This is a genomic window from Streptomyces sp. NPDC050546 (genome assembly GCF_044457425.1).
In the GTDB taxonomy this organism is placed as follows: domain Bacteria; phylum Actinomycetota; class Actinomycetes; order Streptomycetales; family Streptomycetaceae; genus Streptomyces.
Genome location: NZ_JBITGX010000007.1, coordinates 331,488 through 386,587 on the forward strand (window position 1 = coordinate 331,488; position 55,100 = coordinate 386,587).

Annotated in this window: 52 protein-coding genes and 1 tRNA gene (1 of these 53 only partly in view); 26 read left to right on the forward strand and 27 right to left on the reverse strand. The window is 71.7% G+C overall.

What is annotated here, in order from left to right; all coding sequences use genetic code 11:
- Window positions 1–140 precede the first annotated feature (140 nt).
- The 4 genes from mshC to ACIBK5_RS19790 all read right to left on the reverse strand — a co-directional run bounded on the left by mshC (window position 141) and on the right by ACIBK5_RS19790 (window position 3,617).
- On the reverse strand, window positions 141–1,370 hold the full coding sequence (gene mshC / locus ACIBK5_RS19775) for a cysteine--1-D-myo-inosityl 2-amino-2-deoxy-alpha-D-glucopyranoside ligase (RefSeq protein ID WP_399021140.1): 1,230 nt from the start codon (window positions 1,368–1,370) through the stop codon (window positions 141–143).
- 94 nt (window positions 1,371–1,464) lie between these two features.
- On the reverse strand, window positions 1,465–2,295 hold the full coding sequence (locus ACIBK5_RS19780) for an SCO1664 family protein (protein WP_399021141.1): 831 nt from the start codon (window positions 2,293–2,295) through the stop codon (window positions 1,465–1,467).
- Window positions 2,259–2,849, reverse strand: coding sequence for a DUF3090 domain-containing protein (locus ACIBK5_RS19785; protein WP_382497871.1), 591 nt, complete (start codon window positions 2,847–2,849; stop codon window positions 2,259–2,261). Before ACIBK5_RS19785 ends, ACIBK5_RS19780 begins: the two co-directional genes overlap by 37 nt.
- A gap of 78 nt (window positions 2,850–2,927) precedes the next feature.
- Window positions 2,928–3,617 carry a histidine phosphatase family protein gene (locus ACIBK5_RS19790; protein WP_399021142.1) on the reverse strand — a complete coding sequence of 230 codons (690 nt, stop codon included), beginning with the start codon at window positions 3,615–3,617 and terminating at the stop codon, window positions 2,928–2,930.
- Window positions 3,618–3,678: 61 nt separating this feature from the next.
- Here ACIBK5_RS19790 and corA point away from each other — a divergent pair, with 61 nt between their 5' ends.
- Window positions 3,679–4,674, forward strand: a complete 996-nt coding sequence (gene corA, locus ACIBK5_RS19795) for a magnesium/cobalt transporter CorA (RefSeq protein ID WP_399021143.1) — start codon at window positions 3,679–3,681, stop codon at window positions 4,672–4,674.
- A gap of 11 nt (window positions 4,675–4,685) precedes the next feature.
- Here the strand turns inward: corA and ACIBK5_RS19800 are convergent, their stop codons facing one another.
- Window positions 4,686–5,474 (reverse strand): ferritin-like domain-containing protein, encoded by a 789-nt coding sequence (locus tag ACIBK5_RS19800; protein WP_399021144.1) that lies wholly within the window; start codon window positions 5,472–5,474, stop codon window positions 4,686–4,688.
- A gap of 230 nt (window positions 5,475–5,704) precedes the next feature.
- Window positions 5,705–6,760 carry an LLM class F420-dependent oxidoreductase gene (locus ACIBK5_RS19805; protein WP_399021145.1) on the reverse strand — a complete coding sequence of 352 codons (1,056 nt, stop codon included), beginning with the start codon at window positions 6,758–6,760 and terminating at the stop codon, window positions 5,705–5,707.
- Window positions 6,761–6,872: 112 nt separating this feature from the next.
- On the opposite strand from ACIBK5_RS19805, the gene ACIBK5_RS19810 reads away from it, so the two are divergent.
- Both ACIBK5_RS19810 and ACIBK5_RS19815 read left to right on the forward strand, forming a co-directional pair.
- Window positions 6,873–7,859, forward strand: coding sequence for an aldo/keto reductase (locus ACIBK5_RS19810; RefSeq protein ID WP_399021146.1), 987 nt, complete (start codon window positions 6,873–6,875; stop codon window positions 7,857–7,859).
- Window positions 7,856–10,042, forward strand: coding sequence for a helix-hairpin-helix domain-containing protein (locus tag ACIBK5_RS19815; protein ID WP_399021147.1), 2,187 nt, complete (start codon window positions 7,856–7,858; stop codon window positions 10,040–10,042). The genes ACIBK5_RS19810 and ACIBK5_RS19815 overlap by 4 nt, the downstream gene beginning before the upstream one ends.
- 61 nt (window positions 10,043–10,103) lie before the next feature.
- Here ACIBK5_RS19815 and ACIBK5_RS19820 read toward each other — a convergent pair whose 3' ends face one another.
- A complete protein-coding gene (locus ACIBK5_RS19820; RefSeq protein ID WP_399021148.1) occupies window positions 10,104–10,820 on the reverse strand; it encodes a hypothetical protein in 717 nt (238 codons plus the stop codon).
- A gap of 47 nt (window positions 10,821–10,867) precedes the next feature.
- Between ACIBK5_RS19820 and ACIBK5_RS19825 the strand changes: the two genes are divergently transcribed.
- Window positions 10,868–11,056, forward strand: a complete 189-nt coding sequence (locus ACIBK5_RS19825; RefSeq protein ID WP_010045410.1) for a DUF5703 family protein — start codon at window positions 10,868–10,870, stop codon at window positions 11,054–11,056.
- Window positions 11,057–11,135: 79 nt separating this feature from the next.
- On the opposite strand, the gene ACIBK5_RS19830 is transcribed toward ACIBK5_RS19825, so the two are convergent.
- The 3 genes from ACIBK5_RS19830 to ACIBK5_RS19840 form a co-directional block, all read right to left on the reverse strand.
- On the reverse strand, window positions 11,136–11,993 hold the full coding sequence (locus ACIBK5_RS19830; RefSeq protein ID WP_399021149.1) for a chaplin: 858 nt from the start codon (window positions 11,991–11,993) through the stop codon (window positions 11,136–11,138).
- Between the two features lie 131 nt (window positions 11,994–12,124).
- Complete coding sequence (chpH, locus tag ACIBK5_RS19835; RefSeq protein ID WP_030608446.1) at window positions 12,125–12,358, reverse strand: chaplin ChpH; 234 nt, start codon at window positions 12,356–12,358, stop codon at window positions 12,125–12,127.
- A gap of 147 nt (window positions 12,359–12,505) precedes the next feature.
- A complete protein-coding gene (locus ACIBK5_RS19840) occupies window positions 12,506–13,831 on the reverse strand; it encodes a M20/M25/M40 family metallo-hydrolase (RefSeq protein WP_399021150.1) in 1,326 nt (441 codons plus the stop codon).
- A gap of 195 nt (window positions 13,832–14,026) precedes the next feature.
- Here ACIBK5_RS19840 and ACIBK5_RS19845 point away from each other — a divergent pair.
- From ACIBK5_RS19845 to ACIBK5_RS19860, 4 genes are all read left to right on the forward strand, one after another.
- Window positions 14,027–14,111 (forward strand) — tRNA-Leu (locus tag ACIBK5_RS19845).
- Window positions 14,112–14,392: 281 nt separating this feature from the next.
- On the forward strand, window positions 14,393–18,259 hold the full coding sequence (locus ACIBK5_RS19850; RefSeq protein ID WP_399021151.1) for a Pls/PosA family non-ribosomal peptide synthetase: 3,867 nt from the start codon (window positions 14,393–14,395) through the stop codon (window positions 18,257–18,259).
- Window positions 18,260–18,324: 65 nt separating this feature from the next.
- Window positions 18,325–19,656 (forward strand): M1 family metallopeptidase, encoded by a 1,332-nt coding sequence (locus ACIBK5_RS19855; protein ID WP_399021152.1) that lies wholly within the window; start codon window positions 18,325–18,327, stop codon window positions 19,654–19,656.
- Between the two features lie 5 nt (window positions 19,657–19,661).
- Window positions 19,662–20,036, forward strand: a complete 375-nt coding sequence (locus ACIBK5_RS19860) for a YchJ family protein (RefSeq protein ID WP_399021153.1) — start codon at window positions 19,662–19,664, stop codon at window positions 20,034–20,036.
- Window positions 20,037–20,039: 3 nt separating this feature from the next.
- On the opposite strand, the gene ACIBK5_RS19865 is transcribed toward ACIBK5_RS19860, so the two are convergent.
- The gene (locus tag ACIBK5_RS19865) at window positions 20,040–20,741 is read right to left on the reverse strand and encodes a FadR/GntR family transcriptional regulator (RefSeq protein WP_399021154.1); all 702 of its coding nucleotides are present in this window, start codon (window positions 20,739–20,741) and stop codon (window positions 20,040–20,042) included.
- 137 nt (window positions 20,742–20,878) lie between these two features.
- On the opposite strand from ACIBK5_RS19865, the gene ACIBK5_RS19870 reads away from it, so the two are divergent.
- Genes ACIBK5_RS19870 through ACIBK5_RS19885 form a run of 4 tightly spaced genes read left to right on the forward strand, consistent with a single transcriptional unit; the run spans window position 20,879 to window position 24,694 of the window.
- Window positions 20,879–21,397: a gluconokinase gene (locus tag ACIBK5_RS19870; RefSeq protein ID WP_382497895.1), complete on the forward strand. Its 519-nt coding sequence runs from the start codon at window positions 20,879–20,881 to the stop codon at window positions 21,395–21,397.
- Between the two features lie 49 nt (window positions 21,398–21,446).
- The gene (locus ACIBK5_RS19875; RefSeq protein WP_399021155.1) at window positions 21,447–22,844 is read left to right on the forward strand and encodes a gluconate:H+ symporter; all 1,398 of its coding nucleotides are present in this window, start codon (window positions 21,447–21,449) and stop codon (window positions 22,842–22,844) included.
- A 13-nt stretch (window positions 22,845–22,857) separates the two neighbouring features.
- Window positions 22,858–23,622, forward strand: coding sequence for an SDR family oxidoreductase (locus ACIBK5_RS19880; RefSeq protein WP_193480350.1), 765 nt, complete (start codon window positions 22,858–22,860; stop codon window positions 23,620–23,622).
- A gap of 40 nt (window positions 23,623–23,662) precedes the next feature.
- Window positions 23,663–24,694 carry an L-idonate 5-dehydrogenase gene (locus tag ACIBK5_RS19885; protein ID WP_399021156.1) on the forward strand — a complete coding sequence of 344 codons (1,032 nt, stop codon included), beginning with the start codon at window positions 23,663–23,665 and terminating at the stop codon, window positions 24,692–24,694.
- 220 nt (window positions 24,695–24,914) lie between these two features.
- On the opposite strand, the gene ACIBK5_RS19890 is transcribed toward ACIBK5_RS19885, so the two are convergent.
- The 4 genes from ACIBK5_RS19890 to ACIBK5_RS19905 all read right to left on the reverse strand — a co-directional run bounded on the left by ACIBK5_RS19890 (window position 24,915) and on the right by ACIBK5_RS19905 (window position 28,912).
- On the reverse strand, window positions 24,915–25,529 hold the full coding sequence (locus ACIBK5_RS19890; RefSeq protein WP_399021157.1) for a cytochrome b/b6 domain-containing protein: 615 nt from the start codon (window positions 25,527–25,529) through the stop codon (window positions 24,915–24,917).
- Window positions 25,513–26,238, reverse strand: a complete 726-nt coding sequence (locus tag ACIBK5_RS19895; protein ID WP_399021293.1) for a molybdopterin-dependent oxidoreductase — start codon at window positions 26,236–26,238, stop codon at window positions 25,513–25,515. Before ACIBK5_RS19895 ends, ACIBK5_RS19890 begins: the two co-directional genes overlap by 17 nt.
- Window positions 26,239–26,388: 150 nt before the next feature.
- A complete protein-coding gene (locus tag ACIBK5_RS19900) occupies window positions 26,389–27,927 on the reverse strand; it encodes an APC family permease (RefSeq protein WP_399021158.1) in 1,539 nt (512 codons plus the stop codon).
- A gap of 34 nt (window positions 27,928–27,961) precedes the next feature.
- A complete protein-coding gene (locus ACIBK5_RS19905; RefSeq protein WP_399021159.1) occupies window positions 27,962–28,912 on the reverse strand; it encodes a hypothetical protein in 951 nt (316 codons plus the stop codon).
- Window positions 28,913–29,259: 347 nt separating this feature from the next.
- Between ACIBK5_RS19905 and ACIBK5_RS19910 the strand changes: the two genes are divergently transcribed.
- From ACIBK5_RS19910 to ACIBK5_RS19925, 4 genes are read left to right on the forward strand one after another with little or no spacing between them, the layout of a single operon-like run.
- A complete protein-coding gene (locus tag ACIBK5_RS19910) occupies window positions 29,260–30,183 on the forward strand; it encodes a DMT family transporter (protein WP_399021160.1) in 924 nt (307 codons plus the stop codon).
- A 31-nt stretch (window positions 30,184–30,214) separates the two neighbouring features.
- Window positions 30,215–30,730: an NUDIX hydrolase gene (locus tag ACIBK5_RS19915; RefSeq protein ID WP_399021161.1), complete on the forward strand. Its 516-nt coding sequence runs from the start codon at window positions 30,215–30,217 to the stop codon at window positions 30,728–30,730.
- A gap of 45 nt (window positions 30,731–30,775) precedes the next feature.
- Window positions 30,776–31,168, forward strand: coding sequence for a YidH family protein (locus tag ACIBK5_RS19920; RefSeq protein ID WP_215122459.1), 393 nt, complete (start codon window positions 30,776–30,778; stop codon window positions 31,166–31,168).
- Window positions 31,165–31,500, forward strand: a complete 336-nt coding sequence (locus ACIBK5_RS19925) for a DUF202 domain-containing protein (protein WP_399021162.1) — start codon at window positions 31,165–31,167, stop codon at window positions 31,498–31,500. The genes ACIBK5_RS19920 and ACIBK5_RS19925 overlap by 4 nt, the downstream gene beginning before the upstream one ends.
- A gap of 27 nt (window positions 31,501–31,527) precedes the next feature.
- On the opposite strand, the gene ACIBK5_RS19930 is transcribed toward ACIBK5_RS19925, so the two are convergent.
- On the reverse strand, window positions 31,528–32,472 hold the full coding sequence (locus ACIBK5_RS19930; RefSeq protein WP_399021163.1) for an NADP-dependent oxidoreductase: 945 nt from the start codon (window positions 32,470–32,472) through the stop codon (window positions 31,528–31,530).
- Window positions 32,473–32,679: 207 nt separating this feature from the next.
- On the opposite strand from ACIBK5_RS19930, the gene ACIBK5_RS19935 reads away from it, so the two are divergent.
- Window positions 32,680–33,714, forward strand: a complete 1,035-nt coding sequence (locus ACIBK5_RS19935) for a phosphotransferase family protein (RefSeq protein WP_399021165.1) — start codon at window positions 32,680–32,682, stop codon at window positions 33,712–33,714.
- Between the two features lie 5 nt (window positions 33,715–33,719).
- Window positions 33,720–34,934: an acyl-CoA dehydrogenase gene (locus tag ACIBK5_RS19940; RefSeq protein WP_399021166.1), complete on the forward strand. Its 1,215-nt coding sequence runs from the start codon at window positions 33,720–33,722 to the stop codon at window positions 34,932–34,934.
- Window positions 34,935–35,162: 228 nt separating this feature from the next.
- On the opposite strand, the gene ACIBK5_RS19945 is transcribed toward ACIBK5_RS19940, so the two are convergent.
- Genes ACIBK5_RS19945 through ACIBK5_RS19955 form a run of 3 tightly spaced genes read right to left on the reverse strand, consistent with a single transcriptional unit; the run spans window position 35,163 to window position 38,220 of the window.
- Window positions 35,163–35,756 carry a TetR/AcrR family transcriptional regulator gene (locus ACIBK5_RS19945; protein WP_399021167.1) on the reverse strand — a complete coding sequence of 198 codons (594 nt, stop codon included), beginning with the start codon at window positions 35,754–35,756 and terminating at the stop codon, window positions 35,163–35,165.
- A gap of 29 nt (window positions 35,757–35,785) precedes the next feature.
- A complete protein-coding gene (locus ACIBK5_RS19950) occupies window positions 35,786–37,450 on the reverse strand; it encodes a class I adenylate-forming enzyme family protein (protein ID WP_399021168.1) in 1,665 nt (554 codons plus the stop codon).
- Window positions 37,447–38,220, reverse strand: coding sequence for an SDR family oxidoreductase (locus ACIBK5_RS19955; RefSeq protein WP_399021169.1), 774 nt, complete (start codon window positions 38,218–38,220; stop codon window positions 37,447–37,449). Before ACIBK5_RS19955 ends, ACIBK5_RS19950 begins: the two co-directional genes overlap by 4 nt.
- Before the next feature lie 221 nt (window positions 38,221–38,441).
- Here ACIBK5_RS19955 and ACIBK5_RS19960 point away from each other — a divergent pair, with 221 nt between their 5' ends.
- Window positions 38,442–39,677 (forward strand): exo-beta-N-acetylmuramidase NamZ domain-containing protein, encoded by a 1,236-nt coding sequence (locus tag ACIBK5_RS19960; RefSeq protein WP_399021170.1) that lies wholly within the window; start codon window positions 38,442–38,444, stop codon window positions 39,675–39,677.
- Window positions 39,678–39,835: 158 nt separating this feature from the next.
- Window positions 39,836–41,152 (forward strand): serine-threonine protein kinase, encoded by a 1,317-nt coding sequence (locus tag ACIBK5_RS19965; protein ID WP_399021171.1) that lies wholly within the window; start codon window positions 39,836–39,838, stop codon window positions 41,150–41,152.
- A gap of 28 nt (window positions 41,153–41,180) precedes the next feature.
- On the opposite strand, the gene ACIBK5_RS19970 is transcribed toward ACIBK5_RS19965, so the two are convergent.
- Window positions 41,181–43,985 carry a penicillin acylase family protein gene (locus ACIBK5_RS19970; protein ID WP_399021172.1) on the reverse strand — a complete coding sequence of 935 codons (2,805 nt, stop codon included), beginning with the start codon at window positions 43,983–43,985 and terminating at the stop codon, window positions 41,181–41,183.
- A gap of 262 nt (window positions 43,986–44,247) precedes the next feature.
- On the opposite strand from ACIBK5_RS19970, the gene ACIBK5_RS19975 reads away from it, so the two are divergent.
- Window positions 44,248–44,853 (forward strand): hypothetical protein, encoded by a 606-nt coding sequence (locus tag ACIBK5_RS19975; protein ID WP_399021173.1) that lies wholly within the window; start codon window positions 44,248–44,250, stop codon window positions 44,851–44,853.
- A gap of 93 nt (window positions 44,854–44,946) precedes the next feature.
- Complete coding sequence (locus tag ACIBK5_RS19980; protein WP_399021174.1) at window positions 44,947–45,663, forward strand: 3-keto-5-aminohexanoate cleavage protein; 717 nt, start codon at window positions 44,947–44,949, stop codon at window positions 45,661–45,663.
- 138 nt (window positions 45,664–45,801) lie between these two features.
- Here ACIBK5_RS19980 and soxR read toward each other — a convergent pair whose 3' ends face one another.
- On the reverse strand, window positions 45,802–46,266 hold the full coding sequence (soxR, locus tag ACIBK5_RS19985) for a redox-sensitive transcriptional activator SoxR (RefSeq protein ID WP_399021175.1): 465 nt from the start codon (window positions 46,264–46,266) through the stop codon (window positions 45,802–45,804).
- A gap of 101 nt (window positions 46,267–46,367) precedes the next feature.
- Here soxR and ACIBK5_RS19990 point away from each other — a divergent pair, with 101 nt between their 5' ends.
- Window positions 46,368–46,829, forward strand: a complete 462-nt coding sequence (locus tag ACIBK5_RS19990; RefSeq protein ID WP_399021177.1) for a MaoC family dehydratase — start codon at window positions 46,368–46,370, stop codon at window positions 46,827–46,829.
- Here the strand turns inward: ACIBK5_RS19990 and ACIBK5_RS19995 are convergent.
- The 3 genes from ACIBK5_RS19995 to ACIBK5_RS20005 all read right to left on the reverse strand — a co-directional run bounded on the left by ACIBK5_RS19995 (window position 46,820) and on the right by ACIBK5_RS20005 (window position 48,991).
- Window positions 46,820–47,464 (reverse strand): TetR/AcrR family transcriptional regulator, encoded by a 645-nt coding sequence (locus tag ACIBK5_RS19995; RefSeq protein ID WP_399021178.1) that lies wholly within the window; start codon window positions 47,462–47,464, stop codon window positions 46,820–46,822. The two genes, ACIBK5_RS19990 and ACIBK5_RS19995, sit on opposite strands and share 10 nt — an antisense overlap.
- Window positions 47,465–47,534: 70 nt before the next feature.
- Window positions 47,535–47,780: a YiaA/YiaB family inner membrane protein gene (locus ACIBK5_RS20000; RefSeq protein WP_399021179.1), complete on the reverse strand. Its 246-nt coding sequence runs from the start codon at window positions 47,778–47,780 to the stop codon at window positions 47,535–47,537.
- Between the two features lie 59 nt (window positions 47,781–47,839).
- Window positions 47,840–48,991, reverse strand: coding sequence for an acyl-CoA dehydrogenase family protein (locus ACIBK5_RS20005; protein ID WP_399021180.1), 1,152 nt, complete (start codon window positions 48,989–48,991; stop codon window positions 47,840–47,842).
- Window positions 48,992–49,084: 93 nt separating this feature from the next.
- Between ACIBK5_RS20005 and ACIBK5_RS20010 the strand changes: the two genes are divergently transcribed.
- The 3 genes from ACIBK5_RS20010 (at window position 49,085) to ACIBK5_RS20020 (ending at window position 51,576) form a co-directional block, all read left to right on the forward strand.
- Window positions 49,085–49,726, forward strand: coding sequence for a TetR/AcrR family transcriptional regulator (locus ACIBK5_RS20010; RefSeq protein ID WP_399021181.1), 642 nt, complete (start codon window positions 49,085–49,087; stop codon window positions 49,724–49,726).
- Window positions 49,727–49,788: 62 nt separating this feature from the next.
- A complete protein-coding gene (locus ACIBK5_RS20015; protein ID WP_399021182.1) occupies window positions 49,789–50,499 on the forward strand; it encodes an ArsR/SmtB family transcription factor in 711 nt (236 codons plus the stop codon).
- Between the two features lie 111 nt (window positions 50,500–50,610).
- A complete protein-coding gene (locus ACIBK5_RS20020; RefSeq protein ID WP_399021294.1) occupies window positions 50,611–51,576 on the forward strand; it encodes a DMT family transporter in 966 nt (321 codons plus the stop codon).
- Here the strand turns inward: ACIBK5_RS20020 and ACIBK5_RS20025 are convergent.
- The 3 genes from ACIBK5_RS20025 to ACIBK5_RS20035 form a co-directional block, all read right to left on the reverse strand.
- Window positions 51,565–52,935, reverse strand: coding sequence for an MFS transporter (locus tag ACIBK5_RS20025; protein WP_399021183.1), 1,371 nt, complete (start codon window positions 52,933–52,935; stop codon window positions 51,565–51,567). The two genes, ACIBK5_RS20020 and ACIBK5_RS20025, sit on opposite strands and share 12 nt — an antisense overlap.
- A gap of 191 nt (window positions 52,936–53,126) precedes the next feature.
- Entirely contained in the window at window positions 53,127–54,209 is a 1,083-nt protein-coding gene (locus tag ACIBK5_RS20030) for a Zn-dependent alcohol dehydrogenase (protein WP_399021184.1), read from the reverse strand.
- Between the two features lie 22 nt (window positions 54,210–54,231).
- A protein-coding gene (locus ACIBK5_RS20035; RefSeq protein WP_399021185.1) for an aldehyde dehydrogenase family protein crosses the window boundary here: on the reverse strand, window positions 54,232–55,100 show its 3' portion. 520 nt of this gene lie beyond the right edge of the window; the window shows 869 of its 1,389 coding nt (coding positions 521–1,389); its start codon lies off the right edge, out of view; its stop codon occupies window positions 54,232–54,234.

A 55,100-nucleotide genomic window follows, 5' to 3' on the forward strand; every position in this document is an offset into this window, starting at 1 on the left:
CCGGCCCCCCCCCCCCCCGCCGCGCCCCCACCGACCCCTTCCCCTCCCCCCCCCCCCCCCCGCCCCCGGCCCCCCCCCCCCCCCCCGGGGGGGGGGCCGGGGGGGGGCCCCCCCCCTTCTGTCGACCTGTCGGTTCTCGGCTAGAGCGCGACGCCGAGCAGCGCGTCCACCGCGCGGGAGACGACACCGGGTGCGCCGATGTCCGTACCGCCGCTCTCCTCCTGGAGGGCGGCCCAGCGGTCGACGGCGGCGAGCGCGGCCGGGGCGTCCAGGTCGTCCGCGAGGGCCTCGCGGATCTCCTGCACGAGCGCCTCAGCGGGCGGGCCGTCGGGCCGGGACACGGCGGCGCGCCAGCGGCCGAGCCGGGCGACGGCGTCCTGGAGGACCTGGTCGGTCCACTCCCAGTCGGCGCGGTAGTGGTGGGCGAGCAGCGCGAGCCGGATGGCGGCCGGGTCGACGCCGTCGTGCCGCAGCCGGGAGACGAAGACCAGGTTGCCCTTGGACTTGGACATCTTCTCGCCGTCGAGGGCGACCATGCCGGCGTGCACATACGCCTTGGCCATGGGGAACTCGCCGGTGAGGGCCTGGGCGTGCGAGGCGCCCATCTCGTGGTGCGGGAAGGCGAGGTCGGAGCCGCCGCCCTGGATGTCGAAGCCCATGCCGAGGTGGTCGAGGGCGATGGCCACACACTCGATGTGCCAGCCGGGCCGTCCGCGCCCGAGCGATCCGCCGTCCCAGCTGGGTTCGCCCTCGCGGGCCGCCATCCAGAGCATCGGGTCGAGGGGGTTCTTCTTGCCCGGCCGCTCCGGGTCGCCGCCGCGCTCGGCGGACAGCAGCCGCATCGCCTCGGCGTCGAGGTTCGAGACCTTGCCGAAGTGCGGGTCGGACTCGACGGAGAAGTAGACGTCCCCTTCGAGCTCGTACGCCGCGCCGGCGTCCCGCAGCCGCTCGACGAGCGGGATGATGCCGGGTATCGCCTCGACGGCGCCTATGTACTGCCGCGGCGGCAGCATCCGCAGGGCCGTCATGTCCTCGCGGAAGAGGACCGTCTCCTTCTCGGCGAGGGCGGCCCAGTCGATACCGTCGCGCTGCGCCCGCTCCAGGAGCGGGTCGTCGACGTCGGTGACGTTCTGGACGTAGTGAACCTGCCGCTTGGTGTCGAGCCACACGCGCTGCACGAGGTCGAACGCGTTGTACGTCGCCGCGTGCCCTATGTGGGTGGCGTCGTACGGGGTGATGCCGCAGACGTAGATACGGGCGACGGGACCGGGGTCGAGGGTGACGAGGCCGCCGGTCGCGGTGTCGTGGATCCTCAGGTCGCGGCCCTGACCAGGCAGGGCGGGGACCTCGGAAGCGGGCCAGGCATGCATGTCATGAGCGTAACCGGACTGAAGTTCCATATACGAATGGGAGCGGTCCGGACGGCCGAGAAGGCGTTCTTGCGCGATCTCGGCCGCTGTGCTCCTACACGGGTGGCCAGGGAATCGCCGGCCACTCCCCGCTCGGCTCCGGATGCGTCCCCGAGGCGAGGAGCGCACCGACACGCGCGCGTGCGGCGTCGATCTCGGCGGCGGTGATCAGCGGTTCGAGCCGTGCGGTGAGTGCGCCGTCTTCGGCCAGATCCTTTCTGAGTCCCTCGAGGACGTCGGCGGCCTCCCGGGTGAAGGGCTCCCCCGCCCAGCCCCACAGCAGGGTCCGCAGCTTGTTCTCGGCGTTGAAGGTCACACCGTGGTCGATCCCGTACAGCCGCCCGTCGCCCGTGGGCAGCAGGTGCCCGCCCTTGCGGTCGGCGTTGTTGATCACGGCGTCCAGCACCGCGAGCCGCCGCAGCCGCTCGTCGTCGGCGTGCACGAGCAGCGCGGTCCGGCCCTCCCCGACCTCGGCGAACCCGATCGCCTTCCAGCCCGGTTCGGGTTCCTCCCCGTCGACCAGCGCGAGCAGGTCCGCGTCCGGTGCCGCCTCGATCCACAGCTGGCACATGCCCTCGCCGTAGGGGCCGTCGCGCAGCACGGTGGGCGGTACGAGGCCCCAGCCGGTCGCCTCGGAGACCTCGTACGCGGCGACCTCGCGCTGGGCGAGGGTCCCGTCGGGGAAGTCCCACAGGGGCCGCTCCCCGGCGACCGGCTTGTAGATACAGGCCGCCTCCCGGCCGTCGTACGTCACCGTGCAGTACAGGGCGGCGTTGGAGGCGTCACGGATGCGTCCGCGTACGGTGAGTTCGCCCCGGGCGAGCAGCTCGGCGGGGTCCTCGGGAGGTGTCACGCTCCGCGGCGGTATCCGTTCTGGCGCGGACATACGTGTCCTTCCGGGTCGAGCGGGAGGCTGCACAGCGGGCACGGCGGCCGCCCGGCGTTGACGACGTCGAGGGCGCGCTTGGCGAAGGCCCTCGCCTGCGCGCCGGTGAGCCGGACCCGCAGCATCGGCGGCCCGTTCTCCTCGTCCTGGAGCAGCCGCTCCTCGGCCTCGGCGAGGTCCTCCTCCGAGTCGGCGTCGAGCTCGACGAGCGCCTGCGCCTCGACGATCATGAGCTGCTCGTCGCCGTCCCAGGCGAGCGCCATCGTGCCGACCCGGAACTCCTCCTCGACGGGGGTGTCCAGCGGGGCGCTGTCGTTGATCTCCGTCGGTGCGACGGCGGGCACGGAGGCGCTGCCGCCGCTACGGCGTACGACCTCGTCGAGCAGTTCGTCCATGCGCTCGGCGAGCGCGGCGACCTGGGTCTTCTCCAGGGCCACGCTGGTCACCCGGGAACCGGCGGTGGCCTGGAGGAAAAACGAACGGCGCCCGGGCAGCCCGACCGTACCGGCCACGAAACGCTCCGGATGGTCGTAGAGGAACACCTGACGGGACACGTCCTGTCTCCATTGGAATCGTGGGGGCCGTGTGAGCACGGCACTGCTGCGACCGCTTCACCCTACTGCGGCCGACGATCACGGTGCGCCCGCACCACCCCCGACTTGGGCGTCGTCGCCCGGCGGTTCCTCGCGCGGCACCAGGGACGTGAAGTCGCCGGTGTCGCCGAGGCGGACGAGAAACGGTCGCAGTCGTGTGTAACGGATCGCGGTGATGGAACACGGTTCAACGGAAATCCGCTGGAAGAGGTCCAGATGAAGTCCGAGTGCCTCGGCGACGAGCGACTTGATGATGTCGCCGTGCGAGCACATGAGGTAGACGGCGTCGGCGCCGTGGTCGCGCTCCACGCGCGCGTTCCACTCGCGTACGGCCTCGGCGGCACGCGTCTGCATGGCCCGCATCGACTCGCCGCCGGGAAAGGCCGCCGCGGACGGGTGCGCCTGCACCACCTCCATCAGGGGCTCGTCCTTGAGCTCGGCGAGCTTGCGCCCGGACCAGTCGCCGTAGTGGCACTCGCCGATGCGCTCGTCGGTGTGCGGGCGCAGGTCCGGCCGGGCATCGAGAAGGGGCCTGATCGTCTCCTGGCACCGCTGGAGCGGGCTGGCGACGATCTCGGCGAGGGGCGACACTTCGGCGAGCCGCCCGGGCAGCGCGGCGGCCTGCGCGGCGCCGCGTTCGTCGAGGGCGACACCGGGCGTCCAGCCGGCGAGCAGCCCCTCGGTGTTGGCGGTGGAGCGTCCGTGCCTGACGAGGATCAACGTGGGCATGCGATCCAGCGTAGGCGCACGCGCGCGTACGGTGTCGTTCGAGTGACGGGAGACCCGCTTCGTGATCGTCGACTGTGCCATCTACCGCGACGGGCACCGGACCGAGGGGCCGGAGGACTTCTCCGACGCCCTGGGTGAGGCCCGTGCGGCGGGAGGTTTCGTGTGGATCGGGCTGCACGAGCCGACGGAGCGCGAATTCGACCATGTCACCCGGGAGTTCGGCCTGCACCCGCTGGCCGTCGAGGACGCTCTCAAGGCCCATCAGCGGCCCAAGCTGGAGGTGTACGACGACTCGCTCTTCGTGGTCCTCAAGCCGGTGGTGTACGAGCCGCGGGACGACACCGTCTCCACCGGCGAGATCATGATCTTCCTGGGCGACTCGTTCGCGGTCACCGTGCGGCACGGCGAGGGCGCCCCGCTCAAGGCCGTACGGCACCGGCTGGAGCACGAGCCGGAGCTGCTGGGCAACGGCCCCACGTCCGTGCTGTACGCGATCGCCGACGCCACCGTCGACCACTATCTGGACGTCGCGATCGAGCTGCAGGCCGACCTGGAGGGACTGGAGACGGAGGTGTTCTCACCGCTGGACGGCGGCTCACGGAACACCGCGTCCCGGATCTACGACTTCAAGCGTCAGGTCCTGGAGTTCCGCCGGGCGACCGGGCCGCTGGCCCTGCCGGTGAGCCGGCTGGCGGGCACGGCGCAGTCCGGTGTGACGGTGCCGTTCGTGGACGACCGGGCCCGGCCCTTCTTCCGGGACGTCGGCGACCACCTCACGCGGGTGAACGAGTCCGTGGAGAACCTGGACCGGCTGGTGTCGGACATCCTCTCGGCGCATCTGGCGCAGATGAGCGTCCGGCAGAACGACGACATGCGGAAGATCTCCGCCTGGGCGGCCATGGCCGCGATCCCCACGATGGTCGCGGGGATCTACGGCATGAACTTCGAGCACATGCCCGAGCTGCGCTGGGAGTGGTCCTATCCGGCTCTCATCGTGCTGATGGTCGTTCTGGAGGTGCTGGTGTTCCGTCTGTTCAAGCGCCGGGGGTGGCTGTAGACCGGGCGGGCTCAGGCGAACTCGGGTGCCGTGGAGGCCGGGCCGCCGAGCGCGTCGCGGCGCTCGGGCATCTCCAGGGAGACCATGCGGCGCCAGCCGCCCAGCCGTTCGTAGGCGTACATCGCGTGGATGCCCGCCGCGAGCATCGCCGACTTGGCCTTCGACCAGCCCAGGATGCGCCCCATGTTCGCCATGACCGCGAGGCTGACGTCCCGGTAGATCCGGATCTCGGCGAGCGCGCACTCGCGCAGGGTCCGCTGGATGTCCCGGCCGTGGCCCGCGTAGGCGAAGCGCAGCAGTTCCTCGTGGCAGTAGGCGAGGTGGTTGTCCTCGTCGTTGGAGATCTGCTTGACCGCGCGGCCGATGTCGGGGTCGTCGGCGAAGTGCTTGCGGAGCAGGTCCATCTGCTCGGAGGCGCGCTGTTCGGTGACCCTGCTGTGGGAGAGGTACGTGACGATGTCCCGGACGGCGAGCCGCTCGTCGCGCCCCAGCTGCTCGTGCGCGAGGCCGATGCCGTTCTTCTCCAGGAGCATGGTGTAGTCGGTCTCCGGCGGGACCGGGACGGGGTCGAGGCCGCGCTTCTTCAGCAGGGCGTTGAAGATCCGCCCGTGCTTGTCCTCGTCGGCACCGTGGCGGGTGATCTTGGGGGCGAGTCCCCGCTCGCTCTCCGGGACGAGCGCGGCGATCCGGGCGTTCTCCCAACCGCCCTGGGACTCGCCGCTCGCGGCGATGGAGCAGAACAGGGCGAAGGACTCGTCGTTGGCGAGGATCTCCTGGAACAGACTCTTGGCCGAAAGCATCGTGGGCACCTCTCCCGCGCGCGTGCGCGTGCTGCAGGATTCCGCAGTTTCCGCAAAGAACGAGTCAAGTGCGGACGGCACGGTGCTGCAACAGGTGCGACGGACAACTCCGCCAAATGGAGGACGTAACCGTCGGCGGCTCCTCGCGTTGTTCTGCGTGACGGCCGTGGCGGGGAAGACCCCCCGAGCCCCCACCACGGCCGCAGAAACCTCCGTCGGGCTCAGCCGTGTCAGGCGAGCCCGGCGCGCTCCAGGGCCTCCGTACCGGCGCGCAGGGACGCGATCCGCTCGTCGAGCGTGAAGCCCGCCGGGGCCAGGGTGAGCGTGGTGACACCGGCCTCCGCGTAGGCCTTCATCCGGTCCGCGATGCGCTCCACGGAACCGAGCAGGGTCGTCTTGTCGATCAGGTCGTGCGGTACGGCGGCCGCGGCGCCCTGCTTGTCGCCGGACAGGTACTTGTCCTGGATCTCGGCGGCTTCCTTCTCGTAGCCCATGCGCTGGGCGAGCTGGTTGTAGAAGTTCTGCTTGCGGCTGCCCATGCCGCCGACGTACAGCGCGGTGTAGGGGCGGAAGGTGTCGGCGAGCGTGGCCACGTCCTTGTCGTCGCCGAGTGCCAGGGGCAGGGTCGGGCAGATGTCGAAGCCGTCGAGGGTCTTGCCCGCCTTCTCCCGGCCGGCCCGCAGGTACTGGATCGCCGTGTCCTCGAGGTGGTCGGCGGAGGGGAAGATCAGCAGGGCGCCGTCGGCGATCTCACCGGTCTGCTCGAGGTTCTTGGGGCCGATCGCGGCGATGTACAGCGGGATGTGCTCGCGCTGCGGATGCACGGTCAGCTTGAGGGGCTTGCCCGGGCCGCCGGGCAGCGGCAGCGTCCAGTGCTGCCCCTCGAACGACAGGCGCTCGCGCGTCATGGCCTTGCGGATGATCTCGACGTACTCACGCGTGCGTGCCAGTGGCTTGTCGAACTTGACGCCGTACCAGCCCTCGGAGACCTGCGGGCCGGAGACGCCGAGGCCGAGCCGGAAGCGGCCGCCCGAGAGCGAGTCGAGGGTGGCGGCCGTCATCGCGGTCATCGCGGGCTGGCGGGCCGGGATCTGGAAGATCGCAGAGCCGACGTCGATCCGTTCGGTCTGGGCGGCGACCCAGGTCAGCACCGTGGCGGCGTCGGATCCATAGGCCTCGGCGGCCCAGCAGACGTCGTATCCGAGCCGGTCGGCCTCCTGGGCGACGGCCAGATTGTCCGCGTCCATGCCGGCACCCCAGTAGCCGAGGTTGATACCGAGCTGCATCCCGATTCCCCTTACCCATCAGTAACGTGCCTTGTCCGCAGACCATAGCGCGCGGAAATCGGTCGTCCACAGCCCCCCACACCGTAGGTTATGGCCAGTAATCTCGGCGTTCATGGAGCAGAGGCATCTCGGCCGCACCGGCCTTCGTGTGTCCCGGATCGGGCTCGGCACCCTGACCTGGGGGCGGGACACCGACGAGCACGACGCCGCGGACCTGATGAAGACGTTCTGGGAAGCGGGCGGGACCCTCGTCGACACCGCGGACGTGTACGGCGACGGAGAGGCCGAGTATCTGCTCGGCAGGCTCATAGACGGCCTGGTGCCCCGCCGTGACCTGGTCGTCTCGACCAAGGCCGGCAGCGTACCGGACCCCGACCGCCGCTTCGACGGCTCCCGTGGCCATCTGCTCTCCGCGCTCGACGCCTCGCTCTCCCGCCTCGGAACCGACTACGTCGACCTGTGGCACGTGCACGCCTTCGACCCGGACACCCCGCTGGAGGAGACCCTCCAGGCCCTGGACGTCGCGGTCGCCAGCGGCCGTGCCCGCTACGCCGCGGTCTCCAACTTCTGCGGCTGGCAGCTCGCCAAGGCCGCCACCTGGCAGCTCGCCTCCCCCGGCACCCGGACCCGGCTGGCGGGCACGCAGCTGGAGTACTCGCTGCTCCAGCGCGGCGTCGAGCGCGAGGTGCTGCCGGCCGCGCTGGACCTGGGCATCGGGCTGCTGCCGTCCTCGCCGCTGGGGCGTGGGGTGCTGACGGGCAAGTACCGGGGCGACACCACCCCGCCGGACTCGCGCGGCGCCTCGGAACACCTCGCCCCGTTCGTCGCGCCGTACCTCGACGACACGGCGAGCCGCATCGTGGACGCCGTGACGACCGCCGCCGACGGCCTCGCGGTGACGCCGCTCCAGGTGGCCCTGGCATGGGTCCGCGACCGGCCGGGCGTGGCCGCTCCCGTCGTCGGCGCGCGCAACGCGCAGCAGCTCACGGCCGCGTTGTCAGTGGAGGCCCTTAGTCTTCCTGACGAGATCTGCCGGGCGCTCGACGATGTGTCGGCGCCCGTGCACCGCTATCCCGATCACGACTGGAGCACGCTGTGAGCACGGAGCCGGAGACCACGGAGGACGCCGAGCCGGGGAAGCCGACCGGTGGTGCGGAGACCGAGGAGGCCCAGGGGGACGCGGCCGATGCCGGCCAGGTGTCCGAGGCCGAGGCCGAGCTGCGGGCCCAGCAGGCCGAGCGGGAGCGCATCGAGCAGCGGAAGGCCGAGAAGAAGGCACCGATCGAGAGCGGCACCAAGCTGAGCGGCAAGGCCGCCGATCTGCTCGCCGCCGTACGGGCCGTGGAGGGCGGTGAGAAGCCGGCGACCACGGTGTTCGAGGAACCCGCGCCCGCACCCCGCCGCTCCGCTCCGGAGCCGGTACGGCGACCGCAGCCGGGGCCGTCGGCCGAGACCGTCGCCGCGTCGTCGGCTCCCGCGCCGGAGGCGGTGCAGGCCGTACTGCGGGTGCTCGGCGAGGGCGGCGCCCCGGAGACGCTCGCGCCGCAGGTGGCCGAGGCACTCGGCGAGGGTGCGGACGAGCGGCTGCGTGCGGACCCCTGGCAGTTGCTGCGGGTCGCCGGTGTGCGGCCCGAGCAGGCCGACGGGTTCGCGCGGGCGCTGCTCGGCGCCGAGTGCGGCCCGGACGACGAGCGACGGGGCCGGGCCGTCACCGTCTGGCTCCTGGAGCAGGCCGCCCTGGCCGGGCACACCGCCCTCGAGATGCCGGCGCTTCTCGCGGCCCTGGCACAGCGGGGCGTGCCGGAGCCCGACAGCGCCGTGCAGGACGCGATCGCGGAGGGCGACGCGCTGGTCTTCCAGGACGCCCTGGAGGAGACCGGTGCGCCTGCCCGGGCGAAGCAGAACGACGCGAAGCAGAACGACGCGGAGGAGGACGGCTCGGCGGAGGGCGGCTCGGGGGAGGACGAGGAGCGCCCTGTCCGGGTGCTGGTCGGGCTCGAGCGGTACGCCCTCGCGGAGGAGAGCCTGGCCGACGGTCTGGCCCGGCTGGTCAACTCGGCGCCCAAGCAGGACGGTTCGGCCGAGGAGTGGGAGCGGGTCGCCGCCGCGGCCCAGGGGTCGGCGGGTGAGCTGCTCCGCGCGGTCGCCGGTCATGGCCTGGTCCTGCACACCGGCGGGGAGGCCTCTCTGGCCGAACCGGCCGCGCTGCTGACCGCCGCGCACTCCCTCGGGCTGCGCGCCTGGGCGGCCGCGCACGGCCCGATCGGCCGGAACCGTTTCGCGGCTCTGCTGCGATCCGGTCCGCAGGGCGCGGCGGATGAGGGCCGCTCCCCCGTCGCCACCGTCTCCGGGCTGCTCGCCGGTCTCGAAGGGCCCGGCCGGGATGCCGAGGGGGCACTGGATCTCGATCTGCTCGTCGTGCTCGACGCGCCGCAGCTCGACGTCGAGACGGCGGCGCTGCTGACGGAGTCGCTGCCCGACGGGGCGCGGCTGGTGCTGGCCGGGGACCCCGGGGTGCTGTGGTCCGTGGGGCCGGGCCGGGTGTTCGCGGATCTGCTCGCGGCGCGGATCTGCCCGCAGGTCGCCTCGCGGCGGCCGGACCCGGGGCCGCTGGGCGAGCTGGTCTCGGGGATCGGCATCGGCGAGCTGAACCCGGTCGAGGCTCCCGGCAAGGAGGTCGTGATCGTGCCGGTGCGGGACGCGGGCGAGGCGGTGCACCGGGCGGTGCAGCTCGTCGTCGACTCGGTGCCGCGAGCCATCGGCGTACCGGCCGAGGAGACGCAGGTGATCACACCGGGACACGGCGGCGCCGTCGGCACCCGCGCGCTCAACACGGCGTTGAAGGAGCGGCTCAACCCGGGCCCGGGCCGCTTCGGCGGCTTCGACCCCGGTGACCGGATCGTCCACTCCCCCGCTCCGGGCCGTGCGCTGCCGGGCCGGGTGGTGAAGGCCGACGCCGAGGGGCTCCATCTGTCGTGCGAGGGCGAGGACGTCGTCGTGCCGAAGGAGCGGGTGGAGCAGTCCGTACGGCACGGTTGGGCGCTGACCGCGCACCAGGCGGTGGGGAGCCGGTGGCCCGCGGTGGTCGTGGTGCTGCCCGGCGATGCCGCGCAGGCGCTCAGCCGGCCCTGGGTGTACACGGCGTTCGGGCGGGCCGACCGCCATCTGTCCGTGGTGCACGGCGTGGAACAGGCGTTGCCCAGGGCCGTGGCCGAGGTTCCGGCGAAGCCCCGGACGACCCGGCTTCCGGTGCTGCTCGCTCCGCAGGTCGACGGAAGCTGACGAGGGCGGTGGTCACGGGGACGCCCCGTGACCACCGCCGCCGGGTGGCTGACGGGTGCGCTCAGCGGCGGTCCGCCTCCAGGCGCTCCAGGTCCTCGTCCTCGTCCAGGTCGGTGTCGAGGCCCTCCTCCAGGTCCTCCCCGTCGTCGTCCTCTTCGTCCTCGTCATCGTCGTCCTCGACGTCGTCGAACACGGCGCTGACGTCGAAGCGGCAGACCACCTGCTGCGGGTCGACCTGCTCGAACGGGGCCTCCAGCCACTCTCCGGGTTCGGCCGGTTCGTCCGCCGCCATCACCCAGAGAGTGGAGTCGCCCTCCTCGAGTCCGAACTCCTTGTGCCGGGAGGCGATCTCGTCGGGCTCGAACTCGCCGAACAGCAGGCCGAGCGCGCCATGGGTCGTCCCGGAGGCGGCCGGGCCGTCCTCGCCTTCCGCGGCCTCGATCCGCTGCGCCTGCGCCAGGAGACGCTGCGGCTCCGCCACCGCGTAGTCGCGGCGGATCAGTACGCTCAGCGCGTTCGGTTCCTCGGGGCCCGCGTACGGAGGCAGCGCGTCCTCGGCACCGGGGATCTCGAAGGGGGTGACCTCGTCGTATCGGTCGTAGAGCAGTTCGTCGTACACCTCTGCGGCCGCGGCCAGCTGGTTGAACGCCTCGTAGACGGCCGGGTCGTCCTCTCCCGACCTGCCCTCGACCGCGGCCAGGTGGCGGTCGAGCGCGGTCTTGACCGCCTCGGCGGCGGCGCGTACCTCGGCAGCGGTGGGCTGCGCAGCATCAGACATAGTGCAGACGCTATCCGTACCAGGCCCCAGCCCGCACAATAGATGCGATGCCGGAATACGAATTTGTCGACGTGTACGTACCGCGCGGGGTCTCCCGCAAGGAAACGGCACGTCTGCTGACGGACCACGCCGAGTACGGACACTGGGAGTTGCACCGTCTGAGCCTGCTGCGCGACGGCAGCCGCAAGGTGCGGTTGCGCCGGCGGATCATCCGCCAGGTGCGGGCCACGTGGTGAGCTGAGACGGCGCACCGGGAGAAGGCGTACACGGGAGCGGGCCCCGCATCGGCGGGGCCCGCTCCGTTTGCCGTGGGTGTCAGGCCGAGGCACGCGCCTTGCGGTAGAGGATCGCGCCCGCCAGCAGCGCGCCCGCGCCGGCCGGCAGGGTGAGGCCGAGCGGCAGACTGCTGCCGGTCTCCGCGAGCTGGGCGTCGCCCTGAGGCTGGGTGACGAACTGGCCGCCCGGCTTGTTACCGGGGTTCTCAGGGTTGCCCGGGTTACCGGGTTCACCGGGGTTGCCGGGCTCACCCGGGTTGCCGGGGTTTCCGGGCTCACCCGGATTTCCGGGCTCCCCCGGGTTACCGGGCTCACCAGGGTTCCCCGGCTCACCGGGATTGCCGGGCTCACCCGGCTCCCCCGGCTCCCCCGGGTTTCCGGGCTCCCCCGGCTCACCGGGGTTCCCCGGCTCGCCCGGCTGCCCGGGCGTCTCGTATCCGCCGCCGGGCGGGTCGGTGTGATGCCCGCCGGAGCCGTTCGCGCAGTCGTTGCCCGTGGTGGAGTTGCCGACGCCGATGACGTTGACACTGTTGCCGCAGGCGTTCACCGGCACATGGATCGGCACCTGGACGTGGTTGCCGGAGCCGACGCCGGGCGAGTCACTGGCGTGGCCGCCCGCGTGCGAGCCGCCATGGCCGCCCGACGACGATCCGCCGCCCTTGTTGGCACACGAGTTGCCCGCCGACGGGTTGAGGGCACCGATGACGTTGACCGTGTTCCCGCAGACGTTGACCGGCGCGTGCACCGGCGCCTGCACCGTGTTCCCGGAGAGCACGCCGGGCGAGCCCGAACTGGAGCCCTGCGCGCCCGAGTCGGCGTAAGCGGAGCCGCCCGCGGCGGCGATCACGCCGGTCGCGGCCGCCACGGTCATCAGACCCTTGCGGGTGACCTGTCGCATTGCTGAATACCTACCTTCGACCCTGTCTCGAACTCTTCTCGAATTCCTCGAAAGAAGCGTTCGGTCCCGGAGCGCATGGCACGCGCTCCGGGACCGATGGCTTTTTGTCTCCCCTCAGCGAGGGGAAAGCATCACTTGTTGATGCAGGTGTTGCCGAAGGCGGGGTTCAGCAGCCCGATCACGGAGACCGTGTTGCCGCAGACGTTCACCGGGACGTGAACGGGCACCTGGACAACGTTGCCGGACAGGACACCCGGGGAGTGCACGGCGGCACCCTGGGCACCCGAGTCGGCGACGGCCAGGCCCGCGCCCGCGAGAACCAGCCCACCGGTGGCAGCCGCAGCAGCGACGACCTTCTTGATCATTATTCCTCCTAGTTGGCAAAGCGACCCATCTTGCGATCGCATTACCTGTAACGAGGAGGGAGTAATGAGGCTACGAGCTTATGGTCGCATTCACTCTTCCCAGTCCGTTCCGTACGGGCGAGCGAATAGTTGTACCGGAGGGCCGATTCAGGACGCGTCGATGAACCGGTCGAGAACCCGCACGCCGAACTTCAGGCCGTCCACCGGCACCCGCTCGTCGACGCCGTGGAACATGCCCGCGAAGTCCAGCTCCGGCGGCAGCTTCAGCGGCACGAAGCCGAAGCCCCGGATGCCCAGGTCGTCGAAGGACTTGGCGTCCGTTCCGCCGGAGAGCATGTAGGGGATCGCCTTGGCGGTCGGGTCCTCGGCCAGCAGCGCCGACTGCATCGCCCCCACGAGCGCCCCGTCGAAGGTGGTCTCCACGGCCTTGTCGGCGTGGACGTCCTCGCGGCGCACGTTCGGGCCGAGGATCTGGTCGAGGTCGGCGAGGAACTCCTCCTCGTGGCCGGGCAGGAACCGTCCGTCGACGTGGGCCGTCGCCTCGCCCGGGATGACGTTGACCTTGTAACCGGCGCCGAGCTGCGTCGGGTTGGCCGTGTTGCTCAGGGTCGCGCCGATGAACTTGGCGATGCCGCCGAGCCTGACGAGGGTCGACTCCATGTCCTCCGGGTCGAGCTCGGTGCCGAGCGCGTCGCCGAGCTCGTCGAGGAAGGCGCGGGTGGTCTTGGTGACCCGCACCGGGAACTTGTGCCGCCCGAGCCGTGCGACGGCCTCCGACAGCTCGGTGATCGCGTTGTCCCGGTGGATCATCGATCCGTGCCCGGCGGTGCCGGCCACGGTGAGCTTCATCCAGTGCATGCCCTTCTCGGCCGTCTGGATCATGTAGAGCCGCCGCTGCTCGCTGACGGTGAACGAGAACCCGCCCACCTCGCTGATCGCCTCGGTGACGCCCTCGAACAGGTCGGGGTGATTGCGCACGAGGTGCTTGGCACCGTACGTACCGCCCGCCTCCTCGTCCGCGAGGAACGCGAGGACGATGTCGCGCGGGGGCTTGCGCCCGCTGCGCAGCCGGTCGCGGACGACCGCGAGGGTCATCGCGTCCATGTCCTTCATGTCGACGGCCCCGCGGCCCCACACGCAGCCGTCGGCGACCTCACCGGAGAAGGGGTGGTGGGTCCAGTCGTCCGCGTTGGCCGGTACGACGTCGGTGTGCCCGTGGATGAGGAGCGCGGGCCGGGAGGGGTCCTCGCCCTCGATGCGGGCCACCGTGGAGGCGCGGCCCGGGTGCGACTCGAAGATCTGCGGTTCGAGCCCGACCTCCGCGAGCTTCTCGGCGACGTACTCGGCCGCCTTGCGCTCGCCCGGACCCGAGTGGTCGCCGTAGTTGCTGGTGTCGATCTGGATCAGCTCGCGGCAGAGGTCCACGACCTCGTCCTCGCCGGTGACGCTCCTGGCCGTGTCCGTCTCGCTCACGTGCTTCCTCCCGGTGTCACTGCTGGTGGGTCCCTCTCATCCTCTCTCCAGACGGCCCGGTCCCCAAGACCGCTCCCGGCCCGTCACACGCCGTTCACACCCCATCGCGGCGCGGGCGGGGGTGATCGGCCACCCCTGAAAGCCTGGTAATGTTTACGTCGTCGCCGCGGGGAGAACCCACGCGACAGACACCTTGTCCGGGTGGCGGAATGGCAGACGCGCTAGCTTGAGGTGCTAGTGCCCTTTATCGGGCGTGGGGGTTCAAGTCCCCCCTCGGACACAGATCGAAAAGCCCCTCTCATCGAGGGGCTTTTCGTCGTTTGTGCCCGGGACGCGAGGAATGTGGGCCATATCTCGCCCGTCGGGAGAAGCGCAGGTGGGAGGGGGCGGCGCCGCGTCTGAGCGGTGTCTCGCGTTTGCCTCCGAGTGGCGGACATGACAGGACGAAGTCACCCGACCACTAGAGTATTGGGCTTGTTCGCGCCGCATCGGAACATCCCCAGGCAGACCTGCGGGCCCGTCGGCGCCCCGGATCGTCCGGGTTCGAGACGCGAGGATCCGATGGCCGCCCTGCACGAAAGCCCCGACCTCACTCTGCTGGACCGTGAGTGGAGCACAGGACTCCGCGACGTGGCCCGCTTCTCCGCCGGCCCCGCGGCCTCGCCCCGCACCCTGGTCGACGTCTTCGAGGCATCCGTACGGTCGTATCCCGACGAGCCCGCGCTCGACGACGGCCACCGGCTGCTCACCTACCGCGCGCTGGCCGTCGAGGTGGAGAACCTGCGGCGGAGACTGGCCGCCGCGAAGGTCGGGCTCGGGGACCGCGTCGGGGTCCGGGTCCCGTCGGGCACCAACGATCTGTACGTGGCGATCCTCGCCGTGCTGGCCGCCGGTGCCGCCTATGTGCCCGTGGACGCCGAGGACCCCGACGAGCGGGCCGCGCTGGTCTTCGGCGAGGCCGGGGTGCGGGCGGTCATCGGGACCGGTCACGAGCTGACCCTCGGCGACGCCGCCGGGCACACCGCCGCCCGGCCCGGTGTCGGGCACGACGCATGGATCATCTTCACCTCCGGTTCCACCGGGAAGCCCAAGGGCGTGGCCGTCGGCCACCGGAGTGCCGCCGCCTTCGTGGACGCGGAGGCCGCGCTGTTCCTGGCCGAGGAGCCGATCGGGCCCGGTGACCGGGTCATGGCGGGGCTGTCCGTGGCGTTCGACGCGTCCTGTGAGGAGATGTGGCTGGCGTGGCGGCACGGGGCCTGTCTGGTGCCGGTGCCGCGCTCGCAGGTCAGGAGCGGTGCCGATCTCGGGCCCTGGCTGGTCGAGCAGGAGATCACCGTCGTGTCCACGGTGCCGACGCTTGCCGCGCTCTGGGAGCCGGAGACGCTCAACGACGTACGCCTGCTGATCTTCGGCGGCGAGGCGTGCCCGCCCGAACTGGCGCAGCGCTTGGTGACCGAGGGGCGCGAGGTGTGGAACACCTACGGGCCGACCGAGGCGACCGTCGTGGCGTGCGCGTCGCTGATGAGCGGCGCGGAGCCGATCCGGATCGGGCTGCCGCTGGACGGCTGGGAGCTGGCCGTCGTGGACGAGGCCGGGGAGCCCGTGCCGATGGGCGGCAGCGGTCAGCTGGTGATCGGCGGGGTCGGGCTCGCCCGGTATCTCGACGCCGAGAAGGACGCGGAGAAGTACGCGCCGCTCCAGTCGCTGGGCTGGGAGCGGGCGTACCGCAGCGGTGACCTGGTGCGGGCCGAGCCGGAGGGGCTGGTGTTCCTCGGGCGGGCCGACGAGCAGATCAAGCTCGGTGGGCGCCGGATCGAGCTCGGTGAGGTGGACGCGGCGCTTCAGGCGCTGCCCGGGGTGGCCGGGGCCGCGGCCGCGGTGCGTACGGCCCGCAGCGGCAACGAGCTCCTCGTGGGCTACGTCGTCCTCCAGGACGGCTGGGACCACTCGGCCGCCGTCGAGCGGCTGCGCGCCGAGCTGCCCGCGGCCCTGGTGCCGTTGCTCGCGCCGGTCGACGAGCTGCCGACGCGTACGTCGGGCAAGGTGGACCGGAACGCGCTGCCCTGGCCGCTGGAGGGGCTGGAGACGGGCGGCCCGGCCGAGCCGCTGTACGGCACCGAGGCCTGGCTCGCCGAGCAGTGGACGGATGTCCTCGGCATTCCGGTGACGTCGGCCTCCGACGACTTCTTCGCGATCGGCGGGGGCAGTCTGGCCGCCGCCCAGCTGACGACGAGGCTGCGCACGCGCTACCCGAGCGCCGCCGTCCTCGACATCTACCAGCGGCCCGTCCTGCGGAAGCTGGCCCGGCAGCTGGAGGAGTCGGTACAGGACGACAACGCCCAGCGGGTCGTGGCCCCGGTGCCGAGGCGTGCCCAGCTCGTCCAGCTCCTGCTGCTGGTTCCGCTGTTCACGCTGCTCGGGCTGCGCTGGACCGTGCTGCTCGCCGCGCTCGGGAACGTGCTGCCCGGTTACGCCTGGCTGCCGACCGCGCCCTGGTGGCTCGTCGCGGCCGGCGCCGTGCTGCTCTTCAGCCCGCCCGGGCGCCTGGCGCTCGCCGCGGGCGGGGCCCGGCTGCTGCTGCGGGGGGTGCGGCCGGGCCGCTACCCGCGCGGCGGGAGCGTCCATCTGCGGCTGTGGACGGCCGAGCGGCTGGCCGAGTTCAGCGGGGCGACCTCGCTGACCGGCTCCTGGCTGGAGCGGTACGCGCGAGCGCTGGGCGCCAAGGTCGGGCAGGACGTGGACCTGCACTCGCTGCCGCCGGTCACCGGCATGCTCAAGCTGGGCCGGGGCGCGGCCGTCGAGTCCGAGGTGGACCTGTCCGGGTACTGGCTGGACGGTGACCGGCTGGAGGTCGGGCCGGTGAAGGTGGGCGCGCACGCCGTCGTCGGCACACGCAGCCTGCTCTTCCCTGGCGCGCGGGTGGGCAAGCGGGCCGAGGTGGCGCCGGGGTCGGCGGTCTCCGGACAGGTTCCCACCGGGCAGCGGTGGGCCGGGGCGCCCGCGGTCAAGCTGGGCCGGGCCAAGCGCAACTGGCCGAAGGAGCGGCCCGGGCGGGGCGCGTTCTGGCGGGTGATGTACGGCGTGACGGGTTTCGGGCTGACCGCGTTGCCGGTGGTCTCGGCGGCTGCCGCGCTGCTGGTGGCGGGGCTGTTCGTCGCCCCGGACGCCGGGCTCGGTGCGGCCCTGCGCGGTGCCGTGCTCGCGCTGGTGCCGGCGACGCTCGCCTTCGGTCTTGCGTACGCGCTGCTGATCGTGATCGCCGTACGGCTGCTGAGCCTCGGGCTGCGGGAGGGCACGCACGCCACGCACAGCCGGGTGGGCTGGCAGGCCTGGACCGTGACGCAGCTGATGGACCGGTCGCGGGACGTGCTGTTCCCGCTGTACGCGGGGCTGGTCACGCCCGTGTGGCTGCGGCTGCTCGGGATGCGGATCGGGCGGCGGGCCGAGGTGTCCACCGTGCTGGCCCTGCCCAGTCTGACCACGGTGGGTGAGGGCGCGTTCCTGGCGGACGACACCCTGACCGCGCCGTACGAGCTCGGGGGCGGCTGGCTGCGGGTCGGACGCGCGGAGATCGGCCGGCGTGCCTTTCTGGGCAACTCGGGGATGACCGCGCCGGGGCGCAGCGTGCCGGAAGGCGGCCTGGTGGGTGTGCTGTCGGCGACGCCGAAGAAGGCCAAGAAGGGCAGCTCGTACCTGGGGCTGCCGCCGGTGAAGCTGCCGCGGGCCGCGTCCGACGGCGACCAGAGCCGGACGTACGACCCGCCCGCGCGGCTGCTGTGGGCGCGCGGTCTTGTGGAGCTCTGCCGGATCGTGCCGGTGTTCTGCTCGGCGGCGCTGGCGGTGGGAACGGCGGCGGCGCTGTGCGCGCTCGGGGTGTGGGCTCCCCTGCTGTCCGGTCTTGTGCTGCTCGGGGCGGGCTGCGCGGCGGGGCTCGTCTCGATCGCGGCGAAGTGGCTGCTCGTCGGGCGGCATCGCCGGGCCGAGCACCCCTTGTGGAGCTCCTTCGTGTGGCGCAACGAGCTGGCGGACACCTTCGTCGAGGTGCTGGCCGTGCCGTGGCTGGCCGGTTCGGTGCCGGGTACGCCGCTGCTGTCGGCGTGGCTGCGCGGACTCGGTGCGCACATCGGCAGGGGGGTGTGGGTCGAGAGCTACTGGCTGCCGGAGACGGATCTGGTGACGCTCGGGGACGGGTCGACCGTGAACCGGGGCTGTGTGCTCCAGACGCACCTCTTCCACGACCGGATCTTGCGGACGGATACTGTGGTCCTCCGTGAGGGCGCCACTCTGGGCCCGGGCGGAATCATCCTGCCCGGCAGCGCCGTCGGGGCCCGCGCCACGCTGGGTCCGGCGTCCCTGGTGATGGCCGCGGAGTCCGTGCCCGACGACACGCGCTGGCTGGGCAACCCGATCGAGGCATGGCGTCGCTAGGCACAACCCCGGGGGCCGGGGCCGACGGACGTCGTACGAGCGCAGTGCAGGGAGCAGACGCAACAGTGGCGGTTCAGCAGTCAGTGGGTCAGGACCCGTATTTCCCGGGCAACGGTGACCTCAGGTACCGGGTGCACAGGTACGAGCTCACGCTGGACTACCGCCCCGCGCCGAACCGGCTGTCGGGGACCGCGCGGATCAACGCGATCGCGGGCCGCGGGCAGCTCACCGAGTTCCAGCTGAACCTGGCGGACTTCCGGGTGGGCCGGGTGAAGGTCGACGGCCGTACGCCGCACTACACGCACCGGGCCGGCAAACTGCGGGTGCGTCCCGCGAAGCCGGTGCGTGCCGGTGCGGCCTTCACCGTCGAGGTGCAGTGGTCGGGTAACCCCCGGCCGGTGAACAGTCCCTGGGGCGGCCTCGGCTGGGAGGAGCTGGAGGACGGGGCGCTGGTGGCGAGCCAGCCGGTCGGGGCGCCGTCGTGGTACCCGTGCAACGACCGGCCCGCCGACAAGGCCTCGTACCACATCTCGGTCACGACGCCGTCGGCCTACGCGGTGGTGGCCGGTGGACGCCTGCTGACCCGCACGACGAAGGCCTCGACGACCACCTGGGTGTACGAGCAGGCGGCGCCGACCTCCAGCTATCTGGTGGGGCTGTCGATCGGGAAGTACCAGACCGTGCTGCTGGGCGACCCGGGCCCGGGCGGGGTTCCGCAGCACGGGCACATTCCGGCGCATCTGCTCCCCCGGTTCGCCCGGGACTTCGCACGGCAGCCCGCGATGATGGAGCTGTTCCAGGAGCTGTTCGGGCCGTACCCGTTCGACGAGTACGCGGTCGTCGTGACCGAGGAGGAGCTCGACGTCCCCGTCGAGGCGCAGGGGTTGTCGCTGTTCGGGTCCAACCACGTGGACGGGGAGCGGGGTTCGGAGCGGCTGGTCGCGCACGAGCTGGCGCACCAGTGGTTCGGCAACAGCGTGTCCATCGCCGACTGGCGGCAGATCTGGCTGAACGAGGGGTTCGCGAAGTACGCCGAGTGGCTGTGGTCGGAGCGCTCGGGAGGGCGCAGCGCCCAGCAACTGGCCGCCGGAGCACACCGGTTGCTGTTCTCGCAGCCTCAGGACCTCCGGCTGGCCGATCCGGGGCGTAAGTTGATGTTCGACGACCGTCTCTACCAGCGGGGCGGGCTCGTCCTGCACGCGGTGCGGTGCGCCCTCGGCGACGACGCGTTCTTCCGCATGCTGCGCGGGTGGGCGGCGCAGCACCGGGGCGGGGCCGTGACGACGGCGAACTTCACCGCGCACGTGGGGCGGTTCACGGACGAGCCGCTGGACGCGCTGTTCGACAGGTGGCTGTACGGGACGACGCTGCCGCCGCTGCCCCGTTCGGGAGAATGAGCCACATGACCACGCGTTCCTGCCCGTGCGGGCTGTCCCGGACCTACGAGGCGTGCTGCGGCCGGTTTCACTCCGCTGCCACTGCCGCGCCGACCGCCGAGACGCTGATGCGGTCGCGGTACTGCGCCTTCGTGAAGGGGGACGCCGGATACCTGCTGAGGACGTGGCACCCGCGGACACGGCCCGGGCGGCTGGACCTCGATCCCGGGATGCGGTGGACCGGGCTGGAGATCCTGGACACGAGTGACGGGTCCGCGTTCCACACCACCGGGACCGTGGCGTTCCGGGCCTCGTACCGGGGCGGATCGCTGCACGAGCGGAGCCGGTTCGAGCGGGTGGACGGCGCCTGGGTGTACGTCGACGGAGAGATCCTCGACTGAGCGTCAGGGCGCCAGAATGTCGAGTTCCTGGAGGGCGCCGACCGTGATCTCGCGGGTGAGTTCCTCCGCGCGGACCGCGTCGCCCTCGCGGACCGCCTCGGCGACCTGGACGTGCAGGGTGACGGCGGCCGGGTCGGGGTCCTCGAACATCACGTCGTGATGGGTGCGGCCGGCCAGGACCTCGGCGACCACGTCACCGAGCCGGGCGAACATCTCGTTGCCGGAGGCGGCCAGGACGGCGCGGTGGAATGCGACGTCGTGGACGAGGTACTCCTCCAGCTTGTGACCGCGGGAGTTGGCGACCATGCCGAGGGCGCACTGGGTGAGCTCGGCGCACTGCTCGGCGGTGGCGTGCCGGGCGGCGAGGCCCGCCGCAACGGGTTCGACCGCCGAGCGCAGCACCGTGAGGGACCGCAGCTGCTGCGGACGGTCCGCGCCGGCCAGCCGCCAGCGGATGACCTCGGGGTCGTAGACGTTCCACTCCGACTTGGGGCGGACCGTCACGCCGACGCGGCGGCGGGACTCGACCAGGTGCATGGACTCCAGGACACGGACCGCCTCGCGCATCACGGAGCGCGACACATCGAAGCGCTGGGCCAGCTCGTCCGTGCGCAGCACACTGCCCGGAGGGTACTCGCCCGCCGTGATCTCGGGGCCGAGGGTGTCCAGTACATGGCCGTGCAGCCCTCGACCCGGTGTGCTCATGCACTCAGCGTACGGGGTAGATCACGGAGACAAAAAGTCAGACTTATTTGTCACGACCTCTTGAATTAGTCGTACCTAATGGGTTTCAGTTGCGTCGACATCACGTGTCGACGAAGACAGCAGACAGTGAGGCAGCGATGAACACCCCCCACGTCGTCGTGGTCATGGGCGTCGCGGGCACCGGCAAGACCACCATCGGTCCCCTGCTCGCGGCTCGGCTCGGCGTTCCCTACGCCGAGGGCGACGACTTCCACCCGCAGGCCAACATCGCCAAGATGTCGGCCGGTACGCCACTCACCGACGAGGACCGCTGGCCCTGGCTGGACGCCATCGGCGCGTGGGGGCACGGGCGGGCCGGGCTCGGCGGGGTGGTCAGCTGCTCGGCACTGAAGCGGTCGTACCGCGACCGGCTGCGGGCCGCCGCGCCCGGCGTGGTCTTCGTGCACCTGGCGGGCGACCGCGCGCTGATCGAGGACCGGATGTCACACCGGCAGGGGCACTTCATGCCCACGGCGCTGCTCGACTCCCAGTTCGCCACCCTCCAGCCGCTGGAGAGCGACGAGGCGGGGGTCCGCGTGGACGTCCTGGGCAGCCCGGAGGAGATCACCGAACGGGCGGCGAGCGCGCTCGAGGATCTCCCCGAGCCCGTCCAGTAGCCCCTCGCTCCCTTCCCACGACTCCTCTTACCCCAAGGACACTCCCCCCGTGACCAGACTCAGCGTCGAGATGCTGGCAGCGGACGCACCCGAGCCGATCACCTCGGCCGGGCACGCTCAGCTGGGCATCGCCGTGCTGGCGGGCATCGCCGTCATCGTCCTGCTCATCACCAAGTTCAAGCTGCACGCGTTCCTGGCGCTGACCATCGGGTCACTGGCGCTCGGCGCGATCGCCGGGGCGCCACTGGACAAGGTCCTCCTCAGTTTCAGCGCCGGGCTCGGCACCACGGTCGCCGGCGTCGGCGTGCTGATCGCCCTGGGCGCGATCCTCGGCAAGATGCTCGCCGACTCCGGGGGTGCCGACCAGATCGTCGACACCATCCTGGAGAAGGCCGGCGGGCGGTCGATGCCGTGGGCGATGGTGCTGATCGCCTCCGTGATCGGACTGCCGCTCTTCTTCGAGGTCGGCATCGTGCTGCTGATCCCGGTGGTGCTGATGGTCGCCAAGCGCGGCAACTACTCGCTGATGCGCATCGGCATCCCGGCGCTCGCGGGCCTGTCCGTGATGCACGGCCTGGTGCCGCCGCACCCCGGCCCGCTGGTCGCGATCGACGCGGTCGGGGCCGACCTCGGTGTGACGCTGGCGCTCGGTGTCCTGGTCGCCGTTCCCACGGTGATCATCGCCGGTCCGGTGTTCTCGAAGTACGCCGCCCGCTGGGTGGACGTCCCGGCCCCGGACAACATGATTCCGCAGCGTGCCTCCGAGGACCTGGAGAAGCGTCCCGGCTTCGGCGCCACGCTGTTCACGGTCCTGCTGCCGGTGATCCTGATGCTGGCCAAGGCACTCGTCGACATCGTCATCGACGATGTCGAGAACCCGGTCCAGCGCGTCTTCGACGTCATCGGCGCCCCGATGATCGCGCTGCTCGCCTCGGTGCTGGTCGGCATCTTCACGCTGCTGCGGCCCGCCGGCTTCTCCAAGGAGCGGATATCGCCGCTCGTCGAGAAGAGCCTCATGCCGATCGCGGGCATCCTGCTGATCGTCGGCGCGGGCGGCGGCTTCAAGCAGACGCTGATCGACACCGGGGTGGGCCAGATGGTCCTGGACATCTCGAAGGACTGGGCGATCCCGGCGCTGTTGCTGGCCTGGCTGATCGCGGTGGTGATCCGGCTGGCGACCGGTTCGGCGACGGTGGCGACCGTCTCGGCGGCCGGTCTGGTGGCCCCGCTCGCGGCCGACATGTCGACGACGCACGCGGCCCTCCTCGTCCTGGCCATCGGCGCCGGCTCGCTCTTCTTCAGCCATGTGAACGATGCCGGGTTCTGGATGGTGAAGGAGTACTTCGGGCTGTCCGTCGGCCAGAACATCAAGACCTGGTCCGTCATGGAGACGATCATCTCGGTGGTCGCCGGCGGAATCGTCCTGCTGTTGTCCCTGGTGATCTAGGAGAGGTACGGCCATGACCGCTCACCCCCTGTTCGACATCGGCGGCCGTACGGCCCTGGTGACCGGCTCCAGCCGGGGCATCGGACTCGCCCTCGCCCGTGGTCTGGCGGAAGCCGGCTGCACGGTCGTCCTGAACGGACGAGACAAGGACCGGCTGGCCGAGGCCGCCGCCGGGCTGCCCGGCGACAAGGTGCACACGGCAGCGTTCGACGTGACCGACGGGTCGTCCGTCGCGGACGGGATCGCGGAGGTCGAGGAGCGGGTGGGCCCGCTCGACATCCTCGTCAACAACGCGGGCATGCAACTGCGCGCCCCGCTGCTGGAGTTCACCGACTCCGACTGGCACCGGATCCTGGACACCAACCTGACCAGTGCCTTCCTGACCGGCCGTGAGGCCGCGCGCCGGATGACGGAACGCGGCCACGGCAAGATCATCAACATCTGCTCGCTGCAGAGCGAGGTCGTACGGCCCGGGATCGCGCCGTACGCGGCGACCAAGGGCGCGCTGAAGATGCTCACCAAGGGCATGTGCGCGGACTGGGGCCCGAGCGGTGTGCAGGTCAACGGGCTCGGCCCGGGCTACATCGAGACCGAGCTGACCAAGCCCCTCGTCGACGACGAGGAGTTCAGCGCCTGGGTGCGGCGGCGTACCCCGGCCGGGCGCTGGGGCCGTACGCAGGACCTGGTGGGCGGGGTGCTGTTCCTCGCCTCACCGGCCGCCGACTTCATCAGCGGGCAGGTGCTGTACGTCGACGGCGGTATGACGAGCGTGCTCTGACATCGCCGGGACCATTGCTGTGACGATTCAGGAGGTTTTGATGCTGGGTTGTGTGATTCACGGTCAGGACGACCTCCGGGTCGCGCAGTTGCCCGTTCCGGAGCCCGGTCCCGGGCAGGCGCTGGTCGCCGTCCGGTACGGCGGGGTGTGCGGGTCCGATCTGCACTACTGGCGGCACGGCGGCGTCGGTGACTTCCGGCTCAGGGAGCCGATGGTGCTCGGGCACGAGGTCGTCGGGACGGTGCTGGAGTACGGGGCCGGTGCCTCGGGTCCGGCTCCGGGTACGGCTGTGGCCGTGCATCCGGCGACCCCGTGCGGAGTGTGCCCGGAGTGCTCGGCCGGGCGGCGGAACGTGTGCCGGGACACCCGCTATCTGGGCAGTGCGGCGCGTTTCCCGCATGTGCAGGGCGGGTTCGCGGCGCGGGTGGTCGTGCCGAGTGAGCAGTTGCGGGCGTTGCCGGACGGTCTGGAGCTGCGCCGGGCCGCGCTCGCCGAGCCGCTGTCCGTCGCGCTGCACGCGGTGCGGCGGGCCGGGGACGTGGCCGGGCGGCATGTTCTGGTGACCGGTGCCGGGCCCATCGGGTGTCTGGTGGTCGCGGCGGCGAAGGCGGCGGGGGCGGCGCGGGTCACGGTGACGGATCTGCTGCCCGAGGCGCTGGAGTATGCCCGGGTCGCCGGTGCGTCGACGGTGGTGCGGGCCGACGATCCCGATGATGCCGGGTGGCCCGACGAGGTCGATGTGGCGATCGAGGCGTCCGGGGTGGCCGCGGGGCTCGACGCGTGTCTGCGGCGGGTGCGGCGGGGTGGGGTCGTCGTGCAGTTGGGGATGTTGCCGCCGGGGCAGAGTCCGTTCGCGGGGAACCTTGTGGTGAGCCGGGAGATCGAGCTTCGGGGGGCGTTCCGGTTCGATACGGAGTTTGACGCGGCGTTGGAGTTGCTGGCGGTGGAGCCGGCGTTCGACGGGCTGGTGAGTGCGGTGGTTCCGGCCTCGGAGGCCGAGTCTGCGTTTGCGCTGGCCGCTGATCGGACTCGGTCTTGCAAGGTGCTGTTGGATTTCGCCGTCGCGCCGTAGGTGGTTGATGTTGGGCGGGGGCTGCGGGCGCGTTGTGGTTGTTCGCGCAGTTCCCCGCGCCCCTGAGGGCGGACAACTAGCGGCGCCCAGCGGCTGCGGGCGCGTTGTGGTTGTTCGCGCAGTTCCCCGCGCCCCTGAGGGCGGACAACTTGCGGCGCCCAGCGGCTGCGGGTGCGTTGTGGTTGTTCGCGCAGTTCCCCGCGCCCCTGAGGGCGGACGGCTACTGGCGCCATAGGGGGTGCTGGTGGTCCGCCCACTCTTTGGTCACCCTGCCCGTTCTCATTCCTCTGCGTGCCTCGGGGTCGGCCAGGGCCATGCCGATGTGGCCGGCCAGGACGATGCCGATGGTGAGGGCCAGCCAGTCGTGGACGAAGGTCGCGCTGGTGCGCCAGAGGAGGGGGGTGAGGTGGGTGAACCACATCATCAGGCCGGTGGCGAGCATGACGAGGGTGGCGCCCGCGATCCAGGACGCGTAGATCTTCTGGCCGGCGTTGAACTTGGCGGCCGGGCGGGAGGCGTGCCGCCTGTCGCGGTGCAGGGCGGCGCGCAGCCAGGTGCGGTCGTGCGGGCCGAAGCGGTTGAGCCGGCCGAGGTCGGCTCGGAAGGCTCGGGAGGCGAGGCCTGCCAGGACCGGGACGGGCAGGGCGAGGCCTGACCACTGGTGCAGGGTGACGACCAGGGCACGGCGGCCTACGAGTTCGGCGAGCTGGGGGACGTAGAGGCAGGCCGCCGTCAGGACGCAGAGGCCCATCAGGGCGGCCGTCGTGCGGTGGATCCAGCGCTCGGTCGGGGTGAAGCGGCTGACATCGGCCGCGGTGTCAGCTCGTGGGTGCATCGTCGCGTCCGTTCGAGCGGCCCACCCAGGCGTCGATGTCGTAGCCGCGCTCCTCCCAGTAGCCCGGGTCGACCTCGTCGGTCAGGGTGATGCCGGAGAGCCACTTGGCGGACTTGTAGAAGTACATGGGCGCCACATAGAGGCGGACCGGGCCGCCGTGGGAGTGGCCGAGGTCCTTGTCCTGCATGCGCAGGGCGACCAGGACGTCCGCGCGGCGGGCCTGGGCGAGGGTGAGGCTCTCGGTGTACGTGCCGTCGAAGCAGGTGAAGCGGATCGCCTTCGCGGTGGGGCGTACGCGGGCCGCGTCGAGGATCCGGGAGAGGCGCACACCTTCGAACGGGGTGTCCGGGACCCGCCAGCCGGTGACGCACTGGACGTCGCGCACCATGCGGGTCTGCGGCAGGGCTCTCAGCGCGTCCAGTGTGTAGGTGGTGGGGCGGTCGACCAGGCCGTCGATCTTGAGACGGTAGGTGTCGGCGTTCTTGCGCGGGACGGACGAGGCGACCGAGTAGTAGCGGAAGCCGCCGCCGTTCGGGAGCAGTCCGGTCAGGCCGGTGGGGTCCTTGTCGGCGGCACCGCCGAGGAAGCCCTCCAGGCCGCGCTGCAGCTTGGGCGCGGCGACAACGCCGAGGGCGCCCACGGCGAGGGTGCCGAGGAAGACGCGGCGGCCGACCGGGGTGCCCCGTTCCTCGGGGTGTCCGTCGTTCACGCCGTGTTGTACGTCCTCGCGCACGCCCCCATTCACATCCTCGTCGCCCCTGTTCGCGTTCACGTTCTCATTCGAACACCCGCGGCCCCGGCAGGACAGGGATCGCGGGTGCTCGTCAGAGTTCCGTAACCACTTCTTACGTCGGGCGCGTCAGGACGAGGCCGCCTTGTCGAGCTGGAACGCCTCGTTGCCGAGCCCGATCCGGGCGTGCTTCTCGGGGGCGCGGGCGCGCAGCACCAGGCCCAGGACGAGTCCCGCGACCAGGGCCAGCCCGATGACGCCGGGCAGCACCCAGCTCAGCGAGGAGTCCGGGCCGGCGCCGACCAGCACCTCGAAGTCCTTCACGGTGTAGCCGGCGATCACGAGCAGGGCGAGGCCCGACAGCGTGGCGGTGACCAGCCGCCAGGCCTGGGCTCCGGCGGCGCCGCGGCGGACGAAGAAGACGACGACGGACAGGGAGGCCGCCGCCATCAGGACGATCACGCCGAGGGCGCCGATGTTGCCGAGCCAGGTGAACAGGTGCAGGACGGGCGCGGTCGGGTCGCCGACCGGCTTGTCGTCGGCGATCGCGAAGCCGGCCACGACCACCACGGCCACGACGGTCTGCAGCAGCGAGCCGGTGCCGGGGGCGCCGCTGCTGCCGCTGGTACGGCCGAAGGCGGCGGGCAGCAGGCCCTCGCGGCCCATGGCGAAGGCGTACCGGGCGACGACGTTGTGGAAGCTGAGCAGGGCGGCGAACATGCCAGTGACGAAGAGGATGTGCAGGACGTCCGTGAAGGTGCCGCCGAGGCGGGACTCGGTGAGGAAGAACAGCAGTCCGGCGCTCTGCTTCTGGGCCGTGCCGACGATCGCGGAGGGGCCGGTGGCGACGGTGAGGGCCCAGCTGCTCAGCGCGAAGAAGACGGCGACCCCGCCGACGGCGAAGAACATCACACGCGGCACCAGGACATGCGGGCGGCTGGTCTCCTCGGCGTAGACGGGGGCCTGCTCGAAGCCGAGGAACGCGGCGATGCAGAAGCACAGCGCGGTGCCGACGCCCGCGCCGGTGAGCGTGTCGGGGTTGAAGGCGTGCAGCGACAGGCCTTCCTTGCCGGGGTCGGCGAGGGCGGCCACGTCGAAGATCACGACGAGGAGTACCTCGATGACCAGCAGCACGCCGAGCACCCGCGCGTTGACGTCGATCTTCAGCCAGCCGAGCAGTCCGACGGCGAGGGCGGCCACGAGGGCCGGTATCCACCAGGCGATCTCCACGTCGGCGTAGGTGGCGAGGAGGCCGGAGACCTCGAAGCCGAAGATGCCGTAGATGCCGATCTGGAGCGCGTTGTAGGCGACGAGGGCGACCAGGGCGGCGCCCGCGCCGGCGGTGCCGCCGAGGCCGCGGGAGATGTAGGCGTAGAAGGCGCCCGCGTTGTGGACGTGGCGGCTCATCTCGGCGTAGCCCACGCTGAACAGGACCAGGACGACGCCGAGGACGACGAAGAGCAGCGGCTGGCCGACGATGCCCATCACCGCGAATGTAGTGGGCATGACACCCGCGACCACCATGAGCGGGGCGGTCGCCGCGAGGACGGAGAGCAGCAGCCCCCCGGTGCCGAGGCGGTCGGCCCGCAGGGCACGCTCCTGCCCCTTGAACGTACTGATACCGCCGCCTGCGGCGGACGTGCTCGTACTCGAACTGTCCGTGGTCATCGGGAGAGCGTCCTCACTTCTGGGATGGCGGGGGTCAGGCCGTGCCGAGCGCCCCGGCGCGGGCGGCGGCGAAGGCGATGTGCGGGTCGCGGTCCGGGTACGACCAGGGCGCCGGGGTGGCGTACCGGCCGATCCGGTGGAACAGGGCGGCGGCCTCGGCGCCCCGCCCCTCGCAGAACTTGGCGTGGGCGAGGAAGTTCAGGTCGATCAGCCGGCGCGGATGGCCCTCCAGCTCCCATTCCAGCCACCAGTCGAAGGCGGCCTTCATCACCTGCCGGGCGCGGCGGCCGGCCCAGTGGCCCGAGGCGGCCGGATCGGCGGGCTCGTACCCGGCGGCGGCCAGCACGCGGTAGCGCTCGGCGTGTGCGATGACGGGCAGGATCGCGAGCGGGGAGTCGGCCGGTGCCTGTTCGGCGGCCCAGTTGGCGAAGTCGTAGACCTCGTGCAACGGGTCCGGGCCGGCCTCGGTGCGGCGCGCGGCGAGCCGGGCGACCATCAGGTGGTGGGCGTGGTGGTGGTCGGCGTACCGGCCTCGGACCGCCTCGAACTGCCGGACCACGTCCATGTCCCTGCCGGTGGCGCACTCCAGCATGAGCAGGCCGAGCAAAGGAGTGGGATCGGCCGGGGCGCGGGCGACGGCGGTGTCGCAGGCCTCACGGGCGCGGACCGGCTTGCCCTTGCCGCGCAGCACCCGCCGGACCTCGGCGAGGGCGAGCAGGACGGCGGCGTCGGCGGACTCGGGTTCGGCGAGCAGCCACTCACGGGCCCAGGCGGCGCAGTAGGACTCCCCCGCGAGGACCGTGATCCGGTGGCCGCGGCGGTCCCAGTCCTCTCCGGTCCGGACCAGCAGGGAACGGACGTGCTGCCAGCGGCCCTGCGCCAGCGCGGCGCGCGCGGCCACGAGGTCGGCGTCGTCGAGGGCCTCGTCGAAGGCCTGCGCCGCACGTCTGCGGCCACGGCCGAGGGGAGGCGGGGGTGGGGACACCGCGGAACTTCCTCACGCGCTCTTCTGGTGTTTCGGCTCACGGCGGTCGATGGGGCGCGGATGTGCGCAATGCCATGAACTGATCACGCACAGCCAACCCCCCGCCAACGGTTGACGTCAAGGGCCGCCATCGCGTTACACGCGTCAAGTGGCGTTACTCGTGAGGGTTTTGTGATCAACGAGGAGTGGGAGGAGCATGAGACCGACATCCGATTTTTCCGTTTCGCCCTTTGTGACGTACGTCATAGCGTTCGCCGGTTTCGACCCGGACCATGGCAGGACGTACGGGCGCGCCGGGCGGAGCCAGCCGGTACAGTCGGCCCCTACGCAACCGTGAACCCGACCTGATGATCGAGGTACACCGCGTGTCGGTTCTAGTTCTCGTGCTCGCCCTGAGCGCCGCCTGCTGTCTGGGCTTCGGCTTCGTCCTGCAGCAGAACGCGGCCCAGCGGGCACCGCTGAGCGACTTCCTCTCCTTCCGGCTGCTGATCGACCTGGTGAAGGTGCCGCGCTGGCTCGGCGGCATCGCGCTGATGGTGGTCGGCATGGCGCTGGGCGCAGCCGCCCTCGGGCAGGGCGAGCTGGCCCTGGTGGAGCCACTGCTGGCGACGAACCTGCTGTTCGCGCTCGCGCTGTCCCGCAGGCAGACCAAGCAGCCACTGGGCCGCCAGGGCTGGGCGGGCCTGCTGCTGCTGGCGGGCGGGGTGACCGCGTTCATCGTGGCGGGCCAGCCGCAGGGCGGAGCCGCGACGGCGGATCCGGTGCGGCAGTGGCTGATCATCGGGGCCATGGTCGGTCTCGCCCTGCTGCTCACGACACACGCCAAGCGTTCGCGGCTGAGTTCCGGACCGGTGCTGCTGGCCCTGGCCGCCGGGCTGCTGTACGGCGTGCAGGACGCGCTGACCCGGGTGAGCGGGCAGAAGTTCGCCGACGGCGGCTTCGCCGAGCTGCTGACCGGCTGGCAGCCGTACGCGGTCCTCGCGCTGGGCGTCACGGGTCTTGTCCTCGTGCAGAGCGCCTTCGAGACCGCCTCCCTGCGCAAGTCGCTGCCCGCCCTGACCGCGGCCCAGCCGCTCGCCGGGATCATCTGCGGCGTCGGCTTCCTCGGCGACCGGCTGCGGACCGACGCGGTGGCCCTGAGCTGGGAGGCGGGCGGTCTGCTCGCCGTGGTCGCCGGAATCGTGCTGCTGGGGCTGCACCCGGCGATGCCGCACGGACTGGCGGAGCGCGCCCGCGTGGGGAAGCTGCAGGCACAGCCGCAGCCCCAGTGATGCGGACGCCGCTCACTGCTTGGATGAGGGCATGAGCGCTGCTGACGAGATCCTCGACATCGTCGACGAGAACGACCAGGTCATCGGGCAGCTGCCCCGAGGCGAGGTCTACGCCGGGGGCCTGCGGCACCGCTGTGTGTTCATCCAGGCCAGGGACGCCGAGGGCCGTCTCTTCGTGCACCGGCGGACACCCACCAAGCTGGTCTTCCCCTCGCTCCACGACATGTTCGTCGGCGGAGTGGTCGGCGCGGGCGAGGCCTACGACACGGCGGCTCTGCGCGAGGCCGAGGAGGAACTGGGCGTGACCGGCCTCCCGGACCCCAGGTACCTCTTCAAGTTCCTCTACGACGACGGCGACGGCCGGAGCTGGTGGTCGGCGGTCTACGAGGTCCGCTGCGAGCTTCCCGTGCGGCCGCAGGCCGAGGAGGTGGCCTGGCACGACTTCCTGTCCGAGGACGAGGTGGAGCGGCGTCTCGGGGAGTGGGAGTGGGTGCCGGACGGGCTGGCGGCGTACGAGCGGCTCAAGGCGTTCCGGTCGAGGCCCTAGTGGGCGACAGCGACCGGCGAGCGGCTCCCGGGTAGGGTCGCGCAGATGATCGAGTTCGTACGGAACGTCCGGTTGTGGTTCGCGCCCGCCGAGGTCCGGCAGGACGGCGAGACGCCCGACTACCGGTTCTCGCTGGCGAACGAACGCACCTTCCTGGCCTGGCTGCGCACCGCGCTCGCGCTGATCGGCGGCGGCTTCGCCGTGGACCAGTTCCTGCCGGACCTGCGCTGGGGCTGGCGGGTGGGGCTGGCCCTCGCACTGCTCGCCGCGGGGGTGCTGTGCTCGCTGCGGGCGGTCAACCACTGGGTGCGCTGCGAACGGGCCATGCGCCGGGGCGAGGATCTGCCGGTGTCCCGGTTCCCGGCGCTGCTGAGCCTCGTCGTCGCGGTCGTGGCCGTCGCGATGGTGCTTGTGGTGCTCGTGGGGTGGGAGGGGTGAGCGCATCCGGCAGCGCGCCTCTGACCCCTGACCGCGACCCCGGGCTCCAGCCCGAGCGGACCCGGCTCGCGTGGCGGCGTACGACCCTCTCCGGCACGGTCTCGGCCGTACTCGCCGTGAAGACCGCGCTGCACGGTGGCGTGTCGGTCGCCGGGGTGGTCGCGTGCGCCCTGTGCTGTCTGCTGTGGCTGGGCTTCCTCGGCGTCGCCCACCGCCGTATCGGCGCCCTCTCCGTGCCCGGCAGTCCCGCGGCGTTCGCGCCCCGGCACGCCACGGCCGCGGTGCTGTGCACGGTCGCGATGGCGGTGTGCGGGGCGGCCCTCGTTCTCTGATGGCCCCCGGACCTCGACGGCCGGCGGCTACGCGCCCTCCGTCTCCCAGTCCACCGTCACGACGATCTTGCCGCGGGTCCGGCCCTCCTGGTTCAGCAGATGCGCGTCCGCCGCGCGCTCCAGCGGGAACGTCTCGGAGACATGCACGCTCACCACGCCCTGTTCCGCCAGTTCGGACAGCCGCTGGAGGTCCTCGGCGTCGGGGCGTACGAAGTAGTAGCGGCCGCCGTAGTTCACGACGTCGCCGTCGGCGATCGACACCAGGCGGCCCTCGGGGGCCAGCAGGTTCGCCGAGACCTTCAGCGCGTCACCGCCGACCGTGTCGAACACGGCGTCCACACCCTCGGGCGCCAGCCCCCGCACCCGCTCGCCCAGGCCTTCGCCGTACGTCACGGGCTCGCCGCCGAGGCCCCGCACGAAGTCGTGGTTGGGCTCGCTCGCCGTACCGATCACCCGGGCGCCGAGGTGGGTGCCGAGCTGTACGGCGATCGAGCCGACGCCGCCGGCCGCCGCGTGCACCAGGACGGTCTCGCCCCGCTTCACCTGGAGCACCTTGAGCAGCACCTGGTAGGCGGTGAGCCCGACCAGCGGCAGTCCGGCAGCCTCCTCGAAGGAGAGGTTGCGCGGCTTGCGGGCGAGGGTGCGCAGGGGCGCTGCCACGTACTCGGCGAAGGTGCCACGGGAGAGGAAGTCCTCGCGTACGTACCCGATGACCTCGTCCCCGACGTCGAACTCCGAGACGGCCACGCCGGGCCGTACGACGACGCCCGAGACGTCCCAGCCGGGCACCACGGGGAAGGCGGGTTCGAGGATGGCGTCGAGGTAGCCCTCGCGGGCCTTCCAGTCGACGGGGTTCACGGCCGCCGCCCGCACCTTCACCAGCACCGCGTCCGGGCCGACCTTGGGATCGCGGACCTCCCCGAACGCCAGCACCTCGGGTCCGCCGTACCGTGAGTAGCTGATGGCCTTCATGGCTCCGACCTTCCGGGCTCCCCGGGTGCCACGCAAGCCGGATGGCCTGAACGAAGCGGCCCCGGGCTCCTGGGGCTCCCCGGCGTCCCGCGCGAGGAGCCGTCGGCCTATCGTGGCTCCGATCACGTTTCGGCCCCCCTCTGGACGACATACCGACCGGTCGGCATCATGAGTCGGGAACCGTCCATCTCCCCGTAGGAGCGACGCATGAGCCCCGACCACCCGCCCGGACTCGATCTCGACCGGCTTCGCGGCCTGCTCGACCGGGAGCGCCCCGGCCTGGTGAACGGCCCGCTGTCCGGCCGGCTGATCGAGGGCGGACGGTCGAACCTCACGTACGCGGTCTCCGACGGCACCGCACGCTGGGTCGTACGGCGGCCTCCGCTCGGCCATGTGCTGGCCACCGCGCACGACATGAAGCGCGAGCACCGGGTGATCAGCGGGCTGTATCCGACCGCCGTGCCGGTTCCGCGGCCGGTGCTGCTGTGCGAGGACGAGGAGGTGCTCGGGTCGCCCTTCTACGTCATGGAGTTCGTCGAGGGCACCCCCTATCGCACCGCCGACCAGCTCGCCCCGCTCGGTCCGGAGCGGACCCGGGGCGCGGTGCTGAACCTGGTGGACACGCTGGTGGAGCTGCACGCGGTGGACCCCGGCGAGGCCGGGCTCGCGGACTTCGGGCGGCCCGAGGGCTTCCTGGACCGGCAGCTGCGGCGCTGGGGCAAGCAGCTGGACGCCTCCCGCAACCGCGAGCTGGACGGCATCGACGAACTGCACGCCGCCCTCGGCCGGGACCTGCCCCGCTCCCCCGCGCCGGCCGTCGTGCACGGCGACTACCGGCTCGACAACGTCCTCATCGGCGAGGACGACCAGATCAAGGCCGTTCTCGACTGGGAGATGTCGACACTCGGCGACCCGCTCACCGACCTCGGCCTGCTGGTGATGTACAGCATGCCGCTGGGCATGCCCGACTCCCCCGTCTCCACGACCGCCGAGGCCCCCGGGCATCCGGCGCCGTCCGAACTCATCGAGCGGTACGCCGCGCGCTCGGGGCGCGACGTCTCCGCGGTCTCCTGGTACACGGCGTTCGCCTGGTTCAAGCTCGCCGTGATCCTCGAGGGCATCCACTACCGCTACACGCTCGGCCAGACGGTCGGGCGCGGGTTCGACCGCATCGGCGACCTCGTGCCCGTCTTCGTCCGGCACGGGCTGACCACGCTTCACGAGGGCCTTCAGGAGGGCTGATCCGTATGGACTTCGCGTTCGACGCACGCACCGAGGAGCTGCGCGCCAAGCTGCTCGCCTTCATGGACGAGTACGTCTATCCGGCCGAGGCGGTGGCGGACGAGCAGCGGGCCGCGCTCGCCTCGCCGTGGGAGACCGTGCCCGTGGTGGAGGAGCTGAAGGCCGAGGCCCGCAGGCAGGGCCTGTGGAACCTCTTCCTGCCGGACTCCGAGTACGGGGCCGGGCTCACCAATCTGCAGTACGCGCCGCTCGCCGAGATCATGGGCCGGTCACCGCAGCTGGCTCCGACGGTGACGAACTGCGCGGCACCCGACACCGGGAACATGGAGGTGCTGACCCAGTTCGGGGACGAGCAGCAGCGCAAGCAGTGGCTGGAGCCGCTGCTGGCGGGCGAGATCCGCTCGGCGTTCGCGATGACCGAGCCGGAGGTGGCCTCCTCGGACGCCACCAACATCACCACGCACATCGAGCGGGACGGCGACGAGTACGTCATCACGGGCCGCAAGTGGTACATCTCCGGAGCGATGCACCCCGACTGCAAGATCTTCATCGTGATGGGCAAGACGGACCCGGACGGGGAGGACATCCGCCGCCAGCAGTCGATGGTGCTGGTGCCGCGTGACACGCCGGGTGTCACGATCAAGCGGGCGATGCAGGTGTTCGGCTACGAGGACCACTACCACGGCGGCCACGCCGAGGTGATCTTCGACCGGGCGCGCGTGCCGGCGTCGAATCTGATCGGCGAGGAGGGCGGCGGCTTCGCCATCGCGCAGGCCCGGCTCGGTCCCGGCCGGATCCACCACTGCATGCGGCTGATCGGCATGGCGGAGCGGGCGATCGAGCTGATGTGCCGGCGGGCGGTGTCCCGGACGGCCTTCGGTAAGGCGCTGGCGCAGCAGGGTGTGGTGCACAACTGGATCGCGGACGCGCGGGTGACGGTCGAGCAGCTGCGGCTGCTGGTGCTGAAGACCGCGTGGCTGATGGACACGGTCGGGAACAAGGGCGCGCACACCGAGATCCAGTCGATCAAGATCGCTACGCCTCGGGCGGTGGTGGACATTCTCGACCGGGCGATCCAGTTGCACGGTGCGGGGGGTGTCAGTCAGGACTTCCCGCTGGCGGAGCTGTATGCGGGGGCGCGGACGCTGATGATCGCGGACGGGCCTGATGAGGTGCATCAGCGGTCGCTGGCCCGGCGGGAGTTGAAGAAGTACCTGTAGGCGGTGCGGGCGGTGGGGGTTTTCTCGCCCCCGCCGCCCTTGCCCGTCCCATCCTCAGGGGGCTCCGCCCCCTGGACCCCCGTTCGGCCTGGACCCCCGTTCGGCCTGGACGGCCTCGTCCTCAAGCGCCGGACGGGCTGGTGGGTGCGAGCCCGGCCTCTTGGCTCACCGTGTCGGGCGGTGGGTGGGCATAGGCCGGGGTCCAGGGGGCGGAGCCCCCTGGCTGGGTCAGGGGCGCAGGGCCCGCATCAGCAGGTCGGCCAGGTGGTCGGCTACCTGTTGCGGGCTCATGGGCCCGTCCGGGCGGTACCACGTCGACAGGTGGTGGACCGAGCCGAAGTGGTAGTCGACGACCAGGTCCGCCGGGGTCGTCCTGGAGAAGACGCCCGACTCCTGGCCCTCCTCGACCAGCGCCCGGAAGCGCTCGTGGTAGCGGCGGCGCTCGGAGCGGACCTGCTTGTTCTTCTCGGGGCTGAGGTGGTGCATCGACCGCCAGAAGATCATCGCGTCGTCGAGGTTGTCGATGGTCGTCACCACGACGTCCGCGGCCGCGGCCCGCAGCCGCTTCTCCACCGGCTCGTCCGCGTCCGCGACGGCGTCCAGCCGCTCCTGCTGGATACGCAGCACGCGCGCGTACACCTCGTGCAGCAGGTCGTCCTTGGAGCCGAAGTAGTGGTACAGCGCACCCTTGGTGACGCCGGCCGCCTCGACGATCTCCTGCACCGAGGTGCGGTCGTAGCCCCGCTCCGCGAAGAGCCGGGTGGCGGCGGCCAGGAGCCGCTGAGGCACGGGGGTGCCGTCCGAGTCCGTGGTCCTGGGCACTGCCGCCACCTGCCTTTCCGTACTGCTGGTCAATTGCCTTGCATCCGGGAACGCAGTTCCCGACGGAGGATCTTCCCACTGGCCGTCTTCGGCAAGTCGGGCAGGATCTCCACCTGGCGCGGGTATTTGTAGGCGGCCAGTCTCTCCTTGCAGTAGGCGGCGAGTGCATCCGGGTCCGTCTCGGCGTCCGGACGCAGGCTGATGTACGCCTTGACGGTCTCCCCGCGATAGCCGTCGGGCACCCCGACCACGGCGGCCTCGCGCACCGCCGGGTGCGTGTAGAGCACGTCCTCGACCTCGCGCGGCCACACCTTGAAGCCGGACGCGTTGATCATGTCCTTCTTGCGGTCGACGACGTACAGCCAGCCCTGCTCGTCCATGAAGCCGATGTCGCCGGTGCGCAGTTCGGCACCGGGGAAGGTCTCGGCGGTGGCGTCGGCGCGCCGCCAGTAGCCGGGCACGACCTGCGGGCCGCGTACGGCGATCTCGCCCTGCTCGCCGAAGGGCACCTCGTCGCCGTTGTCGTCGACGATCCGGACGACCGTGTCGGGGCCGGGCAGGCCCACAGCGAGCGTCCCGGAGGCCGGGTCGACGGGCGCCTCCAGACCGGGCGGCACGGAGGCGCAGGGCGCGGTGCACTCGGTCAGCCCGTAGCCGTTGCGGATGTACGGCCCGAAGCCCGCCCGGAACTTCTCCACCAGCGCGGGCGGCAGCGGGGCGCCGCCGGAGGAGATCACCCGGAAGGAGGAGAAGTGCTCACGGGTGACGGAGGGGTGGGCGGCCAGCGCCATGAAGGCCGTGGAAGGGCCGACCGTGTAGTGCGGCGCGTGCTCGGCGAACGCGTCCAGCACCGTGCCCGCCTCGAAGCGGTAGGCCAGCACGAGCGTGCCCCCGCTGTTCAGACAGGCGCCGAACTGGCAGACCATGCCCGTGATGTGGAACAGGGGCGCCATCGCGAAGTACACGGGCCGCTCGGGCAGCCCCAGGCCGGTCCGCTGCCGCTCGGCGTTGTACATGATGTTGCCGTGCGTGTTGGTGGCACCCTTGGGCGTGCCGCTCGTGCCGGAGGTGTAGCTGATCAGCGCGATGTCGGAGGGGCCGGGCACACGGTCCGCCGGTGCCTTGTCCCCGGCTCGCGCCACGGTCACCAGGTCATCGGCGTCCGGGGCCTGCGGCAGCCGCTCGAAGGTCAGCACACGCGCGTCGTCACGCGTCTGGAAGTCCAGCTCGCATCCGGTGAGCACGATCCGCACGGGCGAGTCCGCCGCCGTCTCGCGCAGATACGACTCCCACGCCCGGTCCGAGCAGATCAGCGCGGCCACCTCGCCGTCCCGCAGGACGTGGGTCACCTCGCCCGACTTGTACATCGGGTTGACGGGCACGACGACCGCGCCCGCCTTCCACGCGCCGAGCATGGCGAGCACGAAGTGCGGAGAGTTCTGCAGCAGCACCGCGACCCGGTCGCCGGGCTCCAGGCCGCGTGCCGCGAGGTGCCCGGCGACGGAGTCGCTGAGCTCGTCGACCTCCCGGTAGGTCAGCCGTCCGTCGAAGTAGGCCAGGAAGTCGCTGTCCGGCGTCTCGGCCACCACCCGCCGCAGGGCGTGCACGAGGGAGCCGGCGGGGCTTATCGGGCCCTTCTGGGCCTCGTCGAGCAGGTCCAGCCAAGGCTTGGCCGCGTAGCGGGACTCGGTCACCGGGTCTCCTCCCACTGCTGCTGGATGCGGTTCATACCGGTCAGCCACCGGTCGGGGTCACCGGCCCGGGCCTGATGGTAGGCGGCGACCTCCGGGTGCGGCAGGATCAGGAAGCGGTCCTCCTCGATGCCCTTGAGCAGGGCGTCCGCGACGGCCTGCGGCTCGATCGCGGTCGGCTGCAGCACCAGGTCGCCGGCGCTGCCGGTGGCGGCGAGCATGTCGGTGCGGACGCCCTGCGGGCAGATCGCGTGGACCTTCACGCCCCGGTGCCGGTACGTCAGCGACAGCCACTCGGCGTAGGCGAGGGCGCCGTGCTTGGTGACGGCGTAGGGCGCGGCTCCGATCATGGTGAGCAGCCCGGCGGCGGACACGGTGGAGACGAACCGGCCACTGCCGCGCTCCAGCCAGGCCGGCAGCAGTTCCTCGGCGGCCCGGACATGGGCCATGACGTTCACGTCCCAGGAGGTCGCCCACGCCTTCTCGTCCAGTGACTGCCCGGAATCGACGCCGTCGAAGGCGACACCGGCGTTGGCGCAGTACACATCGACGGTCCCGCCGAGCGCGTCCCGGGCGTCCCCGACGATGCCCGAGGCGTCGCCGGGCACGGGGATGCCGCCGATCTCGGCGGCGATGTGCTTGGCCCGCTCGGCGTCGAGGTCGTTGACGACGACCCGGGCCCCTTCGGCGGCGAACCGCCGGGCGAGCGCGGCCCCGATTCCGCCGCCGGCCCCCGTGACAACGACTCCGGCCTCTTGAAAGGCTCCCACCATCGGTCTCCTTAGACGCGGCTCAGCAATGGCGCCAGACTAACCGGTCGGTATGTACTGCGGAAGGGGTGTCGGCAACGCCCCCGAAAGGGGCGCGGGGCTGTACTGATCGTGCGGCTTCGCCGCGGGGCGCGACAAGCCACAGGCGGCCCGCAGGCTCCCCACAACCCGCGGGAGCGCATACCGTGCCCATGCCGACCGTCCCCGCTCAAGGAGGTCACCGCATGCGCCCTTCCAGACGAGCCGTCATCACCACGGCCACGGCGGCAGCCGTCTCAGCCACCTCCACCGCATCCGCCGCCCAGCGCCGAAGGCACCTGCGCACCGGCTTCGAACGACTCGCCCACGACGGCTACGCCCTGCTCGACGGCCAGAAGGCCGGCATCGTCACCAACCCCACCGGCATCACCCGCGACGCCCGCCACATCGTCGACGTCATGCACGAGGACGACCGCGTCGACCTCACCGCCGTCTTCGGCCCCGAGCACGGTTTCCGGGGCACCGCCCAGGCCGGCGGCTCCGAGGGCCGCTACGACGACCCGGCGACCGGCCTGCCCGTCTACGACACGTACCTCAAGAGCGGCCGGCCCCTCGCCGACATCTTCACCGCGTCCGGCGTGGACACGGTCGTCTTCGACATCCAGGACGTCGGCGCCCGCTTCTACACGTACATCTGGACCCTGTACGACTGCATGGAGGCCGCGCAGCTCGCCGGCAAGCGGTTCGTGGTCCTGGACCGGCCCAACCCGGTGACGGGGCGCGCGGCGCTGGGGCCCGTGCTGCACAAGGAGTTCGCCACGTTCGTCGGACGGCAGCCCATTTCCCAGGCCCACGGGATGACCGTCGCGGAGCTGGCGCGGCTGTTCAACGGCGAGTTCCTGACCCAGCCCGTGCCGCTGGAGACCGTGCCGATGTCGGGCTGGAAGCGCTCGGAGTTCTACGACGCCTCCGGCCTGCCCTGGGTGCCCCCGAGCCCGAACATGCCGACGCCGGAGACGGCCCTGGTGTACTCGGGGACCTGTCTGTTCGAGGGCACGAACCTGTCGGAGGGGCGCGGCACGACCCGGCCGTTCGAACTGCTCGGCGCGGAGGGCGTCGACCGGCGCTGGGCGGAGGGGGCGAACGAACTCGGGCTGCCCGGCGTGCGGTTCAGGGAGGCGTACTTCGCGCCCACCTTCTCGAAGTTCCAGGGCAAGACGATCGGCGGTGTGCAGGTCCATGTGCACGACCGGGCCGCGTTCGACCCCGTGCGCACGGGAATCGCCCTGCTGGTCACCGCCAAGCGGGTCTGGAGCGGTTTCGCCTGGCGCCCCGACAACTGGATCGACAAGCTCACCGGCTCCGCGCGCGTACGCACGATGATCGACGCGGGCGCGGACACCGACGAGGTCGTGGCGGGGTGGCAGCAGGACCTGGCGGCGTTCCGGCGGACGCGGCGGAAGTACCTCGTCTACCGCTGAGCGAGGAGTACCTCGTTTACTGCTGAGCGAGGAGTACCTCGTCCACCGCTGAGCGAGGCATACCGCACCCAATGCGCCCGTGACGTATGGCCAATTCGCCCCGTTGGCAGGACGATGCGCCCAGATCGTGGCGTCACCAGGGGGCTAGGGGGCCTGTCATGGCGGATCCGGCGATGAGTGTGGCTCCCTACTGGGAGCTGACCTTCGACGCGGACGGGGACCCGGCGGGCCGCCAGCGGGACCGGTTGCTCGCCGGGGTGGCCGAACGGAAGGTGCGCGACCTGATCGTCTTCGCGCACGGCTGGAACAACGACCGCTCGGGCGCGACCCGCCTCTACGACCGCTTCCTCGCGCCCGTCCCACGGCTGGCCCCGGCGGCCCGGGTCGGGTACGTGGGGGTGCTGTGGCCGGCGATGCGGTTCTCCGACGAACCGATCCCGGACCTGCCACGGGCCGTGCCGGCCGAGGCCCCCGGCCGTCCCGCGCTCGGCAAGGACACGCGGCACGCGCTGCTGGAGACCTTCCCGGGCCGGGCGATCCTGGTCGACCAGATCGCGCGGCTGCTGGAGCAGCAGCCGCGGGAGGAGTCCGAGCTGGAGGAGTTCGGGCGGCTGGTCCGGCTGCTGGTGGAGGTGGTGGCACCCGGGCCGCAGGAGCTGTTCGCGGCGGACACGGTGGCGGAGGGGGTGCCGCAGAGCGAGCCGGAGATGTTCGCCGGGTCCTCGGCGGCGGCCTGCGAGGATTTCGCGCAGGCGCTCGCGGAGCTCGAAGCGTCCGGCGCACGAAGGGACTTCAGGCTCCCGAACCCCTGGGACGGTGCGCACGAACTGCTGCGGCAGGCGGCGTACTACGCGATGAAGCGGCGCGCGGGAACCGTCGGTGAGCGCGGCCTCGGCCGGGTCGTCGGACAGCTCGCGGCGGCGGCGCCGGGCGTGCGCGTGCACCTCGTGGGGCACAGCTTCGGCGCCCGGCTGGTGTCGTTCGCGCTGCGCGGACTCCCCGAGGGTGTGCGCACGGTGAAGTCCGTGACACTGCTCCAAGGGGCGTTCTCGCACTACGCGTTCGCGGCCCGGCTGCCGCACGACGCGCGCGCCGGAGGGGTGTTGCAAGGGCAGCAGAACCGTGTCGACGGCCCTGTGGTGTGCTGCCACTCCCGGCACGACTCGGCCCTCGGCACGTTCTATCCGCTGGCGTCGCGGATGGCGGGCGACAGCCGGTCGGCCACCGGCCTCGACCTGAGCAGGGCCCTGGGCGAGAAATGGGGCGCGATGGGCTGTGGCGGGGTGCGGGCGGTGCCGGGCACGCGCGCGTACTCCCTCGCCAAGGCCCTGACGGTGGAACCGCCCGCCTCGGGATGCGTGAACGTCGACGCGTCGGCGGTGGTCAGACGCGGCGGCCCGCCGGCCGGCGCGCACAGCGACATCCTGCACGAGGAGCTGGCCCGCCTGGTGCTGACGGCGGGCCGCGTCCGCTGACCCGCCGTCAGCCACCGGGACCCTCGCGTCACCGGTGCGAGGTGAACTCCACGACCTGCTGGTAGGTCGGCCGGTTCTGCCAGCTGATCTTGCCGTGCTTGATGCCGCCCAGGGTGCGGTGGATGACCGAGTCGGCGCACCACTGGTCGCCCGCCGAGCACTGGTCGTCGCCGGGGTAGACCTGGGCGGCGGTCTTGCCGGCCGCCTCCTTCAGGGTGCCGATGAGGGTGTCACGGCAGGCCCCGAGGCTGCCGTCGCCGCAGTACTTCCTGGCGAGCGGACCCCGCACCTGCTCGCCGAGCACTCCCCGGATGTCCTTGTCGACATAGCTCCACCAGCCGTACTGGAAGGAGCTTCCGGCGTGCGAGCCGGTCGGGCCGTGGGCGGCCGACGGGGACTCGTCGACGGGCAGGTTCGCGGTCATGGCGGCGTAGAGCTCGCTGCCGAGGCCCGGTTCGAACTCGGCCTTGACCAGCAGGGGCCACCAGGCGTCCAGGATGCGGATCGCGTCGGCGTCGGCGTACTTCTTGGAGCCGGCCGAGGTCTCCGTGCGCTTGCCGCCGGCCGCGATCCACGCCTGGAGCTTGCTCACGGCAGCGGCCGCGGCTGGGTCGGTGACCGGTGAACTGTTGACGACCTTCAGCAGCTTCGGCAGGACGTCCTCCGCCCTCAGGTCGGCCGTCGCCGCGTCGGCCATGGCCTTGACCAGCGCGGCCCGGGTCACACCGCCCTGCCGGACCAGCTTCTTCACCCGGTCCTCCAGGAGGTTGCCGCGGTGCACGGACCCGTTGCCCCAGGGAGCGGTCGTGTAGTCCTTGGCCTGCTTGTTGTTCCAGGAGATGTAGTAGTCCTGGTCGATCGAGTTGGGGTGGGCGGAGGGCGGGGTGTAGTCGGCCGTGTTGGTCGCCGGGTCCCAGCCCCGCCACTCGTACGCCGGCCGCGCCCACGCCGGGAACTCGGCGTCGACGCCGTTCGCGCGCACCGGGTTGTCGCCGCTGTTGTAGTACGCGGTGTGCTCGGAGTCGGCGTAGAACCAGTTGAAGGTGTAGTTGATGTGCTGCACCGCCTTCTGGAAGGACTCCGGGCCCTGGACGTACTCGGGGTCGTTCAGCATCTGGAAGCCGATGATGGAGTCGGCCTCGTGCAGGAAGGACGAGCGCAGGGTGGTGTAGGCGACCTTCTTGCCGCCGACCGTCGCGCGGTACTCGACGGGGCCGTACTTCGTGCGCCAGACGCGCATCGTGTAGGAGCCGGCCGCGGTGCCGTCGGCCGTGGTCGGCTTCCAGGCGTTCTTCTGCTCGACCTTCTCCATCGGCGTGCAGGTGCCGCGGTACAGGTAGTGGTAGTCGTCCTGGCACAGTTCGACGGCGTAGGTGTCGATGATGTCCTGGCCGGAGGTCGTGGCGCTCCACGCGTAGTCCTGGCCGCGGCCGAGTTCGACGTACATGCTCAGGCCCGCGAAGGAGGCGCCGCGGGCGCTGATGCCCGGGCCCTGGATCTCCTGGAGCAGCAGCAGCTGGGGCGCGAAGTAGCCGGTCTGCGGCCCGAACACGGCGACGGGGTGGCCGCTGGCGGTGTGCTCGCCGCCGACCACGAGGGCGTTGGACATGCCGCGCCTGGCGGACGACAGGGCCGTCTTCGCCGCCTGGCCGAACGCGCCGGTGGCACTGGACGTCGCGGCGCTGCCGGTGCGGTCGTACACGAGCGGCTCCGGCTCCACCGAGCCGGCGTCGGGCAGGGCCGTGCCCTGCGGGTCGTCGGGCTTCGTCGCGTACGGGAAGCTGCCGTCGTGGACGGTGAGGACGGCCTCCGGGTCGTTGCGCTCGCGGAAGGACTCCCAGACCTTGGTGCCCTCCGCCACTCCGTACTTCTCCTGGGCGGCGAGCAGTGAGAGCGCGTTGTTGACCTCGCCGCCCCCGCCGGAACCGAACAGTGCGCCGATCACCGAGCCCAGCGCGACCAGGTCGGTGATCTTGAAGTGCTCGATCTTCCCGGCGTTGGTGACCGAGTCCTTGTGCCCGGTGAGGACGTACTCGCCCGGGAAGTAGCGGCCGCTGTCCGAGGCGTCGATGTAGGAGTTGATGCCGTCGAGATAGGCCGTGGCGTCGGCGAGGGCCTGCTTGCCGCGCTCGCCGTTGGTGGCGACGGCGTTGTCGATCTGCGCCTGGAGGTCGGCCTCGGTGTACGGGGCGTGCCGCCAGAACTGCTGCTCCAGGCCCTGGTTGGAGGGCGCGCCGCCGGCGAACGAGGTCAGCTGACCGCGCCCGACGTGCCGGAAGACGTCCATCAGCCACAGCCGGTCCTGGGCGGCCGCGTAGCCGGCCCCGAACTCGGTGCCGTACCGAGTGGTGCCGGTGATGTGCGGCACACCCGTCTTCTTGTCACGGACGATCGTCACGTCGCCGCGCCCGGCCGGCTTGACCGTGGAGGCGACCTGATCCGCCGGGACCCCGAAGGACGCGTCGTTGAAGAAGTTGTTGATCTTATCGTTGGTGAGGCCGGTGTAGCCCTTGGCGAGATTCGCGTAGGGCCCGAGCTGGTCCTCGGCGTGCTCGGGCTGGGTGCCGAAGGCCTGGTTGAGGAGGATCTGGGCGAGGGTGGCGTTGCCGTTCTGGCCGGGCGGGAGGATGTCCGAACACTGGTTGCCGCAGTAGTCGTTCGCCGCGGCCGCAGCCTGCCCTGCCGGTGTTTCCGCGGCGGCCGCCGGGGCAAGCGGCGACAAAAGACCTGCGATCAGGGCGCATATCGAAGCGGTCTTCAGGAACCCGGGGAATCCCCGGGGAGTTCTCATTCTGCCGAGAACGGTGCGCGTGCGAGCGGTACGCCGTGGCATGGGGGGCTCCTCCGGAGGGGGTGGCCGGATGTTACCGCCGGTATCCCCGAGTTTGAAGATGAACAATCGTCACTTCTTGGAGTCAGCACAACAGGCACACGGACCACGGCAGTCGACTCGCGAGCCTCTTAGGACGGCTTATGGAGGGCATTTGAAATCGGATGGAGCCGATTCGCTTGTCGATACGTCTATTCGGCGACGTCCGTACGACGACGCCGAAGTGACCGGATTACAGGTGCAGGTGTGACGGAGGTGCAGGACGATGGCCGGTTTCCGGAGTCTGGCGAGACAGGTCCGCGATCCGCGGTGCGATCTGGCCTTGCGGCGCTATTCGCTGCGCAAGTGCCTTGAGAGGTTCGCCCCTTACGGGCACAGGGCGACCTGGGACCATTTGTGCGCCCGGGCGGGATTCGGTCCCGAGGACCGGTCCCCCGATCCAGTGCGGCTCGTGGCCGCACTGGACGAGCTGGAGGAGGCGCGGGCGGTCTGGCTGGCCTACGAGGTCGAGTTCGCCGAGCGCCGCAAGAAGGAGAAGCACGACGGACTGCGCCGGCCGGGCAGCGTGGACGACTGGCACCGGCTGACCTGGGGCGGTTTCGGCGTGGCGTGGTGCGACGATCCGGCGGTCCATCCCCGTGAACCGCTGGCCGAGGTGCTGCGCCGGCTGATCGCCGCGCTGGAGCGCGAACCGGGCTCGGCGTGCCCGGTGTGCGGCGGGGAGCAACTCGCCTGGAAGTACGACCTGGACCACGAACCATCGGCGGGTCCGGTCTGCACGGACTGCGGAATCCTGGTACCGCGTCCCGTGCTCACGTCCGAGTCCCTGGCGTTCGCCAGGCGGGCGCGGCCACTGTTGATGTCGGCTTGACGAACGCGGGTGCGCGGGGGGTGCGCCGGGGATGCCGCACCCCCACTGTCGCCGCCGGGGCCGGCTGTCAGTGGTGACTGGCACCATCGGGACATGGTGCAGGTGTGTCTGAACGGGACGCGGGGAGCCGCCGACGGTGCGGCGGTGCCGCTGTCGCCCGAGGCGATGGCCGAGTCCGCGGCGGAGGCTGTCGCGGCCGGGGCCACGGATGTCCATGTCCATCCCAAGACACCGTGCGGGCGGGACACACTGTCGCCGCGGGTGCTCGCGGTGACGCTGGAGGCGATCCGGGCGCGGGTGTCGGTGCCGGTCGGTGTGACGACGGGGGCGTGGGCGGAGCCGGACCCCGCCGCCAGGCTGGAGCGTGTCCGGGGCTGGACCGTGCTGCCCGACCATGCGTCGGTCAACTGGCATGAGCCGGGGGCGGAGGAGGTGGCCGCCGCGCTCCTCGATCTCGGGGTGGGGGTGGAGGCCGGTATCTGGTCGGGGACGGACGGGGCGGAGCGGTTCGCCGCGTCTTCGCTGGGGCCGAGGGTTCTGCGGGTGCTGGCCGAGGTGACGGACACGGACGCGTCGAGCGCGGTGGCTTCCGCGCGGGCGTTGCTGTCCGGCATCGGATCCGCCCATGGCCGGCCTGTGCTGTTGCACGGGGAGGACGGGGGTGCTTGGCCTGTGCTGCGGCTCGCGGGGCGGCTGGGGGTGGCTACGCGGGTCGGGCTGGAGGATGTGCTGGTGCTGCCGGACGGGAGGCGGGCCGGGTCCAATGCGGAGTTGGTGGTGGCGGGGTTGGGTGAGTACGGGGCGGGTTGATGGCCGGGTACTCGGCACCGGTGCTGGGGGCGGGGCGTCGCGCAGCCCGGCGTAGCGGGGTGCCGCTGCGCCCACCCGTGCCGCCCCTAGCGGCACGCATGCCCGCAGCTAGGGCGGCAGACTTGCCCGCAGCGGGCGTTACGCCCGCCCCTTGTCGACCATCAGGCGGGAGCCCGTGCGGCGTTCGCCGAAGGCGTCGTCCGGGTTGGAGAGGACGCAGCCTTCGAGGGAGAGGCAGCCGCAGCCGATGCAGTCGGTGAGGTGGTCCCGAAGGCGGTTCAGCTGCTTGATGCGTTCGTCCAGTTCGGAGCGCCAGGCCTCCGAGAGATGCGCCCAGTCCTCCTTCGTCGGCGTCCGCTCCTCGGGGAGTTGCGCCAGCGCCTCGCGGATCGTCGCCAGCGGGATACCGACCCGCTGCGCGGCCCTGATGAAGGCGACCCGGCGGAGCGTGTCACGCGAGTAGCGGCGCTGGTTGCCGGAGGTCCGGCGACTGCCGATCAGGCCCTTGGACTCGTAGAAGTGCAGCGCGGAGACGGCCGCACCGCTGCGCGCCGCGAGCTGGCCGACCGTGAGCTCATGGATCTTCTCTGGAATCTGGGGCACCCATCGAACCCTACCCAGTCCGTTGACACGACCCCCCGGCGCCGACCATGCTAAGCAGTCGCTTAGTAAAACAGCATCCCTGACATGCGAGAGGCCGGGACATGGCACAGCCGAGGATCTTCACGTCCGTCGACGACCTGAAGTCGGCGGTGGGCGAGCAGCTGGGGTACACCGACTGGCTCGACATCGACCAGAAGCGGATCGACCTCTTCGCGGACGCCACCGGTGACCACCAGTGGATCCACATCGACCCCGAGAAGGCCGCCGCGGGCCCCTTCGGCACGACCATCGCGCACGGCTATCTGACCCTGTCGCTGCTGCCCCTCTTCGGGCCGCAGCTGATCGCCGTCGAAGGCGTGAAGATGGGCGTCAACTACGGCACGAACAAGGTGCGTTTCCCCGCGCCCGTGCCGGTCGGTTCCCGGCTGCGCGCGACCGCCACGATCACCGGCGTCGAGGAGGTGACCGGCGGTGTCCAGGTCACCGTCGCCTTCACCCTGGAGCGCGAGGGCGGCGACAAGCCCGTCTGCGTCGCCGAGTCCGTGGCGCGCTACTACTTCTGAGCCGGCGCCGGTTCCCCGGCTCCGACCATCCGCAGCACGAGGTCGGCGTACAGCGCGCCGACCTCGTCCGGCGTCCACGGCCCGTCGACGTTGAACCAGCGGGCCACGTCGATGCAGAGGGAGAGCACCGCGAGGGTGGTCCCCTTGACGTCGAGCACGTCGAACTCGCCCGACGCCACGCCGTCTTCGATGACCCGGTGCACCTCGTCGTCGCACTGCCGGCGCAGCGCGAGGATCTCGGCCCGGGCGTCAGGACCGAGCGAGTCCAGCTCGTACTGGACGACCCGGGCCGTGGTGCGCCCGCCGGCGTGCCAGCGGACGAAGGAGCTGACCGCGTCGGCCAGACGCTCACGGGCGCTGCCCTCGCGCCGGGCCGCCGTCCGCAGGATCTCCAGGGCCTTCGCGTGCCCGATCCTGCTGATGCGGTGCAGCAGCTCTTCCTTGGTCTTGTAGTGGATGTAGAGCGCGGCGGGGCTCATCCCGGCGCGACCCGCGATGTCACGGGTCGTCGTGGCGTGGTACCCGCGCTCGGCGAAGGCCTCCACCGCGGCGATCAGCAGCCGCCGCGCCGCGTCGGGCGTGACCTCGCCCCACGCCTGCGCCTCGCCGCCGGCCGTCTCCTCCGCCGTACCCATCACGTGCCCCTCTCCACTGGCAGGGGCACCACCATACCGTTGAAGGTGAGCGGGCGCTTAGTGCGGCCGGTCAGTGCTTCTCGAAGGGGGTGTAGGCGGGCGCCGCCGCCCCCTCCTGCCGGTCCCGGATCACCTTGGCCAGGGTGAAGGAGGAGGTGACCAGGTACAGGACGGCGATGGCGAGGAAGCCCCGGACCCAGGCGTCGGCACTGAGCTGGTAGATGCCGATGGCGGTGGCCGCCATGGCGACGGCGAAGGAGGCGACGGCCTGGCCGTAGAAGGCCGCGGTGTTCTGCTTACCCGGTGTGTCACTCATGGGGGCAAGCTTCGGCCGAAGTGGCCCGCGCCACATCCGCCGACGTACTCAGAAGGTACTCAGAACGCCGAAACCCCCGTCAGCGCACGCCCGATGACCAGCTTCTGGATCTGGCTGGTGCCCTCGTAGAGGGTCATCACGCGGGCGTCCCGCAGCAGCTTGCCCGCCGGGTACTCGTCGATGTAGCCGTAGCCGCCGAAGACCTGGAGCGCGTTGTTCGCTGCCCGGACGGCCGCCTCCGAGGCGAACAGCTTGGCCTTGGACGACTCGACGGCGAACGGCCGCCCCCGGTCGATCAGATCGGCGACCCGCCACGTCAGCAGCCGAGCGGCGTCGACGTCCACGGCGATGTCGCTGATCAGCTCCTGGACGAGTTGGTGCTGAGCGATGGGCTTCCCGAACTGCTCGCGCTCGCCCGCGTACCGCACCGCCGCGTCCAGCGCGGCCTGGGCTATGCCGACACAGCCCGCGGCGACCGACATCCGGCCCTTGGCGAGGGCCGACATGGCGACCGAGAAGCCCTTGCCCTCCTCCCCCAGCAGCGCCGAGGCGGGCACGCGTACGTCGTCCAGCACCAGTTCGGCCGTGGCCTGGCCGCGCAGCCCCAGCTTCCCGTGGATCGTGCGCCGCGTCAGGCCGGGCGTGTCGGTCGGGACGAGGAAGGCGGAGACGCCCTTGTGGCCGGGGGCGTCCGTGGAGCGGGCGAAGAGCAGGACGACATCGGCCCAGGTGCCGTTGGTGATGAACATCTTGGTGCCGCTGATGACGTAGTCGTCGCCGTCCCGCACCGCCCGCGTCGCGAGGTTGCCCGCGTCCGAGCCCGTGCCCGGCTCGGTCAGGCCGAAGCAGCCGACCGTCTCGCCGGACGTGAGCCCGGGCAGCCACCGCCGCTTCTGCTCCTCGCTCCCCCAGGCGGCGACGGTCTTGGCGACGAGCCCCAGCGAGACGGAGACGATGCCGCGCACGGACGAGTCGCCCCGCCCCAGTTCCTCCGTGACCAGGCAGTACGCGAGGTGGTCGCCGCCGGAGCCGCCGTACTCCTCGTCGATGGTCAGCCCCAGGAAGCCGATCTCGCCGAGCTTCTTGACGAGTCCGCGGTCGACTTCCTCGGCGCGGTCCCAGGCGATGACGTTCGGGGTGATCTCACGCTCCACGAAGTCCCGCGCGAGCCGCCGGACCGCGGTCTGCTCCTCGCCGAGTTCCAGGTTCACCACACGTCACCCCAGGGAAGGCCGTACGTCATTGAAAGCCGTACCTTTAAATTAGCACTGCTAGTTTCTAGGCACAGCCCTACTATGTGCGCCATGGCCCGACCGCGCAAGCCCTTGCTCTCCACCGACCGGATCGTCGAGACGGCCCGCGCGCTCGTGGACGCGGAGGGCCTGGCGGCGGTCTCCACCCGTCGGCTCGCCGCCGAACTGGGCGTCAGCGGGCCCTCGCTCTACAACCACTTCCGTACGAAGGACGAGATCCTGGAGGCGGTCGCCGACTCGGTGAGCGGCCAGGTGGACCTGTCGATGTTCGAGGACGGCCGCGACTGGCGGACCGCGCTGCACGACTGGGCCGTCTCCTACCGGGCCGCGCTGCGCGACCACCCGAACATCGTCCCGGTGCTGGCCCGCGGCCCCGGCCGCCGTCCGGCGGGGCTGCGCCTCGCGGACGCCGTCTACGGCGCGATGGTCGCGGCGGGCTGGCCGCCGGCGCAGGCCACGTCCATCGGCGCGCTGATGCGGTACTTCGTGATGGGCTCCGCGCTCGGCTCCTTCGCCGGGGGCTTCGTGGACGACGCGAGCGCCTACGACCCCGCCGACTACCCGCATCTCCAGCAGGCCCATCTCCTCGCCGAGCAGCAGGAGAAGATCGACGAGCGGGCCTTCGAGACGGGGCTGACGGCCCTGCTGGACGGGCTGGCACGCCAGTACGAGCAGGTGCGACGGACCGCATAGGCACACGTCGGCACAGGCACACTTCGGCGGCGGCCGAACGGTCCGTGTTCCATGCTGGGGCCATGACGAAGAGGGACCCCCGGGCCACGAGCCTGGCACGGCTCGCCGGGCTGTTCGCGGACGAGACCCGGGCCGCGTGCCTGCTGGCGCTGCTCGACGGGCGGGCCTGGACCGCGGGCGAGCTGGCGCGGCACGCGGGTGTCGCCGCTTCCACGCTGAGCGAGCACCTGAGCAGGCTCGTCGCGGGCGGGCTGCTCGCCGAGGAACGGCAGGGCAGGCACCGGTACGTCCGGCTGGCCGACGCGCGGGTCGCGCAGCTGGTGGAGGACCTGGCCGCACAGGTCGCACCGGGCACTGCCGTACGGCCGCGGAGCCTGCGGGAGTCGAGCGCGGGTTCGGCGATGGCCCGGGGCCGCACCTGCTACGACCATCTCGCCGGCCGGCTGGGCATCGCGGTCACCGACGCGCTCACGGCACGCGGGCTGTTGCGGCAGGAGACCGGGTTCGCGCTCACCGACACGGGCGTGGCGTGGTTCGCGTCGGCCGGTATCGGTCTCGAACGGCGTGGCCGGCGTCCCCTGGCGCGGGCCTGTCTCGACTGGACCGAACGCCGGCCCCATCTCGCGGGCGTGGCGGGCGCGGCCCTGTGCCGGCACGCCCTGGACACGGGGTGGTGCGTGCGCATCGGCTCCGAACGGGCCGTGAAGGTGACGGCGGCCGGTGAACAGGCCTTCCTCGATCTGCTGGGCGTGGAGCCGACGGCGCTGCGCTGACCTCGTATCCCGGCCGGACCGGCCGGACACACCACCGCCCGGCATGCCTCGACACCCCGTCCGAAATCCGCGAGCGTCCGTCCCTCCACCCCTCCTAGCCTCTGGAGCATGATGAACACCTCCCCGTCCCGTCCCGACCGCCGTGCGGAAGTGCTGGCCGCCGGTGCTGCCGCGGTGACCGTCGTGCTGTGGGCGTCCGCCTTCGTCTCGATCCGCAGCGCGGGTGAGGCGTACTCCCCGGGCGCGCTGGCGCTCGGGCGGCTGCTGGCCGGGGCGCTGACGCTGGGCCTGATCTGCCTGCTGCGGCGGGAGGGGGTGCCGCCGCGCTCGGCCTGGCGCGGGATCGCGATATCGGGGCTGCTGTGGTTCGGCTTCTACATGGTCGCGCTCAACTGGGGCGAGCAGCAGGTCGACGCGGGCACGGCCGCCCTGGTCGTGAACACCGGGCCGATCCTGATCGCGCTGCTCGGTGCCCGGCTGCTCGGGGACCCCATGCCGCCTCGGCTGCTGGCGGGGATGGCGGTGTCGTTCGCCGGCGCGGTGACGGTGGGTCTCTCGATGTCGGGCGAGGGTGGGTCCTCGGTGCTCGGGGTGGTGCTGTGCCTGCTGGCCGCGGTCGCGTACGCCGGTGGTGTCGTGGCGCAGAAGCCGGCGCTGGGCACGGCGAGTCCCTTGCAGGTGACGACGTTCGGGTGCCTGGTCGGCGCGGTGCTGTGTCTGCCGTTCGCCGGGCAGCTCGTCCAGGACGCCGCCGACGCGCCGGCCTCCGCGACGCTCAACATGGTGTATCTGGGCATCTTCCCGACCGCCCTCGCCTTCACGACGTGGGCATACGCCCTGTCCCGGACGACCGCGAGCAAGATGGGCGCGACGACGTACGCGGCGCCCGCGCTGGTCGTCCTGATGTCCTGGCTGTTCCTCGGCGAGGTGCCGGGGCTGCTGACCCTGGTCGGCGGTGTGCTGTGCCTTGCGGGTGTCGCGGTGTCCCGGTCGCGGTCGCGGGCGGCGGCTCGGGGCGGGGCTCCGGGAGCGGCTCCGGAGCCCCGGCCCGAGGAGGCCGCGGACTCAGCCCGCTGACTCGGCCTCCGCCGCCGGCTCGGTCGCGGGTTCCGCCGATTCCGCCGCACGGGCACGGTCCGCGAGGACTTTGATCGAGACCAGCGCGATCACCGAGAGCACGATGATGTAGCCGGACACGGCCATCGAGGTGCCCGTCGCCTCCAGCAGCAGCACCATGACGAAGGGCGCGAGCCCACCGCCGGCGACGGCCGCGATCTGGTAGCCGAGGGAGGCGCCGGTGTAGCGCATCTCGGGCGTGAACAGCTCCGCGAACAGGGCGGCCTGGGGGCCGTACATGATGCTCAGGAAGCAGCTGGCGACGAACGTGCCGACCGCGAGCCACAGCAGCGAGCCGGTGTCGATCAGCAGGAAGAGCGGTACGGCCCACAGCGCGATGCCGACGGCGCCGAGGGCGTAGATCCGGATGCGGCCGACGCGGTCGGAGAGCGCGGCGGCGGCCGGGATCAGCACGAGCTGGGTGAGGCTGACGCAGAGCGAGACGGTGAGCACCGCGCTCTTCTTCATGTCCAGCTCACGGGTCGTGTAGTCGAGGACACCGGTGATCAGGATGTAGAACGTCGCGGTGTTGACGGCGAAGGAGCCGCCGGCGAGGAGCACCGTGCCGAGGTGACCGCGCATGATCGTGCGCAGGGGCGAGCTCTGCTCGGTCTTCTCCTTCTCCGCGAGGGCGCGTTCGGCCTCCCGGAACGCGGGGGTCTCCTCGACCTTGGTGTGGATGTACCAGGCGAGTCCGAGGACCAGCAGACCGACCAGGAACGGCACGCGCCATCCCCAGGCGGCGAACGCCGAGTCGGTGGTGAGGGCGCCGGCGGCCAGGAAGACCGTGTTGGCGGTCACGACGCCGATGGGGACGCCGAGCTGGACGACGCTGCCGTAGACGCCGCGCTTGCCCTCCGGGGCGTACTCGGTGGCCAGGAGCATCGCGCCGCCCCACTGGGCGCCTACGGCGACGCCCTGGGCGACGCGGAGCAGGACGAGCAGGATCGGGGCGGCGACGCCGATCGTCTCGTACGTCGGCAGCAGGCCGATGCCGGTGGTGGCCACGCCCATCAGGGTGAGCGCGAGGACCAGCATCGGCTTGCGGCCGCGCTTGTCGCCGAGGTGGCCGGCGACGATGCCGCCGATGGGGCGGGCGAGGAAGCCGACGGCGAAGGTGGCGAACGAGGCCAGGACGCCGGCGGTGGGGCTGCCCGCGGGGAAGTAGAGATCGCCGAGGACGAGCGCGGCGGCGATGCCGAAGACGAAGTAGTCGTACCACTCGACGGCCGAGGCGAGCGCTGCCGCGGTGGCTACCCGGCGGCGGTTGCCGGCGGCCGGGGTGGTGGTGGCGGGCTGAGCGGAAGGTGCCGTGTCCATGCGGTGCACGCTCCGGTGGGTGCGGGGACGGAACGGGGGGTGGCTCGGGTTCCGGGAACGTACTGACCGGACGGTATGGACGTCAACGGGTCGCGCACCAGGACTTTTACCTGTACTTGGCACCGACCGCGCGTGCGGGCACGCCTGAGGCCCCGGCCTCGCGAGGAGGCCGGGGTGGCGGGAGCGCCGGGCTAGAAGACGACCAGGGCCCGGCCGCCCTTGCCCGCCAGCATGTTCTCGAACGCGGCCGGGATGCCCTCCAGGGAGATCCGCTCCGTCACCAGCGCGCTCAGGTCGAGGCGGCCCGCCCGGACGTGTTCGGCGAGCACCGGGAGGTCCTCGGCCGGGTTGGAGTTGCCGTAGACGCAGCCTGCGAGGGTGCGGCCCCAGTGGAAGATCTCCAGGGCGTTGAAGGTGACCTGCTGGTCCTTGCCGCCGATGCCGACGACCGTGGTGCGGCCGCCGCGCCGGGTGGAGTCCCAGGCCGTACGGATGGTGACCGCGCGGCCGGCGCACTCCACGGCGACGTCGACGCCCTGTTTGCCGGTGAGGGCGCGGATCTCACGGGCGGTGTTCTCGGAGGCGACGACATAGTCGGTGGCGCCGGCCGCCCGGGCCAGTTCCTCCTTCTCGGCGGAGACGTCGACCGCGACGATCTTCGAGGCACCCGCGATCCGGGCGGCCTGGAGCGCGGCGAGCCCCACGCCCCCGACGCCGAACACCGCGACCGTCTCGCCCGCCCGGACTCGCGCCGAGTGGTGGACGGCGCCGTAGCCGGTGAGGACGGCGCAGCCGAGGAGGGCCGCGTCGGTGAGCGGGACGCCCTGGGGCACGGGCAGGACGCAGGCGGCGGACACGACCGTCTCCTCGGCGAACGCGGCGACGTTCAGCCCGGGGTGGAGGTCGGTGCCCTCGGTGGTGCGGGCGTAGACGTCGGCGGCGCCGTTGAGGGCGTTGGCGCACAGCCAGACCTCGCCGAGCGAGCAGGCGTGGCAGGCGCCGCAGGACGGGGCCCAGTTGAGGACGACCCCGTCGCCGGGCGCGACATGGGTGACACCCTCGCCGACGGCGACGACCGTGCCGGCGCCCTCGTGGCCGAGGACGGCGGGGACGGGGACGCGCATGGTCCCGTCGGACAGGGACAGGTCGGAGTGGCAGACCCCGGCGGCGGCGAGCCGGACGCGGACCTGTCCGGGTCCGGGGTCCGGCAGGTCGATGGCGGTGATCTCCAGCGGGGATCCGACGGCGGGCAGAACGGCGGCGCGGACAGCCATGGCGGAAGGGACTCCCCTGGTTCTAGAACTGGAGGGACTTGGTCTGGAGGTACTCGGCCAGGCCGTGCACGCCGAGTTCGCGGCCCACGCCCGACTGCTTGTACCCGCCGAAGGGCGCGAGGGGGTTGAAGCGGCCGCCGTTGATGTCGACCTGGCCGGTCTCCATCCGGCGGGCGAAGGCCACGGCCTCGGCCTCGTCACCGGCCCAGACGGCGCCGGCCAGGCCGTAGACCGTGCCGTTGGCGATGCGCAGGGCGTCCTCCTCGTCGTCGTAGGGGAGGATCGACAGGACCGGGCCGAAGATCTCCTCCTGGGCGATGGTCATGTCCGGGGTGACGTCGGCGAAGACGGTCGGGCTGACGAAGTAGCCCGTCTCGCGCGGGGCTTCCGGGCCGCCGGCGACCAGGCGGGCGCCCTCCGCGACGCCCTTCTCGATGTAGCCGCGCACCCGGGCCCGCTGCTTGGCGTTGACGACCGGGCCGATGCGGTCGCCGTACTTGGCGGCGGCGGCAGCGGCGAGTTCGACGGCCTCGTCGTACCGGTCGCGGTGGACGAGCATGCGGGTCCAGGCGCTGCACGTCTGCCCGGAGTTGGACATGACGTTGGCGACCCCGACGTTGACCGCCTTGGCCAGGTCGGCGCTCGGGAGGATGACGTTGGCGGACTTGCCGCCGAGTTCGAGGGCGACCTTCTTGACCTGCCCGGCGGCGATCGCGGCGATCTGCCGGCCGACGGCGGTGGAGCCGGTGAAGGAGACCAGGTCGACGCCGGGGTGTTCGGCGAGGGCCTGGCCGGCGACCGGGCCGAGGCCGGTGACCAGGTTGAAGACGCCTGCCGGGATCCCGGCCTCGTGCACCGCGTCGGCGAACAGGCGGGCGACCAGCGGGGTGT

Bases quoted from the DNA above. Each gene is read 5' to 3' on its own strand.
- mshC (WP_399021140.1), bottom strand. From the start codon at position 1,370: ATGCATGCCTGGCCCGCTTCCGAGGTCCCCGCCCTGCCTGGTCAGGGC.
- ACIBK5_RS19780 (WP_399021141.1), bottom strand. From the start codon at position 2,295: ATGTCCGCGCCAGAACGGATACCGCCGCGGAGCGTGACACCTCCCGAG.
- ACIBK5_RS19790 (WP_399021142.1), bottom strand. From the start codon at position 3,617: ATGCCCACGTTGATCCTCGTCAGGCACGGACGCTCCACCGCCAACACC.
- ACIBK5_RS19800 (WP_399021144.1), bottom strand. From the start codon at position 5,474: ATGCTTTCGGCCAAGAGTCTGTTCCAGGAGATCCTCGCCAACGACGAG.
- ACIBK5_RS19805 (WP_399021145.1), bottom strand. From the start codon at position 6,760: ATGCAGCTCGGTATCAACCTCGGCTACTGGGGTGCCGGCATGGACGCG.
- ACIBK5_RS19810 (WP_399021146.1), top strand. From the start codon at position 6,873: ATGGAGCAGAGGCATCTCGGCCGCACCGGCCTTCGTGTGTCCCGGATC.
- ACIBK5_RS19820 (WP_399021148.1), bottom strand. From the start codon at position 10,820: ATGTCTGATGCTGCGCAGCCCACCGCTGCCGAGGTACGCGCCGCCGCC.
- ACIBK5_RS19825 (WP_010045410.1), top strand. From the start codon at position 10,868: ATGCCGGAATACGAATTTGTCGACGTGTACGTACCGCGCGGGGTCTCC.
- ACIBK5_RS19830 (WP_399021149.1), bottom strand. From the start codon at position 11,993: ATGCGACAGGTCACCCGCAAGGGTCTGATGACCGTGGCGGCCGCGACC.
- chpH (WP_030608446.1), bottom strand. From the start codon at position 12,358: ATGATCAAGAAGGTCGTCGCTGCTGCGGCTGCCACCGGTGGGCTGGTT.
- ACIBK5_RS19850 (WP_399021151.1), top strand. From the start codon at position 14,393: ATGGCCGCCCTGCACGAAAGCCCCGACCTCACTCTGCTGGACCGTGAG.
- ACIBK5_RS19860 (WP_399021153.1), top strand. From the start codon at position 19,662: ATGACCACGCGTTCCTGCCCGTGCGGGCTGTCCCGGACCTACGAGGCG.
- ACIBK5_RS19865 (WP_399021154.1), bottom strand. From the start codon at position 20,741: ATGAGCACACCGGGTCGAGGGCTGCACGGCCATGTACTGGACACCCTC.
- ACIBK5_RS19870 (WP_382497895.1), top strand. From the start codon at position 20,879: ATGAACACCCCCCACGTCGTCGTGGTCATGGGCGTCGCGGGCACCGGC.
- ACIBK5_RS19880 (WP_193480350.1), top strand. From the start codon at position 22,858: ATGACCGCTCACCCCCTGTTCGACATCGGCGGCCGTACGGCCCTGGTG.
- ACIBK5_RS19885 (WP_399021156.1), top strand. From the start codon at position 23,663: ATGCTGGGTTGTGTGATTCACGGTCAGGACGACCTCCGGGTCGCGCAG.
- ACIBK5_RS19890 (WP_399021157.1), bottom strand. From the start codon at position 25,529: ATGCACCCACGAGCTGACACCGCGGCCGATGTCAGCCGCTTCACCCCG.
- ACIBK5_RS19900 (WP_399021158.1), bottom strand. From the start codon at position 27,927: ATGACCACGGACAGTTCGAGTACGAGCACGTCCGCCGCAGGCGGCGGT.
- ACIBK5_RS19910 (WP_399021160.1), top strand. From the start codon at position 29,260: ATGATCGAGGTACACCGCGTGTCGGTTCTAGTTCTCGTGCTCGCCCTG.
- ACIBK5_RS19915 (WP_399021161.1), top strand. From the start codon at position 30,215: ATGAGCGCTGCTGACGAGATCCTCGACATCGTCGACGAGAACGACCAG.
- ACIBK5_RS19920 (WP_215122459.1), top strand. From the start codon at position 30,776: ATGATCGAGTTCGTACGGAACGTCCGGTTGTGGTTCGCGCCCGCCGAG.
- ACIBK5_RS19930 (WP_399021163.1), bottom strand. From the start codon at position 32,472: ATGAAGGCCATCAGCTACTCACGGTACGGCGGACCCGAGGTGCTGGCG.
- ACIBK5_RS19935 (WP_399021165.1), top strand. From the start codon at position 32,680: ATGAGCCCCGACCACCCGCCCGGACTCGATCTCGACCGGCTTCGCGGC.
- ACIBK5_RS19940 (WP_399021166.1), top strand. From the start codon at position 33,720: ATGGACTTCGCGTTCGACGCACGCACCGAGGAGCTGCGCGCCAAGCTG.
- ACIBK5_RS19955 (WP_399021169.1), bottom strand. From the start codon at position 38,220: ATGGTGGGAGCCTTTCAAGAGGCCGGAGTCGTTGTCACGGGGGCCGGC.
- ACIBK5_RS19960 (WP_399021170.1), top strand. From the start codon at position 38,442: ATGCGCCCTTCCAGACGAGCCGTCATCACCACGGCCACGGCGGCAGCC.
- ACIBK5_RS19965 (WP_399021171.1), top strand. From the start codon at position 39,836: ATGGCGGATCCGGCGATGAGTGTGGCTCCCTACTGGGAGCTGACCTTC.
- ACIBK5_RS19970 (WP_399021172.1), bottom strand. From the start codon at position 43,985: ATGCCACGGCGTACCGCTCGCACGCGCACCGTTCTCGGCAGAATGAGA.
- ACIBK5_RS19975 (WP_399021173.1), top strand. From the start codon at position 44,248: ATGGCCGGTTTCCGGAGTCTGGCGAGACAGGTCCGCGATCCGCGGTGC.
- ACIBK5_RS19980 (WP_399021174.1), top strand. From the start codon at position 44,947: ATGGTGCAGGTGTGTCTGAACGGGACGCGGGGAGCCGCCGACGGTGCG.
- ACIBK5_RS19990 (WP_399021177.1), top strand. From the start codon at position 46,368: ATGGCACAGCCGAGGATCTTCACGTCCGTCGACGACCTGAAGTCGGCG.
- ACIBK5_RS19995 (WP_399021178.1), bottom strand. From the start codon at position 47,464: ATGGGTACGGCGGAGGAGACGGCCGGCGGCGAGGCGCAGGCGTGGGGC.
- ACIBK5_RS20000 (WP_399021179.1), bottom strand. From the start codon at position 47,780: ATGAGTGACACACCGGGTAAGCAGAACACCGCGGCCTTCTACGGCCAG.
- ACIBK5_RS20010 (WP_399021181.1), top strand. From the start codon at position 49,085: ATGGCCCGACCGCGCAAGCCCTTGCTCTCCACCGACCGGATCGTCGAG.
- ACIBK5_RS20015 (WP_399021182.1), top strand. From the start codon at position 49,789: ATGACGAAGAGGGACCCCCGGGCCACGAGCCTGGCACGGCTCGCCGGG.
- ACIBK5_RS20020 (WP_399021294.1), top strand. From the start codon at position 50,611: ATGAACACCTCCCCGTCCCGTCCCGACCGCCGTGCGGAAGTGCTGGCC.
- ACIBK5_RS20025 (WP_399021183.1), bottom strand. From the start codon at position 52,935: ATGGACACGGCACCTTCCGCTCAGCCCGCCACCACCACCCCGGCCGCC.
- ACIBK5_RS20030 (WP_399021184.1), bottom strand. From the start codon at position 54,209: ATGGCTGTCCGCGCCGCCGTTCTGCCCGCCGTCGGATCCCCGCTGGAG.